52 protein-coding genes and 3 pseudogenes (1 of these 55 cut by a window edge) are annotated in these 54,664 nt (G+C 63.1%); 19 read left to right on the forward strand and 36 right to left on the reverse strand.

Annotated elements, in window-relative coordinates; genetic code table 11:
* Positions 1 to 100: pseudogene (locus ACQKPE_RS02795) on the reverse strand (KUP/HAK/KT family potassium transporter); the annotation flags it as partial.
* Between ACQKPE_RS02795 and ACQKPE_RS02800 the strand changes: the two are divergent.
* Positions 90 to 725: pseudogene (locus ACQKPE_RS02800) on the forward strand (phosphoenolpyruvate carboxykinase (ATP)); the annotation flags it as partial. The pseudogenes ACQKPE_RS02795 and ACQKPE_RS02800 overlap by 11 nt on opposite strands.
* A gap of 58 nt (positions 726 to 783) precedes the next feature.
* On the opposite strand, the gene ACQKPE_RS02805 reads toward ACQKPE_RS02800, so the two are convergent.
* The gene (locus ACQKPE_RS02805; RefSeq protein ID WP_427663246.1) at positions 784 to 1,056 is read right to left on the reverse strand and encodes a type II toxin-antitoxin system RelE/ParE family toxin; all 273 of its coding nucleotides are present in this window, start codon (positions 1,054 to 1,056) and stop codon (positions 784 to 786) included.
* Positions 1,056 to 1,499, reverse strand: a complete 444-nt coding sequence (locus ACQKPE_RS02810) for a hypothetical protein (protein ID WP_427663247.1) — start codon at positions 1,497 to 1,499, stop codon at positions 1,056 to 1,058. Before ACQKPE_RS02810 ends, ACQKPE_RS02805 begins: the two co-directional genes overlap by 1 nt.
* A gap of 128 nt (positions 1,500 to 1,627) precedes the next feature.
* On the opposite strand from ACQKPE_RS02810, the gene ACQKPE_RS02815 reads away from it, so the two are divergent.
* Positions 1,628 to 2,062 carry an acyl-CoA thioesterase gene (locus ACQKPE_RS02815; protein WP_427663248.1) on the forward strand — a complete coding sequence of 145 codons (435 nt, stop codon included), beginning with the start codon at positions 1,628 to 1,630 and terminating at the stop codon, positions 2,060 to 2,062.
* Here ACQKPE_RS02815 and ACQKPE_RS02820 read toward each other — a convergent pair.
* The 3 genes from ACQKPE_RS02820 to ACQKPE_RS02830 form a co-directional block, all read right to left on the reverse strand.
* Positions 2,052 to 2,708, reverse strand: a complete 657-nt coding sequence (locus ACQKPE_RS02820) for a response regulator (protein ID WP_427663249.1) — start codon at positions 2,706 to 2,708, stop codon at positions 2,052 to 2,054. The genes ACQKPE_RS02815 and ACQKPE_RS02820 overlap by 11 nt on opposite strands.
* 106 nt (positions 2,709 to 2,814) lie before the next feature.
* The gene (locus ACQKPE_RS02825; protein ID WP_427663250.1) at positions 2,815 to 3,630 is read right to left on the reverse strand and encodes a CheR family methyltransferase; all 816 of its coding nucleotides are present in this window, start codon (positions 3,628 to 3,630) and stop codon (positions 2,815 to 2,817) included.
* A gap of 218 nt (positions 3,631 to 3,848) precedes the next feature.
* Positions 3,849 to 4,331 (reverse strand): glycine zipper domain-containing protein, encoded by a 483-nt coding sequence (locus tag ACQKPE_RS02830; RefSeq protein WP_427663251.1) that lies wholly within the window; start codon positions 4,329 to 4,331, stop codon positions 3,849 to 3,851.
* 541 nt (positions 4,332 to 4,872) lie between these two features.
* Here ACQKPE_RS02830 and ACQKPE_RS02835 point away from each other — a divergent pair.
* The 3 genes and pseudogenes from ACQKPE_RS02835 (at position 4,873) to ACQKPE_RS02845 (ending at position 6,649) form a co-directional block, all read left to right on the forward strand.
* Positions 4,873 to 5,052, forward strand: coding sequence for a hypothetical protein (locus ACQKPE_RS02835; protein WP_427663252.1), 180 nt, complete (start codon positions 4,873 to 4,875; stop codon positions 5,050 to 5,052).
* Between the two features lie 60 nt (positions 5,053 to 5,112).
* Positions 5,113 to 5,184 (forward strand): annotated as a pseudogene (locus ACQKPE_RS02840) (malonate transporter subunit MadL); the annotation flags it as partial.
* Positions 5,185 to 5,302: 118 nt separating this feature from the next.
* Positions 5,303 to 6,649 carry an SLC13 family permease gene (locus ACQKPE_RS02845; protein WP_427663253.1) on the forward strand — a complete coding sequence of 449 codons (1,347 nt, stop codon included), beginning with the start codon at positions 5,303 to 5,305 and terminating at the stop codon, positions 6,647 to 6,649.
* An 87-nt stretch (positions 6,650 to 6,736) separates the two neighbouring features.
* Here the strand turns inward: ACQKPE_RS02845 and ACQKPE_RS02850 are convergent, their stop codons facing one another.
* Together ACQKPE_RS02850 and fdhD are read right to left on the reverse strand one after the other, a co-directional pair.
* A complete protein-coding gene (locus ACQKPE_RS02850) occupies positions 6,737 to 9,082 on the reverse strand; it encodes an FdhF/YdeP family oxidoreductase (RefSeq protein WP_427663254.1) in 2,346 nt (781 codons plus the stop codon).
* Between the two features lie 8 nt (positions 9,083 to 9,090).
* A complete protein-coding gene (gene fdhD / locus ACQKPE_RS02855) occupies positions 9,091 to 9,918 on the reverse strand; it encodes a formate dehydrogenase accessory sulfurtransferase FdhD (RefSeq protein ID WP_427663255.1) in 828 nt (275 codons plus the stop codon).
* A 176-nt stretch (positions 9,919 to 10,094) separates the two neighbouring features.
* Here fdhD and lysM point away from each other — a divergent pair, with 176 nt between their 5' ends.
* The gene (gene lysM / locus ACQKPE_RS02860; RefSeq protein WP_427663256.1) at positions 10,095 to 10,535 is read left to right on the forward strand and encodes a peptidoglycan-binding protein LysM; all 441 of its coding nucleotides are present in this window, start codon (positions 10,095 to 10,097) and stop codon (positions 10,533 to 10,535) included.
* 18 nt (positions 10,536 to 10,553) lie between these two features.
* Here the strand turns inward: lysM and yrfG are convergent, their stop codons facing one another.
* Positions 10,554 to 11,216 carry a GMP/IMP nucleotidase gene (gene yrfG, locus ACQKPE_RS02865; protein ID WP_427663257.1) on the reverse strand — a complete coding sequence of 221 codons (663 nt, stop codon included), beginning with the start codon at positions 11,214 to 11,216 and terminating at the stop codon, positions 10,554 to 10,556.
* 64 nt (positions 11,217 to 11,280) lie between these two features.
* Between yrfG and nudE the strand changes: the two genes are divergently transcribed.
* Both nudE and cysQ read left to right on the forward strand, forming a co-directional pair.
* Positions 11,281 to 11,847: an ADP compounds hydrolase NudE gene (gene nudE, locus ACQKPE_RS02870; protein ID WP_427663258.1), complete on the forward strand. Its 567-nt coding sequence runs from the start codon at positions 11,281 to 11,283 to the stop codon at positions 11,845 to 11,847.
* Entirely contained in the window at positions 11,844 to 12,671 is an 828-nt protein-coding gene (cysQ, locus tag ACQKPE_RS02875) for a 3'(2'),5'-bisphosphate nucleotidase CysQ (protein WP_427663259.1), read from the forward strand. The genes nudE and cysQ overlap by 4 nt, the downstream gene beginning before the upstream one ends.
* A gap of 31 nt (positions 12,672 to 12,702) precedes the next feature.
* Here cysQ and ACQKPE_RS02880 read toward each other — a convergent pair whose 3' ends face one another.
* The 15 genes from ACQKPE_RS02880 to ACQKPE_RS02950 form a co-directional block, all read right to left on the reverse strand.
* Positions 12,703 to 13,158 (reverse strand): YiiD C-terminal domain-containing protein, encoded by a 456-nt coding sequence (locus ACQKPE_RS02880; protein WP_427663260.1) that lies wholly within the window; start codon positions 13,156 to 13,158, stop codon positions 12,703 to 12,705.
* Complete coding sequence (locus ACQKPE_RS02885) at positions 13,155 to 14,564, reverse strand: sigma-54-dependent transcriptional regulator (RefSeq protein ID WP_427663261.1); 1,410 nt, start codon at positions 14,562 to 14,564, stop codon at positions 13,155 to 13,157. The genes ACQKPE_RS02880 and ACQKPE_RS02885 overlap by 4 nt, the downstream gene beginning before the upstream one ends.
* Positions 14,561 to 16,375 carry a sensor histidine kinase gene (locus ACQKPE_RS02890; RefSeq protein WP_427663262.1) on the reverse strand — a complete coding sequence of 605 codons (1,815 nt, stop codon included), beginning with the start codon at positions 16,373 to 16,375 and terminating at the stop codon, positions 14,561 to 14,563. Before ACQKPE_RS02890 ends, ACQKPE_RS02885 begins: the two co-directional genes overlap by 4 nt.
* Before the next feature lie 37 nt (positions 16,376 to 16,412).
* On the reverse strand, positions 16,413 to 17,273 hold the full coding sequence (gene rfbD, locus ACQKPE_RS02895) for a dTDP-4-dehydrorhamnose reductase (RefSeq protein ID WP_427663263.1): 861 nt from the start codon (positions 17,271 to 17,273) through the stop codon (positions 16,413 to 16,415).
* Positions 17,270 to 17,815 (reverse strand): dTDP-4-dehydrorhamnose 3,5-epimerase, encoded by a 546-nt coding sequence (gene rfbC / locus ACQKPE_RS02900; protein WP_427663264.1) that lies wholly within the window; start codon positions 17,813 to 17,815, stop codon positions 17,270 to 17,272. Before rfbC ends, rfbD begins: the two co-directional genes overlap by 4 nt.
* Positions 17,812 to 18,687 carry a glucose-1-phosphate thymidylyltransferase RfbA gene (gene rfbA / locus ACQKPE_RS02905; protein ID WP_427663265.1) on the reverse strand — a complete coding sequence of 292 codons (876 nt, stop codon included), beginning with the start codon at positions 18,685 to 18,687 and terminating at the stop codon, positions 17,812 to 17,814. Before rfbA ends, rfbC begins: the two co-directional genes overlap by 4 nt.
* Positions 18,684 to 19,766, reverse strand: coding sequence for a dTDP-glucose 4,6-dehydratase (gene rfbB, locus ACQKPE_RS02910; protein WP_427663266.1), 1,083 nt, complete (start codon positions 19,764 to 19,766; stop codon positions 18,684 to 18,686). The genes rfbA and rfbB overlap by 4 nt, the downstream gene beginning before the upstream one ends.
* 108 nt (positions 19,767 to 19,874) lie before the next feature.
* Positions 19,875 to 21,020, reverse strand: coding sequence for a dTDP-4-amino-4,6-dideoxygalactose transaminase (gene rffA / locus ACQKPE_RS02915; protein ID WP_427663267.1), 1,146 nt, complete (start codon positions 21,018 to 21,020; stop codon positions 19,875 to 19,877).
* A gap of 66 nt (positions 21,021 to 21,086) precedes the next feature.
* Positions 21,087 to 21,851, reverse strand: a complete 765-nt coding sequence (locus ACQKPE_RS02920; protein WP_427663268.1) for a class I SAM-dependent methyltransferase — start codon at positions 21,849 to 21,851, stop codon at positions 21,087 to 21,089.
* Positions 21,852 to 21,959: 108 nt separating this feature from the next.
* Positions 21,960 to 22,364, reverse strand: coding sequence for a GtrA family protein (locus ACQKPE_RS02925; RefSeq protein WP_427663269.1), 405 nt, complete (start codon positions 22,362 to 22,364; stop codon positions 21,960 to 21,962).
* Entirely contained in the window at positions 22,357 to 23,280 is a 924-nt protein-coding gene (locus ACQKPE_RS02930) for a hypothetical protein (RefSeq protein ID WP_427663270.1), read from the reverse strand. Before ACQKPE_RS02930 ends, ACQKPE_RS02925 begins: the two co-directional genes overlap by 8 nt.
* A complete protein-coding gene (locus ACQKPE_RS02935; protein ID WP_427663271.1) occupies positions 23,277 to 23,942 on the reverse strand; it encodes an acetyltransferase in 666 nt (221 codons plus the stop codon). The genes ACQKPE_RS02930 and ACQKPE_RS02935 overlap by 4 nt, the downstream gene beginning before the upstream one ends.
* Entirely contained in the window at positions 23,939 to 24,574 is a 636-nt protein-coding gene (locus ACQKPE_RS02940) for a class I SAM-dependent methyltransferase (protein WP_427663272.1), read from the reverse strand. The genes ACQKPE_RS02935 and ACQKPE_RS02940 overlap by 4 nt, the downstream gene beginning before the upstream one ends.
* Positions 24,555 to 25,484, reverse strand: coding sequence for a glycosyltransferase family 2 protein (locus ACQKPE_RS02945; RefSeq protein ID WP_427663273.1), 930 nt, complete (start codon positions 25,482 to 25,484; stop codon positions 24,555 to 24,557). The genes ACQKPE_RS02940 and ACQKPE_RS02945 overlap by 20 nt, the downstream gene beginning before the upstream one ends.
* Positions 25,481 to 26,179, reverse strand: a complete 699-nt coding sequence (locus ACQKPE_RS02950; RefSeq protein ID WP_427663274.1) for a WbqC family protein — start codon at positions 26,177 to 26,179, stop codon at positions 25,481 to 25,483. Before ACQKPE_RS02950 ends, ACQKPE_RS02945 begins: the two co-directional genes overlap by 4 nt.
* A 907-nt stretch (positions 26,180 to 27,086) precedes the next feature.
* Here ACQKPE_RS02950 and ACQKPE_RS02955 point away from each other — a divergent pair.
* Together ACQKPE_RS02955 and aguA are read left to right on the forward strand one after the other, a co-directional pair.
* The gene (locus ACQKPE_RS02955) at positions 27,087 to 29,987 is read left to right on the forward strand and encodes an aminotransferase (protein ID WP_427663275.1); all 2,901 of its coding nucleotides are present in this window, start codon (positions 27,087 to 27,089) and stop codon (positions 29,985 to 29,987) included.
* A gap of 173 nt (positions 29,988 to 30,160) precedes the next feature.
* A complete protein-coding gene (gene aguA / locus ACQKPE_RS02960; protein ID WP_427663276.1) occupies positions 30,161 to 31,267 on the forward strand; it encodes an agmatine deiminase in 1,107 nt (368 codons plus the stop codon).
* Positions 31,268 to 31,714: 447 nt separating this feature from the next.
* Here the strand turns inward: aguA and ACQKPE_RS02965 are convergent, their stop codons facing one another.
* Positions 31,715 to 33,817 carry a TonB-dependent receptor gene (locus ACQKPE_RS02965; protein ID WP_427663277.1) on the reverse strand — a complete coding sequence of 701 codons (2,103 nt, stop codon included), beginning with the start codon at positions 33,815 to 33,817 and terminating at the stop codon, positions 31,715 to 31,717.
* A gap of 483 nt (positions 33,818 to 34,300) precedes the next feature.
* Between ACQKPE_RS02965 and ACQKPE_RS02970 the strand changes: the two genes are divergently transcribed.
* Positions 34,301 to 35,620 (forward strand): OprD family porin, encoded by a 1,320-nt coding sequence (locus ACQKPE_RS02970; RefSeq protein ID WP_427663278.1) that lies wholly within the window; start codon positions 34,301 to 34,303, stop codon positions 35,618 to 35,620.
* Positions 35,621 to 35,691: 71 nt separating this feature from the next.
* Here ACQKPE_RS02970 and ACQKPE_RS02975 read toward each other — a convergent pair whose 3' ends face one another.
* From ACQKPE_RS02975 to ACQKPE_RS02985, 3 genes are all read right to left on the reverse strand, one after another.
* Complete coding sequence (locus ACQKPE_RS02975) at positions 35,692 to 36,003, reverse strand: hypothetical protein (protein ID WP_427663279.1); 312 nt, start codon at positions 36,001 to 36,003, stop codon at positions 35,692 to 35,694.
* A gap of 183 nt (positions 36,004 to 36,186) precedes the next feature.
* A complete protein-coding gene (locus ACQKPE_RS02980) occupies positions 36,187 to 36,429 on the reverse strand; it encodes a DUF2790 domain-containing protein (RefSeq protein WP_427663280.1) in 243 nt (80 codons plus the stop codon).
* Positions 36,430 to 36,629: 200 nt separating this feature from the next.
* Positions 36,630 to 37,295: a TetR/AcrR family transcriptional regulator gene (locus ACQKPE_RS02985; RefSeq protein WP_427663281.1), complete on the reverse strand. Its 666-nt coding sequence runs from the start codon at positions 37,293 to 37,295 to the stop codon at positions 36,630 to 36,632.
* 139 nt (positions 37,296 to 37,434) lie between these two features.
* Here ACQKPE_RS02985 and ACQKPE_RS02990 point away from each other — a divergent pair, with 139 nt between their 5' ends.
* The 3 genes from ACQKPE_RS02990 (at position 37,435) to ACQKPE_RS03000 (ending at position 39,680) form a co-directional block, all read left to right on the forward strand.
* The gene (locus ACQKPE_RS02990) at positions 37,435 to 38,175 is read left to right on the forward strand and encodes an SDR family NAD(P)-dependent oxidoreductase (RefSeq protein ID WP_427663282.1); all 741 of its coding nucleotides are present in this window, start codon (positions 37,435 to 37,437) and stop codon (positions 38,173 to 38,175) included.
* 112 nt (positions 38,176 to 38,287) lie between these two features.
* Positions 38,288 to 38,725, forward strand: a complete 438-nt coding sequence (locus tag ACQKPE_RS02995; RefSeq protein WP_427663283.1) for a nuclear transport factor 2 family protein — start codon at positions 38,288 to 38,290, stop codon at positions 38,723 to 38,725.
* 13 nt (positions 38,726 to 38,738) lie between these two features.
* The gene (locus tag ACQKPE_RS03000; protein WP_427663284.1) at positions 38,739 to 39,680 is read left to right on the forward strand and encodes an LLM class oxidoreductase; all 942 of its coding nucleotides are present in this window, start codon (positions 38,739 to 38,741) and stop codon (positions 39,678 to 39,680) included.
* A gap of 140 nt (positions 39,681 to 39,820) precedes the next feature.
* On the opposite strand, the gene ACQKPE_RS03005 is transcribed toward ACQKPE_RS03000, so the two are convergent.
* Positions 39,821 to 40,411, reverse strand: coding sequence for a TetR/AcrR family transcriptional regulator (locus ACQKPE_RS03005; RefSeq protein ID WP_427663285.1), 591 nt, complete (start codon positions 40,409 to 40,411; stop codon positions 39,821 to 39,823).
* 150 nt (positions 40,412 to 40,561) lie between these two features.
* On the opposite strand from ACQKPE_RS03005, the gene ACQKPE_RS03010 reads away from it, so the two are divergent.
* The 4 genes from ACQKPE_RS03010 (at position 40,562) to ACQKPE_RS03025 (ending at position 46,617) form a co-directional block, all read left to right on the forward strand.
* Complete coding sequence (locus ACQKPE_RS03010) at positions 40,562 to 41,770, forward strand: ATP-NAD kinase family protein (RefSeq protein WP_427663286.1); 1,209 nt, start codon at positions 40,562 to 40,564, stop codon at positions 41,768 to 41,770.
* Between the two features lie 28 nt (positions 41,771 to 41,798).
* A complete protein-coding gene (gene gcvPA / locus ACQKPE_RS03015; protein WP_427663287.1) occupies positions 41,799 to 43,202 on the forward strand; it encodes an aminomethyl-transferring glycine dehydrogenase subunit GcvPA in 1,404 nt (467 codons plus the stop codon).
* Positions 43,199 to 44,740, forward strand: coding sequence for an aminomethyl-transferring glycine dehydrogenase subunit GcvPB (gene gcvPB / locus ACQKPE_RS03020; protein ID WP_427663288.1), 1,542 nt, complete (start codon positions 43,199 to 43,201; stop codon positions 44,738 to 44,740). The genes gcvPA and gcvPB overlap by 4 nt, the downstream gene beginning before the upstream one ends.
* A 254-nt stretch (positions 44,741 to 44,994) precedes the next feature.
* Positions 44,995 to 46,617: an acyl-CoA synthetase gene (locus ACQKPE_RS03025; RefSeq protein WP_427663289.1), complete on the forward strand. Its 1,623-nt coding sequence runs from the start codon at positions 44,995 to 44,997 to the stop codon at positions 46,615 to 46,617.
* Positions 46,618 to 46,773: 156 nt separating this feature from the next.
* Here ACQKPE_RS03025 and ACQKPE_RS03030 read toward each other — a convergent pair whose 3' ends face one another.
* The 6 genes from ACQKPE_RS03030 to ACQKPE_RS03055 all read right to left on the reverse strand — a co-directional run bounded on the left by ACQKPE_RS03030 (position 46,774) and on the right by ACQKPE_RS03055 (position 53,276).
* The gene (locus tag ACQKPE_RS03030; RefSeq protein WP_427663290.1) at positions 46,774 to 47,718 is read right to left on the reverse strand and encodes an alpha/beta fold hydrolase; all 945 of its coding nucleotides are present in this window, start codon (positions 47,716 to 47,718) and stop codon (positions 46,774 to 46,776) included.
* Positions 47,719 to 47,794: 76 nt separating this feature from the next.
* Entirely contained in the window at positions 47,795 to 49,006 is a 1,212-nt protein-coding gene (locus ACQKPE_RS03035; RefSeq protein WP_427663291.1) for a CynX/NimT family MFS transporter, read from the reverse strand.
* A 64-nt stretch (positions 49,007 to 49,070) separates the two neighbouring features.
* Positions 49,071 to 50,195 carry an alkene reductase gene (locus ACQKPE_RS03040; protein ID WP_427663292.1) on the reverse strand — a complete coding sequence of 375 codons (1,125 nt, stop codon included), beginning with the start codon at positions 50,193 to 50,195 and terminating at the stop codon, positions 49,071 to 49,073.
* Between the two features lie 122 nt (positions 50,196 to 50,317).
* On the reverse strand, positions 50,318 to 51,772 hold the full coding sequence (locus tag ACQKPE_RS03045; RefSeq protein WP_427663293.1) for an aldehyde dehydrogenase family protein: 1,455 nt from the start codon (positions 51,770 to 51,772) through the stop codon (positions 50,318 to 50,320).
* A 183-nt stretch (positions 51,773 to 51,955) separates the two neighbouring features.
* On the reverse strand, positions 51,956 to 52,633 hold the full coding sequence (locus ACQKPE_RS03050; RefSeq protein ID WP_427663294.1) for a type 1 glutamine amidotransferase domain-containing protein: 678 nt from the start codon (positions 52,631 to 52,633) through the stop codon (positions 51,956 to 51,958).
* A gap of 49 nt (positions 52,634 to 52,682) precedes the next feature.
* A complete protein-coding gene (locus ACQKPE_RS03055; RefSeq protein WP_427663295.1) occupies positions 52,683 to 53,276 on the reverse strand; it encodes a TetR/AcrR family transcriptional regulator in 594 nt (197 codons plus the stop codon).
* Between the two features lie 172 nt (positions 53,277 to 53,448).
* Here ACQKPE_RS03055 and ACQKPE_RS03060 point away from each other — a divergent pair, with 172 nt between their 5' ends.
* Complete coding sequence (locus ACQKPE_RS03060; RefSeq protein WP_427663296.1) at positions 53,449 to 54,402, forward strand: GlxA family transcriptional regulator; 954 nt, start codon at positions 53,449 to 53,451, stop codon at positions 54,400 to 54,402.
* On the opposite strand, the gene ACQKPE_RS03065 is transcribed toward ACQKPE_RS03060, so the two are convergent.
* On the reverse strand, positions 54,372 to 54,664 hold the final stretch of the coding sequence (locus ACQKPE_RS03065; RefSeq protein ID WP_427663297.1) for an XdhC family protein. It continues 886 nt past the right edge of the window; 293 of the gene's 1,179 nt are visible here — the last part of the coding sequence; the start codon falls outside the window, past its right edge; it ends in the stop codon at positions 54,372 to 54,374. The genes ACQKPE_RS03060 and ACQKPE_RS03065 overlap by 31 nt on opposite strands.

Genomic DNA, 54,664 nt, shown 5'->3' on the forward strand with positions numbered 1-54,664 from the left:
CCCAATGGTCGATACCGTCGAATGCCAGGCCCATGCCCTCCACCGCCGACAGCACCGACACCGCCGGGGTGATCATGCTGTCGCCATAGAACAGCCGCGCCGCCTACCCGCTGGAGCACGTCGCCAAGCGCGCCGAGGCCAACCTGTGTGGCGAGCCGAACGCCGTCATCTTCCTGACCTGCGACCTGACCGGTGTTCTGCCTCCGGTGTCGATCCTGAACAACGAGCAGGCGGCCTACCACTTCCTGTCCGGCTACACCGCGCTGGTCGGTTCCACTGAAATGGGTTCGGGCGGCGGCATCAAGTCGACCTTCTCCACCTGCTTCGGCGCACCGTTCTTCCCGCGTCCGGCTGGCGAGTACGCAGAGCTGCTGATCAAGCGCATCAACGCTTTCGGCTCGAAGGTTTACCTGGTCAACACCGGCTGGACCGGCGGTGGCTACGGCGTTGGCAAGCGCTTCAGCATCCCGACCACCCGTGGCGTGATCGCGGCCATCCAGAGCGGCGCTCTGATCGGTGCTGAGACCGAGCACATGGACATCATCAACCTGGACGTGCCGAAGGCCGTGCCGGGCGTCGATACCGAGCTGCTCAACCCACGCAACACCTGGGCTGACAAGGCTGCCTACGACGAAGCTGCCAAAGGCCTGGCCAAGCTGTTCACCGAGAACTTCAAGAAGTTCGAGGTTTCCGACGCCATCAAGGCCGCTGGCCCGCAGCAGTAAGCGCGCGCCAGCTGGAACGAAAAAGCCGCCCTTCGGGGCGGCTTTTTCGTTTGCGGGATCATGGCCATTGCTGCCTGGCGTGCAGGATGCGCAGGATCTCGACTTCGTCCTCTCGCACTTGGTAGATCATCACGTAGTTGGGCGCTACCACTATCTCGTGTGTTCCAGCACACCTGCCGGGCTTGTAGAGGCGAGGGAAGCGCGCGGCATGTCGGGCTTTGTCCCGAAAGGCTTCATCGAGTGCCTCGGCGGCAGAAGGGTTGTCCTCCTCGATAAGCGTCATGATGCGTAGACGGTCTTTTCGAGCCATTGCCGACCAGACAAGGCGCATCAGCGTTTCTTGGCTTTCAACTGGGCGCGGCGTGCGGCGAAGAATTTCTCGACTTCTTCGTCATCCATGGCGGGTGACGGGTCGCGGCGGCTGGCTTGCACTTGTTCGATGAACCAGGCCTGGTAGGCCGAAGCCTCATGGGCCTGCTTAAGTGCTTGGGCACGGTCTGGCCGCTGGTAGGTAGCGGTTTGCTGCGGGTCCCAGATCGAGCTATCGACCTCGAAACGCTCGATACCGAGGTCATGCAGGTAACTGACCAGCGTTTCGAGCTTTTTGAACAGCCTGACATTGCCGCTACGCTGTGCGGTGAGCACGTGTTCCTGATTGTCGATATCGACTTGAATAGCCCAGCCTCCCGGCTGCCCAACGATATGGGTGGCATTGATTCGACCGGTCTCGGCCAAGCGGCTGAGGTTGGCATGGTCCAGATGTTGAGTTGGCACGGGCGTGTATCTCGGTTTCATGGAGGGCGTACCATCATATGCAATCTATTGTTGATTGCGACTATAGGCGTTCCGAAGCTCTTGTGGGAAGCTTCTCTTACACGCTTAGGAACCATCAGGAAGGCCCCATGACCGAATCCCCCCAACGCTCTGCCTTCTCCCATTTCCACCCCATCCTCACCCGCCCCCACGATAACGACCTCAATGGCCACGTGGCCGGCTCCACCGTGCATGGCTATTTCGAGACGGCGATCCAGGCGTTTCTCATCGAACAGGCCGAGCTGGACCTGCGCGACGGCGAGCTGGCCGGTTTCGTGGTCAGCTCCGCAGCGGACTTCTTCGCCTTGCCCGGCTTCCCCGATGTGCTCGAGGTAGGCCTGGGTGTGACGCGCCTGGCGGGCAGCACCGTGGAGTACCGCTTGGCGCTGTTCCGTCCTGGCGAGCCAGAGGCGTGCGCGGCGGGCGCGGTGGTACAGGTGTTCGTCGAGCGCGCCAGTGGTCGGCCCAGTGCGCTGCCGGAAACCTTGCAGCTGATCCTGGCGGGGTTGTCGCTCAATCGTTGAGGCGAATGATGCCTTCGCGCACCGCGAACAGCACCAGGCCTGGTACGTCGTGGATGTGCAGGCGGTGCATGATCTGCGAGCGGTGGGCCTCGACGGTCTTGACGCTCAGGCCCAGGCCGTCGGCGATCGAGCGAGTGCTCTCGCCACGGGCGATCAGCCGCAGGATTTCCAACTGACGGGTGGTCAGCGGTGAGCGAACGTCGCCGAGCTGGCGTTTGCGGCTGTGCTTGAGGGCCTGGGCGATGACCATCGGCAGCACCGTCGAAGACAGGTACTGGCCGCCGCAGCGCAGGGCTTGCAGGGCCTGTTCCAGCTCGGTCACGGTGGCGTCCTTGAGCAGGAAGCCCTGGGCGCCGAGTTGCAGGCAGCTCATCACATGTTCGAGTTCCGAGCGTGCGGAGAACATCAATACCCGTGTGGCCGGGGCACGGATGAACAGCTCCTGCAGCACCTGCTGGCAGTCCAGGGCGTCGCTTTTCATGTCCAGCACGATGATGTCTGGCTTGAGTGTCTCGGCCATGGCCACGGCGCTCATGCCATCGCTGGCGTCACCGACAACGGCGTAGTCTTTCTTCTGCTCCAGCAGCGCGCGCAGGCCGGCGCGGAACAGGGGCGAGTCGTCGGCAAGCAGGATTCGGCAGGGCATGGCAAGGCCTGTTTCGCTAGGAAAATTGGGGCGGCAGGCGTTGCAAGCGCACTGCCGCGCGGGCGCGCGACCAGTCCCTGTCTGCCGGGCAATGCGCCAGTGCTTTTCACCATAGGCGTTCGAACACCGACGGCAGGAGTGGCCGTAGCGGTAGTTCCAGCCCGTGAATGCTTTCGCTGTGCCCGATTATCAGCAGGCCGCCCGGGCGCAGGTGCTCCAGCACCCGGCACAGCACGTCGACCTTGTAGCGTTCGCTGAAGTTGGAAAGTACATTGCGGAGCAAAATCACATCGAAGCTGCCGAGATGGCTGGGCAGCGGGTGGATCAGGTTGATCGTCTCGAAGACTACCGCCTCACCCAGCGCGGGGCTGATGCGCAGACGACCGGCGCTGTCATCGATACCGTATAGGCAGTGTCGCTCCAGCCAGCCGTCGGGGAAATAGCGCGCCTGGGCTATGTCGTAGCTGCCTGTGGCGGCCTGCTGCAGCCTGTCGCTGTCATAGTCGCTGCCCAGCACCTGCCAACCGTGTGGCAGGTGCAGTTCGGCAGCCACCATGGCCAGGCTCCAGGCCTCCTCCCCGGTGGCGCAGGCAGCACTCCACAGGCGTGGCGCGTGGCCCAGCCCTGTTAGCCAGCGGGCGAGGAATTCGAAGTGGCGGTGCTCGCGGAAGAAATAGGTGTCGTGCGCGGTCAGCAGGGCAAGCAGGTGCTGCTGCTCGTGTAGCAGTGGCCCGTGTTCGAGCAGGTCGAGGTAGGCCTCGAAGGTTGCCAGGCCGTGGAATTGCAGGCGCTTGTTCAGGCGGGTGGCGACGATCGATCGGCGCTCGTCCGCCAGGTGCACGCCTGTCGCCTGCAAGACCTGCTGGCGAATACGTTGAAAGGTGATCTCGCTGAGCGAAGGGACGTGGGTACCGAGGGTCATCCTGGCGCCTTGCACAGCGAGGGGCGGCGTTTGGGATCGACGATGGTCAAGCGCATTCCCTGCGTCCTGTAAGTGTTTTTTTGGAAATGCGATGATAACTAGTGGCTACATGCCTCCATATCGGGGTCTCCCTTAAGCCTCAGGTTTTTGCGCAAAAACAAAGGCCCCGCCGGGTGAGGGCGAGGCCTAAGGTGCTGCGTGGGTATTGTCGGCGTGGATCAATGACGCCAGTGACGCTTGTGCTTGTGCTTGCGGTGGCCGTAGTGGTTGCCACGGTCCCAATGGCGACGGTCGTCGTAGCCACGTTTGTAACGGCGGTCGCGGCGCTCGTCGTCGTCGGCCTTGTTGCCCATGTAGTTGCCCAGTGCGCCACCTGCGCCACCACCGGCGGCTGCGCCGATGTAGCTGCCCGTGGTACCGCCGACCTGGCGACCGATCACGTTGCCGCCTGCCGCGCCCAGGGCGCCACCAATGGCTGCCTCACCGCGCTGGCGTTTGTCGGCGCCTACGGCACTGCCCGCCGCGCCACCCAGGCCTGCGCCAATGGCAGAGCCTGTGCTGCCGCCAATGGACTGGCCGACCACCGAGCCGAGTACCCCACCCAATGCGCCGCCAATGCCGGCCTCGGTGGTGCCGCCCGCCATGGCAACGCCGCTGAGCAGACTGAAAGACAACAACAGAATCGAGGAGTACTTCTTCATCAAGAGAGCCTCAGAGGGAAGACGAGGCGAATTTGAGGCTCGGCGAGTGGGCTGGCAACGGAAATCCGACGATTGGCACGAGTTGTACACAATTCTCTAACTTATTGTTTTTGCTCTGAAACTTTTCTCATTTTTGTGAGTCTTAGGTTACTTCAGGCACAAAAAACCGGCCCTTTGAGCGCAACATCCCCCAATACCTCCTCGTACTTCCACCTGCCTTCTGCCCGCCGCCATGGCAATCAATTGCACGGCGATGCCCCGCACATCCAGCTCAATCTCCTAGCGCTCCAGGCGCCGCCCGGCAGCAGCCCTTGAATCACTCTAGCTCGCGAGATTTGGGCATGGCCTGAACCTAATAGTTAACCTGAGCGTAATGAAACGCCTGTTCGCTTGATTGATGCGCCACGGCTGGCACCTCTAATGTGCGTCTACAGCGGAACCCGTGGAGTCTTCAATGACAATAACAAGACCCTCTCCCCTGCCGCAGAGGTCGCATCGGCGCCGCCGTCTCGACCCTCTGCGCAACCTGCACGATGTGCACATGACCCTTCCCAGCATTAGCCGCGCCGGGCGCCTCGACCTGTTCGAGCAGCGCATCGCACGCAGGCTCCAGTGCTCCTTCGACCCTTCACCGTCACCCGTGGCCACCTCATCGGTTGCGGCGTTGCGCCTGCATACGCTGAACGCCCTGCCGCGCCAGGAGGTGAGCCACAGCCGATAGCAATGCCGGTTAGCGAAGTACAAGAACAATAACTTCGACGCGTAAACGAGGATAAAAACAATGATCATCTACGGTGTAGCACTACTTGCCATCTGTCCCCTGGCCGGTGTCATCACGCTGGAGGACCTCCTGAAAGGGGTGGAAACGACCTGAGAGCGCATTAGCAGGCGCGCAGGATCGAAAACCACGCAGTACCCCTAGATGGCGGGTCGCCATTGGATGAAGTGAACCGAGTGTTTCAGGAGGACGAATGAGTCCGGAAATTGCAACGATCATCGGTCTGGTGATCATGTTCATCGTGGCCACGGCCTTGCCCATCAACATGGGCGCCGTCGGCTTTGCATTGGCATTCATCGTTGGCGGTCTCTGGGTCGGCATGGGTGGCAAGGAGGTCCTGGCAGGGTTTCCCGGCGATCTGTTCCTGACCTTGGTCGGCATCACCTATCTGTTCGCCATCGCCCAGAAGAACGGCACCATCGACCTGCTGGTGCACTGGGCGGTGAAGGCAGTAAAAGGCCACATCGTGGCCATTCCGTGGGTGATGTTCATCGTCACCGCCTTGCTGACTGCCTTCGGCGCACTGGGTCCGGCGGCGGTCGCGATCATCGGGCCTGTGGCGCTGCGTTTTGCCAAGCAGTACGAGATCAACCCGTTGATGATGGGCCTGCTGGTGATCCACGGCGCCCAGGCGGGCGGGTTCTCGCCGATCAGCGTGTATGGCGGCATCACCAACCAGGTGGTGCAGAAGGCCGGGCTGGACGTCACGGAAATGGCCGTGTTCCTCACGAGCCTTGGCTTCAATGTGCTGATGGCGGTCATCTGCTTCTTCGCCTTCGGCGGCATCGCACTGCTGCGCCTTGGACGTGCCGTGGTCGAGGAGCCGCTGATCGCTGGCGTGCAGGCATCGTCGCGCGAGTTTGCCATCGAGGGCCATGGCGCGCTGGTCAGTGCCGGGGGCGGCACCCTGTCCAATGATCCGCAGGCGTTGGATGACGTGCGCATCAACCGCGATCACCTGATCACGCTGATCGGCCTGCTGGGGCTGGGCATTGCCGCGTTGGTGTATGACCTCAACGTCGGCCTGGTGGCGATCACCGTCGCTGTCGCCATCGCGGTGGTCTCGCCCTCTGCGCAGAAGGGCGCGGTGGACGGCATCAGTTGGTCCACGGTACTGCTGATCAGCGGTGTGGTGACCTATGTGGCTGTGTTGCAGAAGGCCGGTGCGGTTGACTTCGTCGGCCACGGTGTCAGCTCCATCGGCATTCCGCTGCTGGGTGCACTGCTGGTCTGCTATGTCGGTGGTATCGTTTCCGCCTTCGCTTCTTCGGCAGCAGTACTGGGCGCCACGATTCCGCTGGCAGTACCGTTCCTGATGCAGGGCCACCTTGGCGCGGCGGGGGTGATCTGCGCGCTGGCGGTGTCTTCCACGGTGGTGGACGTCAGCCCGTTCTCCACCAATGGTGCACTGGTGGTGGCGTCGGCTGCGAAGGAAGAACGCGAAGCGTTGTTCCGTCGTTTCCTGGTCTACAGCGGGCTGGTCGTGGCCTTCGGCCCACTGCTGGCCTGGATGTTGTTCGTGGTTCCGGGCTGGATGTAAACCCATCGGAGGTGGCGACCGCAGGTCGTCACCTCCCGGTGCATCGGCTAGACCGATGCACCCTGTGGATCACCGTCCAGGGCCGGGTCAGAGAATCCGACCATCCCCACGCGCCGCTTCCAGCTTGATGGCGATGAACTTCGAGGTCGGGGTGTGGCTGCCCTGGCCGATGCTTTCCAGCGGCACCAGCGGGTTCACCTCTGGGTAATAGGCCGCTGCCTGACCGGCAGGAATGTCGAACGCCAGCAGGGTGAAGCCGCTCACCCGGCGTACGTGTTCATCACCCCACAGCGAGACGATGTCCACCTTCTGCCCTGGCTGGAAGCCCAGGCGGATGATGTCGGCTTCGTTGGCGAACAGCACTTCGCGCTGGCCACGCACGCCGCGGTAGCGGTCGTCCAGGCCATAGATGGTGGTGTTGTACTGATCGTGCGAACGCATCGACTGCATGATCAGGTCTGGCACCTGGCCACTGGCGCGTACGCGCTCGTCGAGCAGGGTGTCAGGCAGCAGGTTGGCCTTGAAGTTGGCGCGGCCGCTGGCGGTTTTCCACTGGCGGCTGCCGGCGCTGTTGCCCAGGTAGAAGCCACCCGGCAGTTCCAGACGCTGGTTGAAGTCGGTGAAGCCTGGAATGGTGTCGGCGATCAGCTCGCGGATGCGGCTGTAGTCGGCCACCACCCAGTTCCAGTCCACCGGGTGCGCGCCCAGGGTCGCGGCGGCAATGCCGGCGACCACCGCAGGCTCGGAGCGCATCTGCTTGGACAGCGGCTGCAACTGGCCGTTGGAGGCGTGCACCATGCTGAACGAGTCCTCCACCGTGACCGCCTGCGGACCGTCGGCTTGCAGGTCGATGTCGGTGCGGCCCAGGCACGGCAGGATCAACGCCTGCTGGCCATGGATCAGGTGGCTGCGGTTGAGCTTGGTGCTGATGTGCACGGTCAGCGCGCAGTTGCGCAAGGCCTGGGCAGTGCGCTCGGTATCCGGGGTTGCCTGGGCGAAGTTGCCACCCAGGCCGATGAACACCTTGGCTCGGCCTTCGAGCATGGCGTGGATCGCCTCGACAGTGTTGTGGCCGTTGTGTCGCGGCATCTGGAAGCCGAAGCGTTTTTCGATGGCATCGAGCAGGAACACCGGTGGGCGCTCGTTGATGCCCATGGTGCGATCGCCCTGCACGTTGCTGTGGCCGCGCACCGGGCACAGGCCCGCGCCTGGCAGGCCGATGTTGCCGCGCAGCAGCATCAGGTTGACCATTTCCTGGATGGTCGGCACTGAGTGGCGGTGCTGGGTGATGCCCATGGCCCAGCACATGATCACGCGCTTGCCACGTACGTACATGCGTGCAGCCAGTTCGATGTCGGCCAGCGTCAGGCCGGACTGCTCGACAAGGCTTTCCCACGGCGTGGCGTCGACCACTGCCAGGTACTCGTCCACGCCATGGCCGTGTTCGGCGATGAACACATGGTCGAAGATCGCCGGTTCGCCCTTGGCCTGGGCTTCGCGTTCCCACTGCAGCAGGAACTTGGCCATGCCGCGCATCAGCGCCATGTCGCCGCCCAGGGCTGGGCGGAAGAACGCGGTGTTGGTCGGGCGGTCGCTGTTGGTGAGCATTTCCAGCGGGTTCTGCGGGTGCTGGAAACGCTCCAGGCCACGCTCCTTGAGCGGGTTCACGCATACCACCTGGGCGCCGCGCTTCACCGCATCGCGCAGTGGGTCAAGCATACGCGGGTGGTTGGTACCGGGGTTCTGGCCCCAGACGAAGATGGTGTCGGAGTGCTCGAAATCATCGTAGGTGACCGTGCCCTTGCCGACGCCGACGCTCTGCCCCAGGGCCACGCCGCTGGCTTCGTGGCACATGTTCGAGCAGTCGGGGAAGTTGTTGGTGCCGAAGGCGCGCACGAACAGCTGGTAGAGGTATGCCGCTTCGTTGCTGGCCCGGCCCGAGGTGTAGAACTCGGCCTGGTCGGGCGACTCCAGCGCCTTGAGGTGGCTGGCGATCAGGGCGAAGGCGCTGTCCCAGTCGATCGGCTTGTAGCGGTCGCTTTGCGGGTCGTAGACCATCGGCTCGGTCAGGCGGCCCTGGTATTCGAGCCAGTAGTCGCTCTGCTCGAGCAGCGCGCTGACGCTGTAGCGGGCGAAGAACGCCGCGTCTACCCGGCGCTTGGTGGCTTCCCAGTTGACTGCCTTGGCGCCGTTCTCGCAGAACTTGACCATGCCGCTTTCAGGCGAGTCGCCCCAGGCGCAACCGGGGCAGTCGAAGCCGCCGTTCTGGTTGGTCTTGAGCATGGCGCGGATGTTCTTCAGCGCGTTGTCGCTGCCTACCCAGGCCTTGGCCACGCTGCGCAGCGCGCCCCAGCCGCCGGCCGGGCCGGGGTAGGGCTTGTAGCGGGGGGTGGATGCAGGGGCATTGTTTGGAAGTTTATTATAAGAGGTCACGGCTGCTGCTACTCCGACGCGGGGCTGAACACCCGTGGCGCACTGTGTTTGGGCAGATGGATGAGGTTGAGGTTGTGCTTGCGTGCCCATTGCAGGGCAAGGCCGGTGGGCGCGGACAGGCTCACCAGGGTCTGGATGCCAGCGCGCAACACCTTCTGGATCAGCTCCAGGCTGCAACGGCTGGTGACGATGGCCAGGCCACCTTGGGTGTCGATGTCGCGGCGCAGCAGGGCGCCGATCAGCTTGTCCAGGGCGTTGTGCCGGCCTATGTCTTCGCGGCCCAGCAGCAGCTCGCCGTTGCGGTCCATGAACAGCGCGGCATGCACTGCGCCGCAGTGCTGGCCCAGGGGCTGGAAGGCGTCGATGCGCTGGCGCAGGTCGTGCAGCCAGGCGGCGGGCGGCAGAGGGGCGCCGGGCAGTACCTCGAGCTCGGGCAGTGCCTGCTCCAGTGCTTCCACGCCGCACAGGCCGCAGCCGCTGGTACCGGCCAGCTGGCGGCGTTGGTTCTTCAGGTTCCAGAAGGCGCGGCTGGAGATTTCCAGGTCGGCATACAACGCCGCGCCGCTGCCGGAGAGCTTCACGTCGTAGATTTCTTCGGTGCCGGTGACGATACCGCTGCCCACGCTGAAGCCGACCGCGAAGTCTTCGAGGTCGGTGGGGCTGACCAGCATCACCGCCTGGTTCAGGCCGTTGTAGACGATGGCCAGGGCCACTTCTTCGGCCAGGGGCGTGCGGTCGCTCGCCTGGTCGGTGAGCTGGACGTAGTCGTAGGTATTGCTGGCGTCAGGCAGGGAGATTGGATTAGACGCCGCGCAGACCGGTGGCTTGCTGTTCATCGGGGCGGATTACCGGCGGTTTTTTCACTTGCACAAGCCTAGGCCTGTGGGGGGCTGGCGTCTAATCGCTAGGTTCTATGCGCTGATAGACCGCGTCGATTGGTCGCACCGGGGCGGGGGTGTTCAACCTGGCCTAGACTCGAATGTCCCGAACACCGCTAAACGAGGAGCACGTCATGAGCCTGTTCAGTTTCGTGAAGGAAGCCGGTGAAAAGTTGATCGACCTGCTGACGCCCGGCAACGCCAATGCCGAGGAGCAGTTGAAGAAGCACGTTGAAAGCGTCGGCCTGGGCAACCCGGCCATCACTGCCACCGTGGAGGGTGACACGATCATCCTCAAGGGCGAGGTGGCCAGCCAGGAAGAGAAGGAAAAGGTCATCCTGGCGGCTGGCAACATTGCGGGCGTGGCCTCGGTCGACGACCAGATCACCGTCACCGGCCCGGTGGCCCAGGCAGCGCGCTTCGTCACGGTGAAGAAGGGCGACACCCTCAGTGCCATCGCCAAGGCCGAGTATGGCGATGCCAACAAGTACAACAAGATCTTCGAGGCCAACAAGCCGATGCTCAAGCACCCGGACAAGATCTACCCCGGGCAGGTGCTGCGCATTCCTGACTGACGGTTTGCTGGCAGGCCTCTACAGACCTGCCAGCAACGCCCGGTAGTCCTCGACGGCCGCGAACTCCTGGGTGTCACGCTCCGGTGCCTGGCTGTCGGGCTGGCGCACCGCCAACAGGTGCCCCACCCCGAAGCGCTGGGCGCTGCGCAGAATCGCCAGGGTGTCGTCGATGAACAGGCTGCGTTGCGGCACGAAGCCGATGTCGGCGTGCAGTGCATCCCAGAACTGCTGGCTCTCCTTCGGGAAACCGTAGTCGTGGGAGCTGATCAGCCGTTCGAAGTACGGCGCCAGCTCCACCCGTTCGAGCTTGAGCGACAGCGAGTCGCGGTGGGCGTTGGTGATCATTACCACGCGCTTGCCGGCTTGGCGCAGCGCGGCCAGGAAAGTATCGGCATCGGGCTTGAGTGCGATCAACTCGGCGATCTCGCGCTTGAGTTCGCGAATCGGCAGTTTCAGCTCGCGGCTCCAGAAGTCCAGGCAGTACCAGTTCAGCGTGCCGGCATGGCGCTCGAACAGCGGCCGCAGCTCGAGCTCGGCCATGGCCCGGCTCACGCCATGCAGCTCGGCATAGCGCTGGGGCAGGTGGTCCAGCCAGAAGCGGTTGTCGTAGTGCAGGTCGAGCAGGGTGCCGTCCATGTCGAGCAGGACGGTATCGATGGTGGACCAGGGTAGAACGGGCATTGGAAATTCTCGATAGGCCGTGCGCCACGGTATAGTACTCCGTTCACGCCAAGGAGCCGCCCCCATGCGCCAGAAACCCACCGTACTCAGCCGCGAGATCGTCGCCAGTAGCCGCCTGTTCCGCGTCGAGTCCGTGCAGTTGCGCTTCTCCAACGGCAACGAGCGCACCTACGAGCGCCTGGTGGGGCGTGGCAATGGCTATGGTGCGGTGATGATCGTGGCAATGCTTGACGCCGAGCATGCGGTGCTGGTGGAGGAATACTGCGGCGGCACCGACGAGTACGAGCTGTCCTTGCCCAAGGGCCTGATCGAGCCCGGCGAGGACGTGCTGGCTGCCGCCGACCGCGAGCTCAAGGAAGAGGCCGGTTTCGGCGCGCGGCAACTGGAGCACCTGACCGAGCTGTCGCTGTCGCCGGGCTACATGAGCCAGAAGATCCAGGTGGTGCTGGCCACCGACCTGTATGAAGAGCGCCTCGAGGGCGACGAGCCCGAGCCGATGCGCGTGGACAAGGTCAACCTGCGCGAGCTGTCGGCCCTGGCCATGCACCCGCAGTTCAGCGAAGGCCGGGCGCTGGCGGCGCTGTACCTGGCGCGTGACCTGCTGATCCAGCGTGGAGTACTCAGCGTATGAACGACCTGCAACTGATGCATGAAGTGGTGAAGCTGGCGCGCCTGGCAGGCGAGGCGATCCTGCCGTTCTGGCGTGCCGACGTGGCGGTGACCAACAAGGCTGACGATTCGCCGGTGACCGCCGCCGACCTGGCCGCCCACCGGGTCATCGACGATGGCCTGCGTGCTCTGGCGCCGCATATTCCGGTGCTGTCCGAGGAGGACTGCGACATCCCTCTGGCCGAGCGCCAAGCCTGGACGCGCTGGTGGCTGGTCGACCCGCTGGATGGCACCAAGGAGTTCATCGCCGGCAGCGAGGAGTTCACCGTCAACATTGCCTTGGTCGAGCACGGTGAGGTGGTGTTCGGCGTGGTGGCGATGCCGACCAACGGCCGCTGCTACTTCGGTGGCCGCACGCTGGGCGCCTGGCGCACCGAAGTGGATGGGCAGGGCGAAGGCATCAAGGTGCGCAACACGCCACCTGCCGATGGTCGCTTCACCGTGGTCGCCAGCCGACGTCACTCCAGCCCGCAGCAGGAAGCATTGCTGGCCGGGCTGGCGGCCTCGGTGGGCGAGCTGGAGCTGGCGAATATCGGCAGCTCGCTGAAGTTCTGCCTGCTGGCCGAAGGCTCGGCCGATTGCTACCCGCGCCTGGCGCCGACTTCGCAGTGGGACACCGCTGCCGCCCAGGGTGTGCTTGAGGGCGCGGGCGGCGAGGTGATCGAGGTGGACGGCCAGCCGTTCCGCTACCCGCCGAGGGAGTCGTTGCTCAACCCGTTCTTCCTTGCCTTGCCGACTGCGGCGGTGTGGCGACAGGCATTCCTGGAGCAGCACGTCAAGCCTTGAAGCCTGCTCGGCCATTCTGCGCACTGCTCGATCAGCGGTGCAGCACGTACTGCCCGCTGAACCTCACCGCCGCTTCATCACTCCCGGCATTGCTCACGCTGGTCTCCAGCGTCAACCGCGCTCGCCCACGCCGCTGGTACATCGCCAGGAACCGCTCCCAGGCTTTTTCATCCGGCGCTGCGCAGCGGGCCACGGCGGCACCGGTCACCGGTAGCGGATAGCTGATCTGCCCCTCCTGGATGACGATATGCCCATCGTCGATACCCAGCTCGCGCAAGCGCAGGTGCAACCAGCCCCAGCCCACCAGTACCGCCGCGCAATACAGGCTGCCGCCGAACATGGTGCTCTTGTGGTTGACGTTGGCCGCCAGCGGCAGTTGCAGGCGCAGGCATTGGCCTTGCCAGTCGAGGACTTCCAGGCCCATTTCGCGGGTCAACGGGATATCGCCATGCAACACCGCTTGCAGGTAGTGGCTGTCGCTGGTCATGGGCGGCTGTCCTCGTGGTCATCGTGCCCGCCTGCGCCATCGGCAAAGCTCAAGCCGTGCTTGCGCAACTTGTCGTGCAGGGTCTTGCGCGGAATGCCCAGGGCTTCGGCGAGGCTACGCATGGAACTGTGTGGCTGGGCCAGCTCGGCGGCGATCAGTGAGCGCTCGAAGTGCTCTACCTGTTCGCTCAGGTTGCCTGTGCGCAGCGGCTCGTCAGGCGCATCGCTGGCGGCTTCCTGGCCGTCGAGCGCCAGTTCCAGGCCCAGGGCAAAGCGTTCGGCGGCGTTCTGCAATTCGCGCACGTTGCCCGGCCAGGCGTGGCGCAGCAGCATGGCCCGCTGCGCCGGTTGCAGGCTGTGGGGGGGGAGGCCATGGCGTTGGGCGGCGTCGTCGGCGAAGTGCTGGAACAGCACCAGAATATCGTCGCCGCGCTCGCGCAACGCCGGGATGCGCAGCGGTGCGACATTGAGGCGGTAGTACAGGTCGGCACGGAAGCGGCCCTGGTCGGCGGACTGGCGCAGGTCTTCCTTGGTGGCGGCAATCACGCGGATATCCAGCGGGATCAGCTGGTTACCCCCAAGACGCTCGACCACCCGCTCTTGCAGCAGGCGCAGCAGTTTCACCTGCACGTCCAGGCTCATGCTTTCGATTTCATCGAGGAACAATGTGCCGCCGTTGGCGAACTCGAACTTGCCGATGCGGCGTTTCTGCGCGCCAGTGAACGCCCCCGGCTCATGGCCGAACAGCTCGCTCTCGACCACCGACTCGGCCAAAGCGCCGGCGTTGATGGCAACGAACGGGCCATCGCGTCGGCTGGACAGGTCGTGCAGCGCACGCGCCACCACCTCCTTGCCCGCGCCGGTCTCGCCGAGGATCAGCACATCGGCGCGGGTGCCGGCCAGGGCGCCGATCTGCTCGCGTAGGCGCTGCATGGCCGGCGAATGGCCCACCAGCCGGGTAGACAGCTGTTGGCGGTCGCTCAGGGCCAGGCGCAGGCTGCGGTTGTCCAGCACCAGGCGGCGCAGGGCCAGGGCGCGGCGCACGCTGTCGAGCAGCGCATCGCTGGCGAAGGGTTTTTCCAGGAAGTCGTAGGCGCCAGCGCGCATGGCCTGTACGGCCAGCGGTACATCGCCGTGGCCGGTGATCAGCAATACCGGCAGTTCACTGTCGCGTCCATGCAGTTGTTCGAGCAGTTGCAGGCCATCGATACCGGGCATGCGGATATCGCTGACCACCACGCCCGGCCAGTCGGGCTCGATGCGCTCGGCCAGGCCTTGGGCATCGGCCAGGGTCGCGACCTTGAGGCCGGCCAGGTCCAGGGTCTGGCTCAGGGCCTGGCGCAGGTGCGGGTCGTCGTCGACCAGGATGACCTGGGTGTGGCTGTCGAACTGTGTCCCGGTCGTCATGCCGAGGGGTCCTCCGAAGGTTGCAGGTTGGCACCGGGCTTGGCCACGCGCAGCTGCAGTGTCACCAGGGCACCCCCTTCGGGGTGGTTGCCCAGCAGCAGCTCGCCACCGAGGGCGCGCATCAGGCTTTCGCAGATGGCCAGGCCCAGGCCCAGGCCCTGGGTCCGGGTCTTGGTGGTGAAGAACGGCTCCTTGGCCTGTTCCAGTGCCTGGCGCGTGAAGCCGGGGCCGTTGTCACGAATGTACAGGTAGACGTAGTCGTCGCGTTTCTCGGCACTCAACCAAAGCCTGCGTGGGTTGGCCTTTTCGGTCAGGGCATCGAGGGCGTTGGCCAGCAGGTTGCCGAGCACCTGGCGCAGGCGTGTTTCGCCGGCCTGTACCCACAGGGTGGCATCGGGCAGGTCACGCACCAGCTCCACCGCCATCGCCCGACGGCGCTTGGCCAGCAGTGCCAGGGCGTCGTCCAGCGCCGGTTGCAGGGCCACGCTTTCCGGGGCGTGGCGGTCGCGCCGGGCGAAGGCACGCAGGTGTGCGATGATCGAGGCCATGCGTCCGGTGAGCTCGCCGATCAGCTTGAGGTTGCCGCGGGCATCCTCGGTGCGCTGGTGGTCGAGCAGGATCTCGGCGTTCTCGGCATAGCTGCGGATCGCCGCCAGCGGTTGGTTGAGTTCATGGCTGATGCTCGCCGACATGGTGCCCAGCACCGACAGCTTGCCGGCCTGCACCAGCTCGTCCTGGGCGCGTACCAGCTCCTGCTGGGCCTGTTCGCGCTCGAGCACTTCGTTCTTCAGGCGGTTGTTCAGCCACTCAAGGTCCGAGGTGCGCTCGCCCACGCGTTTTTCCAGCTCCTGGCGGCCATGGGCCTCGAAGTCGATGCGGTCCATGTAGTGGCGGCGGCGCTGCATCACCAGGCCTGCCAGCAACAGGCTCACCAGCAGCGCGCCGGCGCCGATGGCCATGACGGTCTGCACCGAGCGGTCGACCAACATGCGCGGCGCCAGGATATTCACCTGCCAGCCGGTTTCCGGGATGTCGCGGGTTTGCGTCAGCCAGGCGGCGGGGTCCAGGTTCAGTGGTTGCGGTGCTTGGGTCGGGTAGGGCTGGATGGCGATCATCGCCTTGCGCTCGGCCTCGCTCAGCGTGCGGGTGGCCCGGAAGCGCCATTCGGCGCGCGAGGTCAGCACCACCACGCCGTTCTGGTCGGTCAGCAGCAATTGCTCGGGGGTGCGGCCCCAGAGGGTTTCGGTGTGGTCCAGGTCGACCTTGACCACCAGCACGCCCACCACCCGCTCGCGGTCGCGCACGGCGGCGGCGAAGAAGTAGCCACGCTTGGCCGAGGTGGTGCCCTGGCCGAAGAAGCGCCCCAGGCGACCTTCCATGGCTTCCATGAAATACGGGCGGAAGGCGAAGTTGCGGCCCACGAAGCTGTCGCGCTTGTCCCAGTTCGAGGCGGCGAGCGTGTTGCCGCTGACGTCCATCAGGTACATCACTTCGGCGCCGGTCTGCTGGGCGATGTCCCTGAGCAAGCGGTTGGCGTTGGTCACCGACTCCAGGCGAAACGGGTCGGCCAGTACGCCACGTAGGGCCGGCAGGTCGCCGAGGATCTGCGGCAGGGTCTCATAGCGGTGCAGGGTGCCGAGCAGGTTGGCGACGTACAGGTCGAGGGTCTGGCGGTTCTGCGAGGCCAGTTCGTCTTGGTAGTAGCGTTCGGCCAGGTGATGCAAGGGCCACAGCAGTGGGGCCAGGCACAGGGCCAGCAGGGCCAGGCTGCGCCAGCGGGGGCGTCTTGAAACGATTGGGGTCGAGGTCATCACTGGCGGCATCAGAAAAGTCTGATGCAATTATGCGCTACTTCAAGCAGTCGATCAGCGCCCGCTGCCAATCTGGCAGGTCTAGCTGCCATTGCTGGGCCAGGCGCGAGCAGTCCAGGCGCGAATTGAGTGGCCTGCGTGCCGGGGTGGGGTAGTCGCTGGATGGGATCGGCAACAGCTCGGCGCAGGGCAAACCTTGGGCTTTGAGGTGCTCGCCGATGGCCTGGGCGAAGCCGAACCACGAGGTATGGCCAAGGGCTGTGAGGTGGTAGGTACCCCACGCGCCCGCTTGGCCGGCCTGCCAGCGTTCGATCAGGGTGCGGGTGCTGCTGGCCAGGGTGGCGGCGCAGGTGGGAGCGCCAATCTGGTCGTTCACCACACGTAGCTGTTCGCGCTCCTGCAACAGGCGTTGCATGGTCAGCAGGAAGTTGCGGCCATGCAGCGAGTAGACCCAGCTGGTACGCAGGATCAAGTGCTCGCCGCCGACTGCCGCGATGGCCTGTTCGCCAGCCAGCTTGCTGCTGCCGTAGACGCCCAGCGGGTTGGGGGCGTCGTCTTCGGTGTAGGGCGTTGGCTTGGCACCGTCGAACACATAGTCGGTGGAATAGTGGATCAGCGGTACGCCCAGGCGCGCGGCCTCCTCGGCCAGTACCCGCGGGCTCTCGGCGTTGATCGCGAAGGCCGGTTGTGGCTCGCTTTCGGCCTGGTCCACGGCGGTGTAGGCCGCCGCGTTGACGATCAGGTCGGGGGCCAGCTGGCGCACGGGTTCGCGCAGCTGTTCGGGGTGGGCCAGGTCGAGTTGGCTGCGGCCCAGTGCCTGTACTTCGCCCAGGTTCGCCAACGCTGCCAGCAGGGCTTGCGCTACTTGGCCATTGTGGCCGCACACGAGAATCTTCATGGGAACAGCTCGGCGTCGCGTAGTAGCACGCCGGCTTGGTCCTTGGCGGACAGCTGCGGCGGTTCATGGAGGCCCCAGTCGATGGCCAGGTCCGGGTCGTCCCAGCGGATGCAGCGTTCGGCGGCGGGGTTGTAGTAGTCGGTGGTCTTGTAGAGGAAGTCGGCGGACTCGCTCAGCACCAGGAAGCCGTGGGCGAAGCCGGGGGGGATCCAGAACTGGTGGTGGTCAGTGGCGCTCAGGCGGGTGGCCACCCACTTGCCGAAGGTTGGCGAGCTGCGGCGGATGTCCACGGCAACATCGAGCACTTCACCATGAACCACGCGCACCAGCTTGCCCTGTGGGTTTTCCACCTGGTAGTGCAGGCCCCTCAATACGCCTTGGGTCGAGCGTGAGTGGTTGTCCTGCACGAAGCCTGCCTCGAAGCCTGCCTTGGTTGCGAATTCACGGGCGTTGAAGCTTTCGAAGAAAAAGCCACGGCTGTCACCGAACACCTTTGGTTCGATGATCAGTACCTCCGGGATCTCGGTATGGATGATATTCATGGCATTTCTTCGGCCAGCTTGTGGAGGTATTGACCATAGCCGGTCTTCTTCAGTTCGGCGGCTTTGTTCAGCAACTGCTCGCGGGTAATCCAGCCTTTCTGGTAGGCGATTTCCTCAAGACAAGCCACTTTCAACCCCTGGCGGTGCTCGATGGTCTGTACGTACTGCGAGGCCTCTAGCAGGCTGTCGTGAGTTCCGGTATCGAGCCAGGCGAAGCCACGACCGAAACGCTCCACCTGTAGGTCGCCGCGTTCGAGGTAGGCATTGGTCACGTCAGTGATCTCAAGCTCCCCGCGTGGCGAGGGACGGATACCCTTGGCGATTTCGATCACGTCATTGTCGTAGAAGTACAGGCCGGTGACCGCGTAGTTGGACTTCGGTTGCGTGGGCTTTTCCTCGATCGACAGCGCATGGCCCTGGGCGTCGAACTCCACCACGCCAAAGCGCTCCGGGTCTTTGACCCTGTAGCCGAACACCGTCGCGCCCGAGGCGCGAGCCACGGCCCGGTGCAGGCGCTCGGTGAGGCCCTGGCCATGGAAAATGTTGTCGCCCAGGATCAGGCACACCGAATCGTTGCCAATGAACTGCTCGCCGATCAGGAAAGCCTGGGCCAGGCCATCTGGCGAGGGCTGCTCGGCATAGCTCAGGTTGATGCCGAATGCACTGCCGTCGCCGAACAGCTGGCGGTACTGCGGCAGGTCCTGGGGGGTGGAGATCAGCAGGATGTCGCGAATACCGGCGAGCATCAGTACCGAGATCGGGTAATAGATCATCGGCTTGTCGTAGATCGGCAGCAGTTGCTTGGATACACCCAGGGTAATGGGGTGCAGGCGGGTACCGGAGCCCCCGGCGAGAACGATGCCCTTGGTCATGCGATCAGGTCCTTGAAATCGGAATTGCCCAGGCGTTCACCCTGGTAGCTACCATCCTGGACGTGGCGGCACCATTCGAGGTTTTCCAGGTACCACTGCACAGTCTTGCGCAGGCCGGACTCGAAGGTTTCCGCCGGTACCCAACCCAGTTCGCGCTCGATCTTGCCGGCGTCTATGGCGTAGCGCAGGTCATGGCCGGGGCGGTCTTTCACGAAGGTGATGAGGTCGGTGTAGCGCGCTACGCCTGCTGGGCGCTGGGGAGCCAACTCTTCGAGCAGGGCGCAGAGGGTATGCACTACTTCGATGTTCTTCTGCTCGTTGTGCCCGCCGATATTGTAGGTCTCGCCAACCTTGCCGTCGGTCACTACCTTGAGCAGGGCGCGGGCGTGGTCCTCGACATACAGCCAGTCGCGTACCTGGCAGCCGTCGCCATACACCGGCAGCGCCTTGCCCGCCAGGGCGTTGAGGATCATCAGCGGAATCAGCTTTTCCGGGAAGTGGTAGGGGCCGTAATTGTTCGAGCAGTTGCTCAGCAGTACTGGCAGGCCATAGGTACGATGCCAGGCGCGAACCATGTGGTCGGACGCAGCCTTGCTGGCCGAGTAGGGCGAACTTGGGGCGTAGGGAGTGGTTTCGGTGAACAGATCGTCGACACCGTGCAGGTCGCCATACACCTCGTCGGTTGAGATGTGGTGGAAGCGGAATGTGACGCGCGCTTCGGTGGGCAGTTGCAGCCAGTAGGCACGGGTCGCTTCGAGCAGTGTGTAGGTACCGACTACGTTGGTTTCAATGAACGCCGCCGGTCCATCGATGGAGCGGTCCACGTGAGACTCGGCCGCCAGGTGCATGATCGCGTGCGGGGCGAAGCGCTGGAGTATGGCATCGAGCGCAGCGCGGTCGCAGATATCGGCCTGGACGAATTCGTAGCGGGAGTCGCTGGCGATGTCCTGAAGCGATTCCAGGTTACCGGCGTAGGTCAGCTTGTCGAGGTTCAGTACCTCGTGCTCGGTAGTGCCGATCAGGTGGCGGATCAGCGCCGATCCGATGAACCCGGCGCCGCCGGTGACAAGAATGCGCATGTTCTGTGGCCTATGGTGCCGCGAAAGAAGTTGGTTAGGCCGCCGACGACTGAATCCCGTCGCCGGTAGGCCGTTGAGTCACTACAAGCACATTTGATACCAGGCTGTTCAGGCTGGTACGCAGGCGCGCTCAAGGGTGGTGAGGACTTGGTCCTGTTGCTCCCGGGTCAGCCCGCACCAGAGCGGAAGACGGATCAGCCGTTCCGACTGGGTGTCGGTGACTGTCATCGGGCCATGGGTGCGCCCGTAGCGTTGGCCGCCTGGCGAGGAGTGCAGCGGTACGTAGTGGAATACCGAGGAGATCTCGTTGCGCTTGAGCTCCGCCAGTACGGCTTGGCGGTCGATATGCGGTGCGAGCAGCACGTAGTACATGTGCGCGTTGTGTTCGCAGGTGTCGGGGATGAACGGACGACGCAATATGCCGCGGGCTTCCAGGGGGGCAAGCGCGGCGTGGTAGTGGTTCCAGGCCGCCAGGCGATCATCGGTGATGAGATGTGCCTCTTCCAGCTGTGCCCAGAGGAACGCCGCGATCAGTTCCCCAGGCAGGAACGATGAGCCGACTTCCTGCCAGGTGTATTTGTCGACTTCGCCGCGGAAGAAGCGGCTACGGTCAGTGCCCTTTTCACGAATGACCTCGGCGCGCAGAGCGAGTTGCGAGTCGTTGACGAGCAGGGCGCCACCCTCGCCGGAGATCACGTTCTTGGTCTCGTGGAAACTGAACGCGCCAAGGTCGCCGATGCTTCCCAGAGCTCGGCCTTTATAGCGGGACATCACGCCTTGTGCTGCATCCTCGACGACTTTGAGGCCATGCTTGGCTGCGATCGCCATGATGGTGTCCATCTCGCAGGCGACGCCGGCATAGTGCACGGGCACGATCGCCTTGGTTCGAGGTGTGATGGCCGCTTCGATCAGGCGCTCGTCGAGGTTGAGGGTGTCTTCGCGGATATCGACGAACACAGGTATGCCGCCGCGCAGGACGAAGGCGTTGGCTGTGGACACGAAGGTGTACGAGGGCATGATGACTTCATCGCCCGGTTGGATATCGAGCAGTAGCGCCGACATCTCCAGGGCTGCGGTGCACGAATGGGTGAGCAGCGCCTTCGCGGCCCCGGTGTTTTCCTCCAGCCAACGGTGGCAGCGCTTGGTGAAGGAGCCGTCACCTGCCAGCATGCTGCCGAAATTGGCCTCGGCAATGTAGTACAGCTCCTTGCCGGTCATGTGCGGGCGGTTGAACTGTATGCGTTTGTCGGTCATCGGTACGTTCCTTCGAGTCGACGTAGGGCGTTGGCGGCCATTAATAGTTTTTGGGAAATCAAGACGTCACCCCTTTCGGGCAATGGCGAGCAGTGAGCCTCCGAATGGCAGGCGCAGGCCTAGCCTGATCAGACCGAACTCGAGCTTCATGACGCCATTGAGGCAAGCGTTTAGCCAGCGTGGGATGAGAAATTCGCTTTCCGGGTTGTAGGGCCCTTTCCCTTTGTTGCGGTTGGAGAGTACGCGGGAGAGCCACATCAATGGCACCAGCAGGCACACGAACGACGTGACATATTCAACGCGCAGGCCGGCGTCGGCTAGCTTGCCGAGCAACTCGTCACGCGTGTAACGACGCTTGTGGCAGGCGAACTCGTCGACCTCCGACCAGAGCCAGCGATGTTGCGGTACGGTCACGATAAGAGAGCCATCTTTCTCGAGTGCCCGGGCAAGATTGTTCAGTACGAGTTGGTCTTCTTCGATGTGCTCGATCACGTCGAAGGCGCCGATCAAATCATGCTCGTCGTGGGCGTTCATCTGGGTGGCGTCCAGTTGCGTGAACTCTGCCGACGGAATGCGTTTGCGGGCATGTACCAAGCCTTCGTTGAAGTATTCCGAGCCCTTTAGGGCAACCGAAGGGAAGGCTTTGTGTATACCTTCGAGCACATAGCCTGTACCACACCCGATCTCAAGGTAGGAGGAAAAGGTTCGAATATGCGTTCTGATTGCCCAGATCAGGATTCTGTTCCTGGATTGGAACCACCAGTTACTGGCCTCAAGCGAAGCCAGTTTTTCGAATGACGCCACCGGAAAGGGCGCGTTTTCTGAGTTCATCCTGGTGGTCTCCAGCAGGGTAGATTATTAAAAATTTTGGAGTTTTGATTGATCGGCAGCATGTTTTGAAAGCAAGTGCTCTTCAGTAGCTGCACGTGTGCAAAAGCTTCAGGTGATGGGCCTGCGGAAAACAAAAAATTTCAGCATCACGAACATACAGACCGCAACCACTAACAGAGCGATACCTTGAGCCAGTTGATGTGGGTAACCCAGTACATCCACCACGCCGATTTGAATCGTCAGGGCGATCAGGTAGCCAACGCCATAGCTGATGAGGTAGCGCCAACCGCTCGAAAGCAGGTTTCCCGAGTGTGCGAACGTGTAGGTGCGATTGGCGCTGAAACCTATGACTACACCAACCACATACAATACTGTCATCGCCAGTTTGGGGGCGAGGCCAAGTTCAGTGATCGCGAGGTAGATCAGATAGCCTGCAAGATTACTTGCTATGCCCACCAACGCGAAGCGCAGGAACTGGAACCATGGGCGACGGCTTAGTAAACCTTCAGACATCGACCCATGCCGCCATGCCGAAACCTGTCTTGCCGTAACCATTGCCGTTGTAAAGCATATAGCGCTCACCCTTGTGATCTAGCACGAAGGGATATTCGATCATATCGCTATCCCAGCCTTCGCAAGACACTTCTATACCTGACGATTGCAGCGCCAGGCGCCAGCTTTTTCCGTCATCGCTCAGGGCCGAGCCTATTCGGTACTTCTCACCCGCTCCGCTGCGGTAGGAGAACCACATCTGGTAGCCGCCACGTTCGTCTTTCACCACCGTTGGCCGGGAAAACGCCTGGGCGACACTCAGTTCGTATGGAACTGCCAGGCCCGTATGTTTCCAATTGTCGCCATCGACCGAGCAGGCATGCTTGATGACGTGTGCCATCTCGCCGTTACCAGCGTCCCAGGTCAGGGTGGAGCCGTACCACATGTCGTAGCTGCCCGGTGTGTTCTCGATTACCCAAGGGTACGAGAGGCTGATGGGGTCTTCGTCAGACGCGGCGATGAATGGCTGCGGCGATGTCAGCCTGAGGCGAAGGTCGGGCAGTACCTCGAGGCGGCCTATGTCTCCACGCCAATGGCTATCGGCAGGGGCCTGCCAGCCCATGAACAGCATGTATGTCTTGCCAGCGATTTTGTAGCAGTTGCCAATGCTGACGCCATCCCGATAGAAACTGTCGGCCTCGCCATGGACGAAAAAGGGCTCGAGATGGTCTTTCACTACTTCTCGGCGCACGATATCAATATCTACCGCGCCTACTGAGGAGCGGTTTTGGCGATCTCGGCCGCTGTAGAAAACGCGATAAACATCCCCGCGCAGGTGGACAGGTAGCGGGTTCGCAGCATGGGTCAGAAGCTTTTCGTGGCGACCGTGCTCCGAGGGACAATAGAGCTGCCCCAGTTTTTTCCAGTATGGCTTCACAGGTTGCGCAACCTTGAACTGGGCACGCGTGATCGCTCTGTCGCCATACCGATATAGACCCCATCGGGTTCGGCGTCGGCCAACAGCAAGGCCCCGGCGCCGATTACACAACGCTCACCGATCGTTATATGGTCGCGCAGTGTGGCATTTACGCCGATGAAACACTGTTCGCCAACGGTGACACCGCCGGAAATGACAATGTGGGAGGCGATGAAACAATGGTCGTGGAGAGTGGAGTGGTGGCCGACATGGTTGCCGCTCCACAACGTGACGTTGTTGCCGATCTTCACGAAAGGCTGCACGGTGTTGTCTTCGAGGATAAAGCAGTTCTCGCCGATTTCCCCTTGGTTGAGGAGCGTCGCGCGGGAACTGACGTAGCTGACCAGTTCGTAGCCCAGTGCCTTGGCGTCGAGGAATTTCTGCTTCCTCAAACTGTTGAGTTTCGAATAGCTCAAGGCAATGAATAGCTGGTACTCGCTGGGCGGATAGAGATCCGACAGCGTCTCGAATGGCACCACAGGCAGGTCGCAGAATGTCGAGGCCTTAATATATTGCGTGTCGACGGTGAAGGCCGCCACTTCATGCTGACTGTCGGTGCTGAAATAGAAGTGCGCCAGCTGCGCGATGTCGCCAGTACCGAATATGATCAATTTCTTGTTCATGAGCATTTCCTGACCAGGATCGTGAATTCGTAGAGCCCATAGTCATGCAGCAGGGCGACCTGCTTGGCATAGCGACGCTTGCAGATGTCGAATAGCTGGCAAGGGTCGGCGTAATAGAGGTAGTCGCGGCGTTTGTCCGCATCGGAGTAAGAAGTCAGGCAGTTGAAGGCGAAGCCCTTGTGGCTGTGGCGGTCGAGCACGTCAAGTGTGGCCTGGATGAAATCGAACCATTGGTCGTCCGAGCGCTCGAGACGAACATTGAAGATCCCGCTGGCGACACTGAAATCGGCCACCCGATCCGGCGCGGCGGCTTGCAGGAAGCGGGCGTTCGGCTGTCGGGCGTAGCGCTTGATCGCAGCATCCACCATCGCCTGTGATACGTCGATGCCTTGGTAGTCGACGTTGCCTGGCCGCTGCCGCAAGTGGTCCAGAAGCGACCCGTAGCCGCACCCCAAGTCATTCAGCGAGTAATCGCAAGTATCGTCAAGGATTCGGCACAGTTGCTCGAACCTCAGGGTCTGGCTTTCTGGGCCATTCCAATCCACGCCACGTGCGGTTTCGCCATGTTCGGCAAGTTTGCTCGAGTAGTACTGGGCGACCTCGCCGAGCAGTTCACTTTGTCCGCTTTGCATATACCTGCCTCACGATCGTATAAGGGCGCTGCTTGGTTTCGGCAAAAATTTTCGAGAGGTAAATGCCGACTACGCCGATGAAGGAAATGATCAGGCCACCCAGCAACCAGATCGAGGCCATTACCGATGTCCAACCGCTCAGGGGTGTAGTTGCTACTGCCCAGTGAAACATCAAATAGGCGATGTAGAGTACGGAGAGCATGGAGATACCAACGCCGATGTAGAAAATGCTGATCAATGGCGTATTGCTGAACGAGGTTACCGAATTGACCAATAATGATAGCTTGTGGCGGAGGGTATAGGTGGTCTGGCTGGTATTGAGCTTAGTGAGTGTCTGGCCACGCTGGTCGAAACCGGTGATATGCCAGAGTCCGGCCATGAATACCTCCCGCTCTTGGTGACGTAGCAAGGCGTCGACGTAGCGGCGCGTCATCAGGCGAGCGGTGACCACATTGCGGGGGAGGGCAAAACCAGTCAACAATTTGAACAGGGTATAGAACCATTGGCCGGTCACTCGCTCAAACCAGCCGCCCTTGCGCTGTTCCTGAAGTCCATAGACGACGTCACAATGCTCGCGCGCCAGTTGGTCAGCAAAGCTCGCTAAGCATTCTGGAGGCTCTTCCAGATCGCTGTCGATCAGGAATATATGCTCGCCTGACGCGTGGGCCAGCCCTGTCATCATTGCCTTGTGATGCCCGAAGTTGCGTGAAAGATCTACAATTACTAAATGGGCGTCCTGCTCGCTCAGTGCGATGGCAAGCTCCAGGCTATGGTCCGGGGAGCCATCGTTGACCAATATGATTTCATAGTCGTCACCCACCATGGCATGGGCAGTGCGAGTGGCACGTGTATAGAACTCTTCGAGATGCGAGGCAGACTGATAAAGTGTGGCGACGACGGAAAGTTTCATGGGTGTACGTGTCTCATGAAATTGGACGCTTTGGGGCCGCAGTTGAACAGCACATCGAGTATGCTCACGTAGTGAGTAAACGCCCCCCAAAGCTGCGGATATTCTGTATAGCCTTCGTAGTCGAACCAAGCCACTTCGATATTGCGTTCAGTAAAGACGTGCTCATCTATATACGATTTTGCGGCGGGACCTGAAATATAACGTTGGCCGCCGGCCTGGGCGCAAAGATCTGCGAGCCGCTCGCTTTTCCCCTCGCAAAGTGTATAGTCCCAGGAGTTTCTGATGCGTGTGGTAATGCCCAGGTACCTGCACACCGCCTCTATAAAGCAACGATTCATTAATGAAAGGTTCGAATGTACTTGTTGCGTATAAAGCGGTTGCAACCAGGCGCTAACGTCTTCGAAAAATGGCGCACGTCGATAGTTGGCTTCCAGCGTGCGCCAGTGCACGGTAGCCCAGTCCGTACCATCTATTTCGGTATCGCGAATCGTTTGATGATACTTCCCCCGTACCAAGACAGGCACGGTGAGCCATTGGACGCCCTGAGGCGTTTTTATTTGATTACGGTTTCGCCAGTCGCGCCGAGTATATTGCATGTCATCATAGAGGATAAACTCATCCACTGCGGCGATCATGTCGAAATAGCCTTTCCAGGGAATATAGTTGGACTGCAATATGGCTATTGACTTGCTCATGTATCTTTTTCCTTGCGCAGTTTTCAACAGTCATCCTGTATCACCGTACTGACCGAAATGGGCGGTGATAAATAGGTGGGGTTGAAGGCGTGCAACAGCAATAAGAGTATTATCGGAAGCGTCAGTGGTTCATAGAGCACCCGCAGAGTAACAATAGGGCTGTCCAGCAATCCATGGAAAGAAGGGTACATCAAGCCAGTCTGAGTGGGCGGTCTGCTATGAATGAGCGTGCCCGACACCCGGTCTAGGTAATATCCTTTACTTACAAGGCTCAGTGCGTGCTGCTTATAAAATAGCACTGTGCCAGATGCGACAATTGTGCAGATTGTCCGCAGGATCTGCACCGTGCGATCAGTGGCGCGCATCCGTATATTGTCGCATGCTGCTGTCTCCGTGGGCATGCACATTGTTCCGGCGAAAAGGTCGGGCATTGTAGTTGGTGTTTTCCGGGAGTGTCCAGATTCTCTAGAAGAGTACCGCTTGAGGCGGCATGGAGCACTGGTCTGCGTTGATACCTTCGCCATTCTCAACAAGCTCCGTCCGAGAGTCAGATGAGCCTTAGGAGTTCTAGTGTGGCAGTAAGCTCGCCGTAAGCGTTTTCGGGCCACGAAGGAGCAGGGGCAATAGGGCGTAGTTGGCGCTGATTGAACCACCTTACCCCAAGGTGGGTGGTGACCGTGGCCCTTAGGCGTTGAATGGACATGTGATTGTTGAGCCCGTGGTGGTACTTGCCGGTATGCCGGTAAAGTCTCAGCTTGATAATGATCTGAAAGTTGCCACGTTCTGAGCTTGGCGGCGCGCCTGAAAAGGCGGGTGACGATCGCGGAAATACTTGCTTGTGTACGGGTAGCCCTTGCTTATCGCCAGTGTTGGTGGCGAGATACGCAAAAAAAGCGAGGTCCGCTTCATGCCACTCAGTGCTCTGATCCATCGTTCCAGCCTTCCACGCCCCGAGGTTTCCGAACAGCGTGCCAGCCAAGCAGTGCAAGCCTACTATGGCCTGCACGGCGCGCTGGTACCCCTCGGCAGCCAACAGGACGTGAACTACCGGCTGGACAGCGACCAGGGCCGCTTCGTACTCAAGGTCTGCCACGCCAGCTACGCCCAGGCAGAGCTCGAAGCCCAGCACGCCGCCCTGGCCTTCCTGAGCGAACAGGGCCTGCCGGTGCCGGCAGTGCGCCCCTCGCTTAACGGTGAGCACCTGCTGGCGCTGGAAATCGACGGCCAGCCATTGCGCGCCCGCGTATTGGAATACATCGAAGGCCAGCCCCTGACCCGCCTCAAGCACATGCCCGCCCGGTTGATGGCCGAGCTCGGTGCGCTGTGCGCGCGGCTCGACAAGGCCCTGGAAGGCTTCGACCACCCTGGCCTCGAACGCACCTTGCAGTGGGATCCGCGCCACGCCGAAGCGCTGATCGAACACCTGCTGCCGGTCCTCACCGACGCCGCCCGGCGCAAGCGCGTCGAGCAGGTGGTACGCCAGGCCCGTGAGCGCCTGCAACCGTTGGCCGAACATCTGCCCAGCCAGGCCGTGCACCTGGACATCACCGACGACAACGTGGTGTGGGCGCGCGATGAGCAGCGTGAATGGCAGTTGCAGGGCGTCATCGACTTCGGCGACCTGTCGCGCACCTGGCGCATCGCCGACCTGTCGGTGACCTGCGCTGCGCTGCTGCACCATGCCGAGGGCGACCCGCTGCGCATCCTGGCGGCGGTCAGCGCCTACCAGGCGATCAACCCGCTGGAAGAGGCCGAGTTGCGTGCACTGTGGCCGCTGGTGCTCAACCGTGCCGCGGTACTGGTGCTGAGCAGCGAACAGCAGCTGGCCGTCGACCCGCACAACCAATACACCCGCGACAACATCGCCCATGAGTGGGAGATCTTCGACACTGCCTGCGCCGTACCTGCGGCGCTGATGGAGGCGGCGATTCTCCAGGCGGCGGGTATGGCGCCGCAGGCTGTGGACTTCTCCGGCTGCGCCGCGTTGCTGCCGGAGCTGGCAGGGCAGACGGTGATGCGCGTCGACCTGGGCGTGCTCAGCCCCCATTGCGAAGCCGGCAACTGGGAACAGCCTAGCTTCGACCAGCGCCTGCTGGCCTCCCAGCCTGCACCGGCGAGCAGTCTGCACGGCCAGTACCGCCTGTCGCAGACGCACATCGACCGCGCCGAAGAACCCGCCACCTGCGCCTTGGGTGTGGAGCTGAACCTGGCCCCCGGCTCGGCCTTGCAGGCCCCGCAAGCAGGTGTATGGGAGCGCACCGGCGATGGCCGTGGCTGCCTGCGCACGGCGCACTGGAGCTTGTGGCTCAGGGGCCTGGAGGTGACGCCCGAGGACGGCCAGGTGCTCGCCAAGGGCCAGGCGCTTGGCAGTACCTGTGGTTTTCTCGGTGTGCAGCTTTGCCTGGAGCGAGGCAACCAGCCACCGTTCTTCGTCACGCCATCCCGTGCCCAGGCTTGGCTGGCATTGTGCCCGTCACCTGCGGCGCTGCTGGGCTTCGATTGCGATGCCGAGCCGCTGGCCGATGCCCAGGCGCTGCTGGCCAGGCGTGACGCCAGCTTCGCCCGTTCGCAGAAGCATTACTACGCGCAACCGCCGCATATCGAGCGCGGCTGGCGCAATTATTTGATCGACATGCAGGGCCGTTCCTACCTGGACATGCTCAACAATGTCGCGACCCTCGGCCATGGCCACCCGCGCATGGTCGCCGAGTCGGCGCGCCAGTGGTCGCTGCTCAATACCAATTCGCGCTTCCACTACGCGGCCATCGCCGAGTTCTCCGAGCGCCTGTTGGAACTGGCGCCCGAGGGCTTCGATCGGGTGTTCCTGGTGAACAGTGGCACCGAGGCCAACGACCTGGCCATTCGCCTGGCCTGGGCCTACAGCGGCGGGCGCGACCTGCTCAGCGTGCTGGAGGCCTACCACGGCTGGTCGGTGGCTACCGATGCCATTTCCACCTCCATCGCCGACAACCCGCAAGCGCTGGAAACCCGCCCCGACTGGGTGCACCCGGTGGAGGCGCCGAACACCTTCCGCGGGCGCCACCGCGGTGCCGACAGCGCGGGCGACTACCTGCGCGACGTCGATGCCAAGCTCGCCGACCTCGACGCCCGTGGCCGCCAGCTGGCGGGGATGATCTGCGAGCCGGTGTACGGCAACGCCGGAGGCATCTCGTTGCCCACAGGCTACCTGCGCGATGCCTACGCCAAGGTGCGGGCGCGTGGCGGGGTGTGCATCGCCGACGAGGTACAGGTGGGCTATGGCCGCCTGGGCGAGTACTTCTGGGGCTTCGAGGAGCAGGGCGTGGTGCCGGACATCATCACCATGGCCAAAGGCATGGGCAACGGCCAGCCGCTGGGCGCCGTGATTACCCGGCGCGAGATTGCCGAAGCGCTGGAGGCCGAGGGCTATTTCTTCTCCTCGGCGGGGGGCAGCCCGGTGAGCTGCCGCATCGGCATGGCGGTGCTCGATGTGATGCGCGACGAAGGCCTGTGGGACAACACCCGCGACGTGGGTCGTTACTTCAAGGCGCGTTTGCAGGCATTGGTCGATAAACATCCGTTGGCGGGTGCGGCCCATGGCTCGGGCTTCTACCTGGGCCTGGAACTGGTGCGCGACCGCCAGAGCCTGGAGCCGGCCACCGAGGAGACCATGACCCTGTGCAACCGCCTGCGCGACCTGGGCATCTTCATGCAGCCGACCGGCGACTACCTTAATATCCTCAAGATCAAGCCGCCAATGTGCACCACCCGGGCGAGCGTGGACTACTTTGTGGACAGCGTGGAGCGAATCCTCTGCGAGGATCTCTGACTCGATTCATATCGATTTAACATCAGGCAGTCTATCTTTAGCAGTGGATCCCCTGCTTTTAAAGTCGATATATATCGGTTAAATTGGTCGCATTCGCTGGCCCCCGGTTCGGGCCAGCACTGCCACTCCAACTCAAACCCCTGGCACTGCTGCCGGGCCTTCAGAGGTTACCCATGAAAACCCTCAACTCGACTCCCCGCGCCGATGGCTTCCATATGCCCGCCGAGTGGGCGCCGCAGACCCAGGTGTGGATGGTCTGGCCCGAACGCCCGGACAACTGGCGCCTGGGCGGCAAGCCAGCACAGGCTGCCCACGTCACCCTGGCCAAGGCCATCGCGCGCTTCGAGCCGGTGACCGTGGCAGTTTCCGCCGGCCAATACGAAAACGCCCGTCGCCAGCTCGACGTGCCGAACATCCGCGTAGTGGAAATCAGCAGCGACGACGCCTGGGTGCGTGACACCGGCCCGACCTTCGTCATCAACGACCAAGGCGAAGTACGTGGCGTGGACTGGGGCTTCAATGCCTGGGGCGGTTTCGACGGCGGCCTTTACGCGCCGTGGAACCGCGACGAGGAAGTGGCGACCAAGATCCTCGAGATGGAACGTAGCCAGCGCTACTGCACCGAGGGCTTCGTGCTCGAAGGTGGCTCGATTCACGTCGATGGCGAAGGCACGTTGATCACCACAGAAGAGTGCCTGCTCAACCGCAACCGCAACCCGCACCTGAGCCGCGAGCAGATCGAAGCGGTGCTGCGCGATCACCTGGCGGTGGACACCATCGTCTGGCTGCCCGATGGCCTGTACAACGACGAAACCGACGGCCATGTCGACAACTTCTGCTGTTACGTGCGCCCGGGCGAAGTGTTACTGGCCTGGACCGATGATTCCAACGACCCCAACTACGCTCGCTGCCACGCCGCCTACGAGGTGCTGAAGAACAGCCGCGATGCCAAGGGACGCGAGTTCGTGGTGCACAAGATGCCCATTCCTGGGCCGCTTTTCGCCACCGAGGAAGAGTGTGCCGGTGTCGACCACGTGGTCGGTAGCCAGGAGCGCGACCCCTCCGTGCGCCTGGCGGGTTCCTACGTGAACTTCCTGATCGTCAACGGCGGCATCATCGCACCGAGCTTCGATGATCCGGCAGATGCCCAGGCCAGAGCGATCCTGGCCAAGGTCTTCCCCGACCACGAGGTGGTGATGATTCCGGGGCGTGAGCTGTTGCTGGGCGGTGGCAACATCCATTGCCTGACCCAGCAGCAACCGGCACCTGTTCGCCGCTGAGTAGCAGGTTCGAAGAAGCCCGTCATTTGACGGGCTTTTTTGTTTCAGATGACGACTGGTGAGCTGCGCTGGCATATCTCTTGTATTTATTTCCCCGTCTGTTCAAGCGGATACCTAAAAGCCGTTCTGTAACAAAACCCAAGTAAGTTAGCCGCTCACGGCCGGGGAGTACGTGGAAATGAGAGCAGCAAGTGAGTCGGCTTTGCCAACATCGGGGATGAACCACGAGTCGCTGAAGGTGGTGGCGCAGTGGTTGAAGCACCATGGAAGCTGTCGGGTCAGGACGACCGATACACGTCGATTGCTTGATGGACGATATCCGCAAGGGTTGATAAGCGAGGCGGAGCTGGAAGCACTGATGGCTGTCTGGCACTGAACGGGACGGAACCCGGCACAAAAAAACGCCACCGCTGATGCGGTGGCGTTTTTGTTTGTGCGGCGTTTGAATCAGAAGCTGTAGGTGCCCGTCACCACCAGGCTACGCGGGTCGCCGAACTGGATCTGCGCGGCGCTGGTGGCCGAGGTGTAGTAGGTCTTGTCGGCGATGTTGTTGAGCGCCGCGCGCAGGTCCCAGTCGTGGGTGCGGAAGCCGGCCAGCGCATCCCAGCGGCCATAGCCCGGCAGCACCGTGGTGTTCTGCGTGTCGGCGTAGCGGTCGCCGACCAGGGTCAGGCCGGTCTCGGCGTACCAGCCCAGTTCCGGTTTCCAGGTCACGAACAGGCTGGCGTTGCGCCGCGCCACGTTGTTCACCCGGTTGCCTTCCTGGCCGTTGCTGTCCTTCACGATGGTGGCGTCCTGAATGCCGATGCCGCCGCGTACGTACCAGTTGCCCACTACATTGCCGACGGCGGTCAGCTCCACGCCACGCGAGCGTTGCAGGCCGGTGAGCAGGGTGATGGTGGGGTTGTTCGGGTCGGTGGTGCGGCGGTTGTACAGCTCGAGCTCGTACACTGCCAGGGTGGTGCTCAGGCGCTCGTCGAACCAATCGCTTTTCACCCCCACTTCCTTCTGCCGGGTCTGCTCGGGGCTGGTGTCGTTGGTGTTGCCGGTGGCGCCTGGGGTAATGCCGATCAGGCCGCCGCCCACAGGCGAGAAGGTGCGGCTCCAGGAGGCGTAGAACGAGTGCTCTTGCCAAGGCGAGTAGACCACACCCAGCCGCGGGCTGGTGCCGTTGTTGTCCTGCTTCTCGGAAATGCCGCGCAGCTTGTTGGTGGTGTCCACCTCGAACTGGTCGAAGCGCACGCCGGCCAGCACTTGCCACTGCTCGTTCAGGCGGATCTGGTCCTGCAGGTAGATACCGCGGCTGTCGACCACGGTGTGGTTGTTGCTCGAGACCGCCATGCGCCCGTTGTGTTGCAGGTTGCGGTTGGGGTTGTTGAGGTCCAGCTGGGGGACGGGCTGGAAGCCTGCGCCGCTGGTGGCGGCGGTGTAGAGGGTCGGGTCGCGGCGCTGGTTGCCGAACTCCAGGCCCACCAGCAACGTGTGCTCCAGGCCCCAGGTGCTGACGTTGCCCTCGGCCTCGAGGTTGTTGAACAGGTTGCGAGTGTTCAGGTCCTGCTGCCAGCGCTGGCGGGTGACGCGGTTGGTGGCGGCGTTGTAGCCAGTGAGGTAGGTGTTGTCGAACTCGCTGTCGAGCTTGAACAGGCCCAGGGTGTGGCGCAGTTGCCAGTTGTCGCTGAGCTGGTAGTTCAGGCGTGAGCGCAGCGACTGCGCGCGGTCGTCGATGAAGTCGCGCTGGGTATCGCCATAGGTGGTGTCGCGGCCAACGTCGGCAGGGCGGCCATTGACCCCGGGAATGCCGCGGTCCGGGGTGCGGTTGAAGCGGCTGTATTCGTATTGCACCAACCAGTTCAGGTCGGGCGTCAACTGCCAGCTCATGGACGGCGCGAACAGCTGGCGGTTGCCATCCACGCCATCGCGGAAGCTGTTGTTGTCCTGGTTGCCGATGTTCAGGCGCAGGCTGATGGTGTCGCTGGGGTCGGCGCTGAGGTCGGCATACAGGCTGCGCAGGTCTTCACTGCCGCCCTGGGCTTCGATCGTCGAGCGGCGGCCATGCTCAGGCGCCTTGCTCACCCGGTTGACGATCCCGCCCTGGCTGCCACGTCCGTACAGCACCGCCGCCGGGCCTTTGAGCACTTCAATCCGTTCGATGTTGTGGATGTCACGCACGTACTGGCTGTCGTCGCGGATGCCGTCGAGGTAGAAGTCGTTGCTGGCGTCGAAGCCGCGAATACGCACGCTGTCGAAGCGGGTGTCGGCACCGCTGCTGACGTTGGGGATGCCTTCCAGTGCCTTGCCCAGGCTGTTGCTGCCGTAGTCCAGTACGTTGCTGGTCTTTACGGTGTCGATGGCCTGGGGCACATAGCGCGCGGGGGTCGAGGTGCGGGTTGCGGTACTCACCTCCTTGACCCTCGGGTTGTCGCGTTCGCGGTCGACATCGGCGGTTACCGAGGTTTCCGGCAGGGTAGTGGTGGCAGCGCTGGCCAGGCCTGCGCTGAATAGCAGCGAAAGGCCCAGGGTCAGGGGAGACAGGCGGCAGGGAGCATGCATGACAAGCATCCGAAGGTAGGGTGGCAGGAAAGGATGCGAATGATAATGCGTGCTATTTGCTATTGCTTGGCTGTTTGTAAAGGTTCCCTGAAATGTTTGTTGCAAAATGTAACTAATTATTACATGTCGATCTTTTAGTGGTTTTTGTCAAGCACCAAAATGGTGCGCTACTTGTACGAATGTCCCGAAAAGAGAAGGAATGCCCTGTCTCAGGGCTGTAGGCATGAAATTGCACCAGCCAGAGGCGTGAATTTGGTTATATCAACCTTCATTTCACGTTTTTTTGACATTGGAAAGCAGGCGCGGATAGGATTCGCTCCAACGCCTGCTGGCCACGATCTGGCCATGCTGCTGCACAGGCCCGCTGTTACCCACGGCGGGTCTTTTCAGTTTGGATCCGCATAGCGTCGAACCTACGAAGGGGCGTTGGTTTCCTGGCGTTTTAAATCGCAGAGCGTTCCGATAAGAAATAAGGAAAATAAAATGCTGAACACCCGGATCAGCCTGGTCGCACTGGCACTCATCGCCGCGACCCAGGCACAGGCCAATGACCAGGCCGCAAGCAAGGGCTTCATCGAAGACAGCCACGCCAACCTGAACCTGCGCAACGTCTACATGAAGCGCGACAAGAAGCACGGCACCAACGACCAGAGCCAGTGGGGCCAAGGCTTCATCGCCGACTTCTCCTCGGGCTTCACCCAAGGCACCGTCGGTGTGGGCGTCGACGCCTTCGGCCTGTACGCCATTCGTCTGGATGGCGGCAAGGGTCGTAACGGCGGTGGCGGTATCGACTTCTTCAAGCGTGAAAACACCGTCGACGCCGACGGCCGCAGCTCTGCTGCCAACGACCTCGCCCGTGCCGGCGCTGCCGTCAAGTTCCGCGTCTCCAACACTGTGCTCAAGTACGGTGACATGATGCCGGCCTTGCCAGTGCTGCAGTACGACGCCAGCCGTCTTCTGCCAGAGAGCTTCACCGGTGCCATGGTGACCTCCAAGGAAATCGAAGGCCTGGAGCTGAACGCCGGTCGCTTCACCCAGCAGGCACGCAAGAGCGCCCAGGGCCACGATAGCGGCGGCCTGAAATCGATCGCCGTGCTCGGCGGTAGCTACAAGTTCACCGACAACTTCACCGCTTCGCTGTACACCGCAGACAACGAAGACGTGATGAAGAAGCACTACCTGGGCTTGAACTACGTCTTCCCGCTGTCCAGCGATCAGTCCCTGACCCTGGACTTCAACGGCTACAAGTCGGACATCGACAAGAAGTACGAGCGTGAAGCTGGCCTGACCGGTGACTCCAACACCATCTGGAGCCTGGCAGCTACCTACGCCTTCGGCCCGCACTCGGTCACCCTGGCGCACCAGCGCAGCACCGGTTCTACCGGCTACAACTACGGCTGGTACAAGAACAACGGCGGTACCAGCGACGGTGGTTCGACCATCTACCTGGCCAACTCCTACTGGTCTGACTTCAACGCCGAAGACGAGCGTTCCTGGCAGCTGGGCTACGGCCTGGACTTCGGTGCCTTCGGCATCCCAGGCCTGAGCTACCGGATCGCGTACGTAGTGGGTGACAACATCAACACCCGCACCCTGGCCACCCCGGAAGGTTTCGGCGAGGGTAAAGAGCGTGAGATCTACAACCAGCTGAAATACGTTGTTCAGGAAGGTTCGGCCAAGGACCTGTCGGTTCGCCTGCGTACTTCGTGGCTGCGTACCAACAACGCTGTACAGCAGAACGGCTACAACGACGACGGCAACGACGTTCGTATCTTCGTCGAGTACCCAATCAGCATCTTCTGATACTGATCTGGCGTAAAGAAACAGCCCCGGCATTTGCCGGGGCTGTTTCGTTTCGGGCCTGATATCGGTGATCAAGCGCGCTGCTGGATTTCCCGCAGACGGTCTGCACCACCTTCAGCGACGCGTTGGCCGGCTGGGGTGCGCTCGTAACCACCTTCAGCGACGCGTTGGCCAGCAGGGGTACGCTCGAAACCACCTTCAGCGACGCGTTGGCCGGCAGGGGTACGCTCGAAACCACCTTCAGCGACACGCTGGCCAGCTGGAGTGCGCTCGTAGCCACCTTCGGCGACCACTGGCTGCTGTGGCTTGCTGCTGACGGCGAAAGCGCTGGCGCTGGTAGCGATCAGGGTGGCGCTAAGGATCAGAGTAGTGATCGATTTCATGGTGGCGGCTCCAAAGTGTTCAAGTGCGATTCGGTTGAGTGGGGTGCCCTTGCTGCATGGGTTTAGATTAAGTTTCCCAATCGATTGGCGTTATCTGATTAGTGCCGCCGTTTTGCCTGATCCTGTCGCTGTTCAATCGGTGTTGCCGGGGCTGCGTGGCAGCCCCATTCCGAGGCTCAACGATCAGTTCTGGTTGGCGTTGATGGCTGGGCGGATGTAGCTGACCTTCTGCACCTGGCCGTCGCTGTCGCGGTAGGTCAGGGTGGCAGTGCTGGCGTGACCGGTGGTGGCCTTGGCGTCGACCGAGATCACGTGGTCGATGTCCAGGTCCATGCCGTACTGGTACGGGGTGGCGGTCTGGGCGAAGGCGCTGACGCTGGTGCCGAGGGTGAAGGTGGCGATGGCGATGGCTTTGCTGAAGGTCATGATCGTTCTCCGGTATCGTTGGGTAGTGGTGTCAGCGACTGTCGCTGCTTGAGATGTATATTGCGCGATAATATTTAGTGTGCAAAATATAATTCCACTATGGGAACGATTGACGCGTTGGATCAGAGGGTTTGAGTGTGCATGGCACCGGCTGCGCCGGTGTTCGCGGCGCCCTGGCCATCTATCGCCAAGAGGTCTTGCTAGACGGCGCTGGTCTTCCCGGCTGCTGCCACCCGCGCATCCCACCCCTGCATGGCCGCGTGCGCCACGGCCTCCAGTTCATCGCGCGCCACGCCATCGCGCGCCAGGATCGACATGCCGCTCTGCACCGTCTGCACGAAACGGGCAAGGGCATGGGCATCGAGGCCCGGGGGTAGCTCGCCAGTGGCAACGCCCTGCTCGATCCGCGCCTTTATCCGCATGAACGGCGAATTGCGGAAGTTGCGCACCAACTCGCCCAACGCCGAGTAGCCCTCGCTGCCCACCGCCGAGAGGGTGACCATGCAGCCGGTGGGGGTGTCCGACAGCGACCCGGTGAGGAACGCCGCCGAGGTCATCAGCCAGGTTTGGATCGCCGCGCGTGCCGTGGTGGCCTGGGAGAAGTCACCCCAGCCCAGCGCCTTGTAGCTTTCGCAGTAATGCTGCAAGGCCTCGGCGTACAGCGCTTCCTTGGAGCCGAACGCGGCGTACAGGCTCGGCGAGCCGATGCCCATCGCTTCGGTAAGGTCGCTCATCGAGGTGGCTTCATAGCCTTTGAGCCAGAAGACAAGGGCCGCCTTGCCCAGCGCCGTGTCGCGGTCGAAGGCACGTGGGCGCCCGCGTGGGCGTGGTCGGGTGCTGCTGGGAAGATCATCTGAAGTGTGCATGCCGCGATTGTAGGGCCATTGCCTGGCTTGAACAACGCACGGGGTTATATTTGTGTGCCGAGCGACACAAAATATATTGACAAGGCGGCACGCTCTCTTCGAGTATTTGTGTATCGTTCAACACACAAACAGGTGAGTCATGAGTGATCTGATCGGCAAGCGCGCCCTGGTAACGGGTGCTTCGCGGGGTATCGGGGCCGCGATCGCAGTGGCCCTGGCGGAGAAGGGCGCGGACGTGGCCATTACCTACGAGCGCTCGGCCGAGAAGGCTGCCGAGGTGGTTGCGCTGGTCGAGGCCCAGGGCCGCAAGGCGGTCGCGATCCAGCTCGACGGCGGCAACCCGGCCTCGGTCAAGCGTGCGGTCGACAGCGCTGCCGAGGCGCTCGGCGGGCTGGATATTCTGGTCAACAACGCCGGCGTCGCGTTGTTCGAAGCCATCGCCAACATCAGCGTCGACGACATCGATACGCTGCTCGACATCAACGTGCGTTCACCTTTGCTTACCGCGCAGGCGGCGATTCCATACCTGACGGCCGGTAGCCGGGTGATCAACATCGGTTCGGCGGGCGCTGAGCGTATCGTCGGCGACACCGGCACGGTGTACTACATGACCAAGTCGGCGCTGCACTCCTTCACCCGCGGCCTGGCACGCGAGCTGGGTGCGCGGGACATCACGGTGAACCTGGTGCAGCCGGGCTCGACCAACACCGACATGAACCCCAGCGATGGCGAAACCGCCGAGTTCCAGCGCGGCCTGATGCCGTTGGGTCGCTACAACGAGCCGAAGGATGTCGCGGCGGTGGTGGCGTTCCTGGCAAGCCCCGCAGCACGCCAGGTGACCGGGGCGATCATCAACGTCGATGGTGGCTTGAATACCTGAGGCCTCTAGCTTAGGGTACGCAACATACGAAGCGTATGTAGGGTTTGACATACGCTTCGTATGTCAATATGTTGCTCCTGTCCCTATCCCTGGCAGTGCTACAGGAGCACCCATGATCGACTCACTCGCAGGCTATCAATCTCCCTCGATGATCGCTGACCCGGCCACCCGGGAATCGCTCAACACTTTCATCGCCGACGCGCTCCAGGCGCTGTCCACCCCTGGTTCGAACATCACCGACTACTTCGCCGATGCCGACGTGGCCATCGCCGGCTCCGGCCTGGACGAATACTTCATGGGCCGCGATGCCGTACACGAGGGCCTGACCTGGGTCGCCACCCTGGGCATTCGCTGGCAGCCGCGCCTGGTGGTGTCGTGGATGCGCGGCGACATCGCCTGGGCGCAGATCCGCATCGACGGTCACAAGCTCGAAGACGACACCCCGATCGTGGTGCCGTACGTCACCACTGGCGTGTTCCAGCGCACCGGCGACAGCTGGTCGTGGCTGTACTGGGGTGGTGGCGAGCCGCAGCAGACCCCGCGTCTGTAAGCCAAGGTGAATCATGACTGACTTCAGCAAACACCCCGGCTACTCGACCATGTTCCAGGAAGGGCGGCTGACGCTAGGGTTGTTCTTCGCTATCGAGTCGTACAGCGGCGCGGTGCCGCAGATGGACATTGCCCAGCAGTTGAAAACCGCGCGCCTGGCCGAAGAGCAGGGCTTTGCTGCGCTGTATTTCCGCGATGTGTTTCTCAACGTGCCGTCGTTCGGCGATGTTGGTCATATACACGACCCCTGGGTTTTCATGGGTTTCGTTGCGGCGCAAACCTCGCGTATCGCCCTGGCCACCGGCAGCATCGTCACCACGATGCGTCACCCGCTGCATGTGGCCAAGGCAGCGGCGTCGGTGGATCGTCTTTCCGGGCAGCGGCTAGTGCTGGGGCTGGCGACCGGTGACCGGCCCAGCGAGTTCGCGGCGTTCAACACCCAGATCGAACAGCGCCCGGAGCTGTTCCGGGAAGCCTTGGAGGTGATGCGCCAGGCCTGGGGTGAGGACTACCCAAGTATTTCCACGGCAAGGGTGAAACTGTCGGGCGCCGATACTCTGCCCAAGCCCTTGCTGGGGTCGATCCCGGTGATGGTCACGGGCCACTCGCGCCAGTCGGTGGAATGGATTGCAGAGCAGGCCGATGGCTGGCTGTACTACCCGCAAGGCGCGGCGCAGCAAGCCGATACCATTGCCCAGTGGCGCGAGTTGACACCTTCGTTCAAGCCGTTCGCGCAATCGTTGTACGTGGATTTGGCCGAGGACCCGAACGCGCCGCCGACGCCGATTCAACTGGGCTTCCGTGCTGGGCACAAGTTCCTGCGCGAGTACCTGGAAATGCTTGAAAGCATTGGCGTGAACCATGTGGGGCTGAACCTGAAGTACGCCCGGCGCCCGGCGCATGAGGTGGTTCAGGAGATTGGCGAGTTCGTGGTGCCGCGGTTCGCTGCTCATTGAGGAAATAGCGCTGGCCTATTCGCGGCGGTTCGGCGCCCCGACAAGCCCGCTCCTACAGGTTCCTCGCTGTACCTGTAGGAGCGGGCTCGCCCGCGAACACCGGCGCAGCCGGTGCCACCAACACACAATGTGTGCCAGCCTCACTTACCCAACAACAACCCCGAAGCCAGCACCTTGAACCCCTCGGTAGCCTTCACCGAGGCATCCTGCGGGTCGTCCGCATGGGCGATCCACAGCGAGGCATTGAGCAGCGCGCCCATCACCATCCGCGCCATGGCCTCGGCATCCACCGCCCGTACCGTGCCTTCATCCATCAGCTTCTGAATGCTGCGTTCGGTGCTGCGCATGCACGCGTTCTGGCTGGCCCAGCGCGAGGAATCGCCTAACACGGCCGGGCCGTCGAGCAGCACGATGCGCTGTATCTCCGGCTCCAACGCCATGCGGATATAGGCGATGGACTCCTCGATAAAGCCCTCCCAGGTGCTCGACGCCTGCTCGATCACCACCGCCAGGCGCTGCACCATCTCGCTGTCGATCTGCGCGATCACCGCTTCCAGCAGGCCTTTCTTGCCACCGAAATGGTGATACAGCGCGCCACGGGTCAACCCCGCCTCGGCGGTCAGCTCATCCATCGAACTGTCGGCGTAGCCCTGGGTGGCGAAGGCTTCCCGTGCTGCTTTGATCAGCTTGGCGCGGGTTTCCACAATCATCTCTGCACGTTTCTGTGCCATTACCCTTGTTCCCGAATATGACATACGGAGCGTATGTGAGAATTGACATACGTAGCGTATGTTGTATTTTGAATGGCATACGCGGCGTATGCAAGTTTCCTGGTTGTTCCTGTTTCATGCAGCGCCGTCCGTCCCCGCAGGAGTGTGCGCATGTGTGACCAGACCGGCCTGGACCCCTCGGGTGCCGACGATAATGCCATTGATGCGCTTGTTCAGGCCAAGTCCTTGGTCAATAGCGGCATCAAGACGCTGGGTTTGATCGTCAACCCCATCGCTGGCATGGGCGGGCGGGTGGGCTTGAAGGGCACCGATGGCTTCGAGGTGCTGGCTGAAGCCAAGCGCCGAGGCGCTCGCCCGCTTTCCAGCGAGCGCGCCCTGCAAACCCTCCAGCACCTGGCCCACACCTGCGCGCCCTTGCACCTGGTAACCGCTGCCGGCGAGTTTGGCGAAGACGTGGCCCGCGCCGCTGGCCTCGATCCGCTGGTGGTGTACCGCCCCAGCGTCGGCGTCAGCGGCCCGGATGCTACGCGCAACGCCGCGCTGGCCATGGCCCGCGCCGGTGTCGACCTGCTGCTGTTCGCCGGTGGCGACGGCACGGCGCGCGACGTGCTGGCCGCTGTTGGCGACCGCGTGCCGCTGCTGGGCATTCCCACCGGAGTGAAGATGTATTCCGCCGTGTTCGCCACTACCCCGCGCAACGCCGGGCAACTGCTGGGTGACTTCCTGGCAAGTGCCCCTTCGGTCAGCCTGCGTGAGGCCGAGGTGATGGACATCGACGAAGCCGCCATGCGCGAAGACCGCGTCTCAACCCAGCTGTATGGCTACGCCCGCAGCCTCTACCAACGCCACCGGGTGCAGAACGCCAAGTCCGGCTCTGTATTGGGCGCCGACGCCGCTCTCGACGCAGCCAGCGCACAAGTCGCCCAGCAGATGCAGCCCGGCTGCCTCTACCTGCTAGGCCCTGGCAGCACCACCCGGCGGGTGATGAACGCCCTCGGCCTGCCTTCGACGCTGCTGGGCGTGGACGCTGTGCTGGATGGCCAGCGCATCGCCGCCGACCTCGACGAACAGGCCCTGCTGCGCCTGATGGACGGGCGACCCACGCGCCTCGTGGTCGGGGTGCTTGGCGGCCATGGCAGCCTGTTCGGGCGCGGCAACCAGCAGTTCAGCGCCGAAGTCATCCGCCGTGTCGGGCGCGACGGCATCGTCGTGATCGCCTCCATGGACAAGCTTATTTCCCTCGACGGCGGCTGCCTGCGCGTCGACACCGGCGATGCCGAGGTCGACGCGCTGCTCAGCGGCTACCTGCGAGTGCATACCGGGCCGGACCGCACCACCTTCTTCAAGGTTCGCGCCTGATCCCTTCCACCCTACCCAGGACCCTCCCATGAGAAGTCACGTCGCCCACCCCTACATGGCGAACTCCGTGCCCGCGCTCAAGCAGGAAATGCTCGAGTCGATCGGTGCCAACAGCATCGAGGAGCTGTTCCAGCAGATTCCCCAGGGCCACCGGCTCAAGCGCCCGATCGAGCTGCCGCCAGCCCTCACCGAAAGCCAGCTGCGCCGACACCTGGTCGACACCCTGGCGAAGAACGTCACCTGCGAGCAGAACCTCAACTTCCTCGGTGCCGGCTGCTGGCAGCACCATGTGCCCGCCGCCTGCGACGAAGTGGTGCGGCGCAACGAGTGGCTCACCTCGGTGTTCGGCGAGCCCAGCTCCGACCATGGCCGCAACCAGGCCTGGTTCGAGTTCTGCAGCCAGCTTGGCGAGCTGTTGAACATGGACCTGGTCGGCATGCCCGTGCGCAGCTGGGGCAGTGCCGCTGGTCACGCCATTCGCATGGCTGCGCGCCTCACCGAACGCCGCGAGGTGTTGGTGGTGCGCGCCATCGACCCCGAGCGTCTGTCGGTGATCCGCAACTATTGCGAGCCCGCCGACATGGCCAGTCACATCAATGTGCGCCTGGTCGACTATGACCCCAGCACCGGCCTGCTCGACCTCGAGCACCTCAAGGCGATTCTGGGCGAGCAGACCGCCGCGGTGTACTTCGAGACGCCCTCGTACTTCGGCGTGATCGAGCAGCAGGGCGCCGAGATTGCCCGCCTGGCCCATGCTGTGGGCGCCGAGGTGATCGTCGGGGTCGACCCCATTTCCCTCGGCGTGCTCGCCGCGCCTGTCGACTACGGCGCCGATATCGTGGTGGGCACCACCCAGCCACTGGGCGTGCACATGAACAGCGGCGGTGGCGTCAGCGGCTTCATCGCCTCGCACGACGATGCGCGTTACGCCCACCAGTACCCGACCCTGTTCATCAGCATCAGCGAAACCACCCAGCCTGGCGAATACGGCTTTGGCCTGAGCCTGTTCGAGCAGTCGTCCTATGGCCTGCGCGACAAGGGCAACGATTTCACCGGCCACTCGGTGTACATGTGGGCCATCGCCAACGCCGTGTACATGGCCATGATGGGGCCCAAGGGCTTCGAGGAAGTGGGCGAGGTGATCCTCCAGCGTGCGCATTTCGCGGCCAAGCGGTTGGGTGAAATTCCAGGCGTGCGGGTGACCTTCCCGAGCGGCTTCTTCAAGGAATTCGTGGTGAATTTCGAGGGCACCGGGCACAGCGTCGCCACCCTGAACAAGCGCCTGTTGGCCAAGGGCATCTTCGGTGGCAAGGACCTTTCCAGGGACTTCCCCGAGCTTGGCCAAAGCGCCCTGTATTGCGTCACCGAAATCCATACCCAGGCCGATATCGAACGCCTGGCTGCTGCACTGAACGAGGTAATCGCACAATGAGCACGCCACTGCGCAAATACCACGCGCCGGTCTGGAACGAGCCGGTGATTCTGCAAATGGGCTACCCCGGGCGCCGCGGCGTCGTCTTCCCCGAAGTGGAGGACGCGGTACGTGCGGCCAGCGGCGCGCTCGACGACCTGGTGCCGGCGAGCATGCGCCGCACCCAGAAACCTGCGCTGCCGGAGCTTTCGGAGCCGGAGGTGCTGTACCACTACCTGCGCCTGTCGCAGCAGACCCTGGGCATGATGAACATCAGCCTGTTCGGCACCTGCACCATGAAGTACAACGCGCAGATCAACGAGGCCATGGCCTGGCGCCCGGAAATGACCCACGTGCACCCCTACCAGGATGAAGACACCCTGCAAGGCACGCTGGAAGTGGTGCACGGCATGGACAGCATCCTGCGCGAGCTGTCGGGCATGGACCAGTTCATCTTCCAGCCGGGTGGTGGGGCGGATGCGGCGTACACCAACTGCGTGGTCACCCGTGGCTATCACGCATCGAAGGGCGAGCTGGCGCAGCGTGATGAAATCATCACCACCATCCAGACCCATCCCAGCAGCGCAGCCACGGCAGCGGCGGCGGGGTTCAAGGTCATCACCCTGATGATCGAGGAGAACGGCTATCCGTCGCTGGAGTCGCTCAAGGCGGCGGTGTCCGAGCGCACGGCAGCCTTGATGTTGAACAACCCGGACGACATGGGCGTGTACAACCCCGAGATTCGCGAGTGGGTGCGTATCGTCCATGAGGCCGGCGGCCTGTGCTTCTACGACCACGCCAACTTCAACGGCGCGATGACCAAGATCCGCGCCCGCGAGCTGGGGTTCGACGCCTGCATGTTCATGCTGCACAAGACCTTCGGCGCGCCCAAGAGCGGTGTGGGTGGCCCGGCGGTGGGTGCCTACGGCTGCTCGGCGGAGCTGGCGCCTTTCCTGCCCGCGCCGGTGGTGGCCTTCGACGGCCAGCGCTACAGCCTCGATTACGACCGCCCGCACAGCAGCGGCAAGATCCGTGAGTTCTGGGGCAACGTGCCGGTGATTCTCAAGGCCTACGCCTGGGCCCGGGCGATGGGTGCCGAGGGCATGGCCGAGGCGTCGGACATTTCGGTGCTGGCCAACAACTACATGGAGAAGGGCCTGCTGGCGATTCGCGGGGTCACCCGCTCGCACCCCGACGCCACCAGCCCGCGCCTGGAAATGACCCGCTACAGCCTGCAACAGCTCAAGGACGACACCGGGGTCGATGCCCACGACGTGCAGAACCGCATGACCGACTTCGGCATCGACGCGATGTGGAGCAGCCACCACCCCTGGCTGATCCCCGAGCCGTTCACCCCTGAGGCCGGCGAGATGTATGGCAAGGAAGCGCTGGATACCTGGATTGCTGTGCTGGCGCACATTAGCGAGGAGGCCTACAGCAACCCCGAGATCGTCAAGACCGCGCCGCACAACCAGGCCATTCATAGGCTCAAGGGCCGCGACCTGGAAGACCCAGCGCAATGGGCGATGACCTGGCGGGCGTACCAGCGCAAGAAATAACGCGCCCAGTGCTGCCATCTGCGAGAGACCTAGTGTGGGAGCGGCCTTGTGTCGCGAAAGGGCTGCGCAGCAGCCCCAGAAATTGAAGCCGCGCCATTGAACCCCTGGGGCTGCTGCGCAACCCATTCGCGACACAAGGCCGCTCCCACATCAGGCCGCCCCTCCAGATGTCGGCGTGTAGCAACACCCTGACCAGAGCTAACAATCAGCCACTCGCGGGTTCGCACGCTGCAACCCGCGTACAGGAACCTTCCATGTCTATCTTCGAACAGGGCCTGGTGCCCTTGCCTGTCAACCACGTTGCGCTCTCGCCGTTGAGCTTCATCGAGCGTACTGCCAGCGTGTACGGGCACTACCCGGCCGTGATCCACGGCAACATCCGCCGTGACTGGCAAGACACTTACAAACGTTGCCGCCGCCTGGCCAGCGCCCTTGATGCCCGAGGCATTGGCAAGGGCGACACGGTGGCGGTGATGCTGCCCAACATCCCGGCAATGCTCGAGGTGCACTTCGGCGTGCCGATGATTGGCGCGGTGCTCAACACCCTCAACGTACGCCTGGATGCCCAGGCCATCGCCTTCATGCTCGAGCACGGCGAGGCCAAGGTGCTGATCACCGACCGCGAGTTCCACGCTGTGATCCGCGAGGCCTTGGGCCTGCTGGCCAATCCGCCGCTGGTCATCGATGTCGACGACCCGGAATACGGCGAAGGCCAGCCACTCAGCGAACTGGACTACGAAGCACTACTGGATGAAGGCGACCCGCAGTTCGCCTGGCAGTGGCCGGAAGATGAATGGCAGGCCATCTCGCTCAACTACACCTCCGGCACCACCGGCAACCCGAAAGGTGTGGTCTATCACCACCGCGGCGCCTACCTCAACGCCCTCGGCAACCAGATGACCTGGGCCATGGGCAACCACCCGGTGTACCTGTGGACCCTGCCGATGTTCCACTGCAACGGCTGGTGCTACCCCTGGACCGTCACCGCCCTGGCCGGCACTCATGTGTTCCTGCGCCGGGTCGAGCCGCAGAAGATTCTTGGGTTGATCAACCAACACCGGGTCAGCCACCTATGTGGCGCCCCCATCGTGCTCAACGGCCTGGTCAACGTGCCCGAGGCCGCCAAGATGGCCATCGACCACCCGGTGGCAGCGATGGTCGCGGGGGCTGCGCCGCCGGCCAAGGTGATTGGTGCGGTGGAGGCGATGGGGATCAAGGTCACCCATGTGTATGGGCTGACCGAAGTCTATGGCCCGGTGACGGTGTGCGCGTGGCACGCCGAGTGGGATGCCCGGTCGCTGGATGAGCGCGCGCGGATCAAGGCGCGCCAAGGTGTGCGCTACCCGACGCTGGAGGGCTTGATGGTGGCTGACCCGCAAACCTTGCAGCCGGTGCCGAGCGATGGGGAGACCATCGGCGAGATTTTCATGCGTGGCAATACGGTGATGAAGGGCTACCTGAAGAACCCCGACGCGACCCGCGAGGCGTTCGCCGGTGGCTGGTTCCACACCGGCGACCTGGCGGTGCAGCATCCAGATGGCTACGTGGAAATTCGCGACCGGCTCAAGGACATCATCATTTCCGGTGGCGAGAACATCTCCACCATCGAGGTCGAAGGCGTGCTCTACCGACACCCGGCGGTGCTGGAGGCCGCAGTGGTGGCGCGGCCCGATGAGAAATGGGGCGAGACGCCCTGTGCGTTCGTGACCTTGAAGGAGGGTTTTGCTGACACTGGCGAGGCCGACATCGTGCGCTTCTGCCGGGAGCACCTGGCGGGGTTCAAGTTGCCCAAGACCGTGGTGTTCGGCGAGTTGCCCAAGACTTCGACGGGGAAGATCCAGAAGTACCTGCTGCGTGAGCGGGCGCGGGTGCTCTAAGGCCTGGAGTATTGGTGAATGGCACCGGCTGCGCCGGTGTTCGCGGGCAAGCCCGCTCCTACAGGGTTTTGCGCAATCCCTGTAGGAGCGGGCTTGTCGGGGCGCCGAACCGCCGCGAACACCAGCACCGCTGGTGCCATACACCGCGCAGGCCAGTTACTTCACATTCTTGTCGAGAAACTCACGAATCACCGGAATGATTTCCTTGGCGTGGGTTTCCAGGGCGAAGTGCCCGGTGTCATAGAAGTGAATGTCCGCCTTTGGAATGTCGCGTTTCCAGGCCTCGGCACCAGCGGGCAGGAAGAACGGGTCGTTCTTGCCCCACACCGCCAGCAGTGGCGGCTGGTACTTGCGGAAGAACGCCTGGAACTCAGGGTACTTCGCCACGTTGTCGGCATAGTCCAGGATCAGGTCGAGCTGGATGTCGGCATTGCCCGGCTGGGTAATGTGCAGCCCTTCCAGGGTGTAGCCATCGGGCGAGACCTTGCTCTTGTCCGCCACCCCTTCGAGGTACTGCCACTTGATCGAAGCCGGGGTCGGGAAGTCGCTCAGCGCTTCGCGGTTTTTCTGGGTGGGTTCGCGCCAGTAGGTCTGGATCGGCGCCCATCCGGCACCCAGGCCTTCTTCATAAGCGTTGCCGTTCTGCGACACGATCGCCGTCACACGGGTTGGGTGCGCGACCGCCAGGCGCCAGCCCACCGGGGCGCCGTAGTCGTGGACCATCAGCGCGTACTTGTCGAGCTTGAGCTGCTCGGTGAACTGGCCAATGGTCTTGGCCAGCTGGCTGAAGGTGTAGGGGTACTTGCCGCGGGCCGGCGACTCGGTGAAGCCGAAGGCCGGCAGGTCCGGGGCGATCACGTGGTAGCGGTCGGCAAGGGCCGGAATCACGTCGCGGTACATGAACGACGAGGCGGCGAAGCCGTGCAGCAGCAGGACGGTCGGCGCTTTCGGATCGCCTGCCTCGCGGTAGAAGACCTTCACGTCGCCGACCTGCTCATAGCGATAACGCACGTCCTGGTGGGACGGTTCGGCAGCTTGGGCGGTGCCCGCCAGTAGCGTGGTGGCCAACCCGGCGGCTGCCATCAGTTTCGAGAAAGACATGACAGAACCTCTTCTGTAACTGGTAAATTGTGTAAAAGAGGTTACTCCTGTGTTTTGTAACTCGTCAATAGTATTTTTAAGGGTTACATTGCCGGCGTGCACGCTGGTGATAAGGCTGCAAGAACGGCGTCACCAGCAGCATCACCGCGCCGACACCCACCAGCAGCCACAGCGCCGACTGGAAATTCCCCGTGCTGTCACGCAGATAGCCCATCACCAGCGGCCCAGCAGCGCCCACCAAGTAGCTGATGAGCATCACGAAGGCATTCCAGGTGCCGGCTTCTTCTGGCGTCGAGGCGTTGTCCAGCGGCAAGGTCATGGCCAGGGTGAAGGCGCCACCGGTGCCGAACGCAGCTATTGGCACGATCACCAGTGGCATGCTGCTGGGCGACACGGCCATCGCCAGGCTGCCGAGCAAGGCGATGGACGAGCTTGCGGCCAGCAGCAGGCGGCGGTCGTCGCTGCGGCTGAGAAAGCCGAATACCGGGTTGGCCACCATGAAGCCCAAGGTGTAGCTGGCCAGGATCAAGCCCGCCGAGGCCGTGCTTTCACCCAACTCGCTATAGAGCGGGGCAAGCCAGGCGATCAGCGCGTAGAACACCAGGTTGTTGCAGGCGAAGAACAGCGCGATCAACCAGGCGGTGGCATTACCCCAGGGCATTTTGGGCTTGGCCGTGGCGGTCGCGGTTGGTCGGCTGCCCAGGCTACGCCGTTCGACAATCACCCAGGCCAGCGCCGCCAGCAGCACCGGCAGCACCCAGGCGCCACTGGCCCAACGCCAGCCTTGCAGCAGCTGTTCGAGCAGCCCAGTGCTGGCAGCCGCGAAGGTGCTGCCCATGCCGATGGCCGTGGCGTACAGCCCCATGAACAACGCCAGGCGCCCTGGTGCGCGGGCTTTCACGTAGCTGGAGAACAGCGTCCCGGCGATGGCGATGCCCGCACCCACGCCAGCGGTGGCGGCGAACAGCTGGCCGGCGGACCCGGCGAAGGTGCGCAAGGTAATCGCCAACCCCATCACCAGCAGCGCCGCCAGGATCACCCGGTCGCGCCCGTAGCGGTGTGCCAACCAGGGCGCGGGCAGCGCCAGCACGCCCATCAGCAGCGTGGGAATCACCGTCAGCAGGGCCGCTTCGGTGTGACTCAGGCCCAGTTCGAGAATGATCGCAGGCAGCAGCGGCCCCACGGACACGATGCCGGGGCGCAGGGTGATGGCGACGAGCACGATGCAGGCCACCAGCACCAGCATCGAGGGGGCACGCGGCGTCGCGGGTAGGGGTTCGGCTGGCATGGCGAGGGCTTCCGGTACGCTTGAAGGTGGGCGGCGCGGCAGTATGCTCGGCGCCGCGTGGGGTTCAGGCCGAGTACGTGGGGTAGTCGGTCAGGCCTTGCTCTGCACCGCCGTACACCGTGGCGGGGTCGAGCGGGTTGAGCGGCCAGCCATTGGCGATACGCGCAGGCAGGTCGGGGTTGGCGATGAACGGGCGACCGAATGCCACCAGGTCCGCCAGGCCCGACTCGATCAGACGCGCACCCCGCTCGGCGGTGTAGCGGCCGGCGTAGAGAATGCGCCCGCTGAACGCGGCGCGTACGTCGCGGCGGAAGGCTTCGGGCAGGTCGGGCGCGTTGTCCCAGTCGGCTTCGGCGATCGACACGTAGGCAACGCCTGCGGCCTCCAGCACCTTGATCGCCTCGACGTAGGTGGTGTGCGGGTCTTCCTCGACCAGGCCGATGTACACGCGGTCCTGGTCGGTGCTGGTGAACAGCGGGGTGAAGCGCACGCCCAGGCGTTCGCCGCCCACCACCGCGCTTACTGCCTCGACGATTTCACGCAGGAAGCGCAGGCGGTTTTCCAGCGAGCCGCCGTATTCGTCGGTGCGCTGGTTGGCGTGGGCCGAGATGAACTGGTTGACCAGGTAACCGTTGGCCGAGTGGATTTCCACGCCGTCGAAGCCAGCATCGATGGCATTGCGCGCGGCTTGTGCGTACTGCTGCACCAGCTCGCCGATCTCGGCCACTTCCAGCGCTCGTGGCACGGGTGGCTGCACCAGCTCGCCGGTGCCTGGGCCGGTCTGGATGAAGGCCTTGACCTTCTGCGCCTGGATCGCCGAGGGCGCGACCGGGGCAGCGCCACCGGGTTGCAGGTCGTTGTGCGAAACCCGGCCCACGTGCCACAGCTGGGCGAAGATCACCCCGCCTTCGGCGTGCACCGCGTCGGTGACCTTGCGCCAGCCCTCGATCTGCTCGGGGGTGTAGATGCCTGGGGTCCAGGCATAGCCTTGGCCGCGCGGCTCGATCTGGGTGCCTTCGGTGACCATGAAGCCGGCACCGGCGCGCTGGCGGTAGTAGGTGGCCATCAGGTCGGTGGCGATATCGCCGGGCTGGGCGGCGCGCTGGCGGGTCAATGGCGGCAGCACGATGCGGTTCTTCAGGGTGATGTGGCCCATCTCGATGGGGGTGAACAATGCGCTGTGGTTCATGGCTCTAATCCTGTCGTTCAGGTGCACGGAGGCGTGCGTGAAGGCGCGAGCGCCCACGGGCTCCAGTGCGAAAATTCAGGGGGCTGAAAGGGCGGCCTCTCGCGAGGAGAGGCCGCACCGGCTTACTTCTTGATCAGCACGGTCTTGGGGTTGGTGAACAGCAGGCGGCCTTCGTGGCCGTGCTCGGTGCCCAGGCCCGACTGCTTGTGGCCACCGAACGGCACGTCGATGCCCTGGGTGTGGATCTCGTTGACCCAGACCATGCCAGTCTCCAGGCGGTTGGCCACGGCCACGGCTGCCTTGGTATCGCGCCCCCAGACCGAACCACCGAGGCCGAACGGGCTGTCGTTGGCGCGGGCGACCACATCATCCACATCGTCGTAGGCGATGATCGGCACGATCGGGCCGAACTGCTCCTGCTGCACGATCATCGACTGCTCTGGCGGGTTGTCCACCACGGTCACCGGGATGAAGTAGCCAGGACGGCTTTCGTCCACTTCGCCACCGAGCACCACCTTGTAGCCATTGGCCTTGATGTCGTCGAGGAAGGTACGCACCTTGTCGAACTGCATCTTGTTCTGCACCGGGCCCACGGTCACTTCAGGGTCCAGGCCGTTGCCCATCTTCTGTTGCTTGGCGTAGTCGACGAAGGCCTCGACGAACTCAGCGCGGTAGCTGCTGTGTACGTACAGGCGCTTGATGCCTACGCACCATTGGCCCGAGTTGCCCACCGCGCCCCAGTACAGCTGCGGGATGATGGCTTTGAAGTCGGCGTCGGGCAGCACGATGGCGGCGTCGTTACCGCCCATTTCCATGGTCAGGCGCTTCATGGTGCCGGCCGCCGAGCGGATCACGTGCTTGCCGGTCTCGGTCGAGCCGGTGAAGCTGATCTTGGCGATGTCGGCGTGGGCGGTCATCTGTGGGCCCAGCTCGTTGCCGCCGGACACCACCGACAGTACGCCTGGCGGCAGCACGGCCTGGGCGATCTGGCCGAAGCGCAGGGTGGTCAGCGGGGTGAACGGCGACGGCTTGATGACCATGGTGTTGCCGGTGATCAGCGCGGGTGCCACTTTCCACAGCGCCAACAGCACTGGGAAGTTCCACGGGGTGATCGCGCCGATCACGCCCAGCGGGGTGTGGTGCAGCTCGACCACATGGCTGTCGTTGTCTTCGACGATTTCCACCGGAATGCGGCGGGTGGCGATCTGGCGGATCCACGAAATGGCCTGGTCGACTTCAGGCTCGGCCATGGTCTTGAGCGGCTTGCCTTGTTCCAGGGTCAGCAGCTCCGACAGCTCGTCGCGGTGCGCTTGCAGGGCGTCGGCGTAGGCGTTGAGGTAGACCTGGCGCTGGTCGTAGCTCAGCGCGGACCAGGTCTTGAAGGCGCTTTTCGCGCTGGCGATGGCGGTTTCCAGCTGCTCGGGCGAGCCCGAGGGCGCCTGGGCCAGCACCTGGCCGGTGGCCGGGTTGAACACATCGAAGTGTTCGGAGGTGGACACCAGGTCACCGGCGATGGACAGGTAGTAAGGGCCGGCGAAGACGCTTGGCGAGTAGGTGTAGCTTTTGGTGGTGGTCATTTTGCTAACTCCTTGAGTTAATTTGGAAAAGCACGTTTTAAATGGATTGATGAAGCGTTTTTCGGGCAGCACGAACCCCGTCATCCCGAAAAGGGGCGACTGTGCGAACGTGCAGGTCGTTACTTAAGGCGTGGCGGGCCTGGGCCTATCGATTACCCGTGGCCCGCCGTTGACGCAGGTGGATCAGGCGGTCAGGGCCAGCAAGGCCTTGGCGGCGGCTGCGGAACTGGCCGGGTTCTGGCCGGTGACCAAGCGCCCATCGGTGAGGATGAACGAGCCCCAGTCCGGGCCTTTCTCAAAATGTGCACCGAGCGCTTGCAGCTCGTCCTCGACCAGGAAGGGCACGACCTTGGTCAGCTGGACGGCTTCTTCTTCGCTGTTGGTGAAGCCGGTCACGCGGCGGCCTTTGACCAATGGCTGGCCATCGGCGCCTTTGACGTGGCGCAGCACGCCAGGGGCATGGCAGACGAAGCCGATAGGCTTGCCGGCGCGCTCGAAGGCTTCGATCAAGGCGATGGAGGTGCTCGACTCGGCCAGGTCCCACAGCGGGCCGTGGCCGCCTGGGTAGAACACCGCGTCGAAGTCGCTGGCGCTCACCTCGCTCAGTTTCACGGTGTTGGCCAGGGCCTTCTGCGCCTCGGCGTCAGCGCTGAAGCGGCGGGTGTCGTCGGTCTGGAAGTCCGGCGAATCGCTTTTCGGGTCCAGCGGCGGTTGGCCGCCGGCGGGCGATGCCAGGGTCAGCGCGGCACCGGCGTCCTTGAACGCGTAGTAAGGGGCGGCGAGCTCTTCGAGCCAGAAACCGGTCTTCAGGCCGGTGTCGCCCAGTTGGTCATGGGAGGTCAGCACAATCAGGACTTTCATTTCGATTTCCTCGGGTTGGCATGGCTAGGGCGTGAACGGATGGGTGCGTTCACAGGTTGTTCAGCGTAAGTCGGGTTTGCAGCAAAGCTTCGTCGAAGGGCTGGGTGGTGCGGGTGATCTTCACCATCACACTGGCGCCCAGCCACTGAGCGTAGAGCCGCATGGCGATTTGCCGGGGGCTGGCGGCGATCTTCACCGAGCCTTCGTCCACGCCCCGGGCGATGGCGACTTCCAGGCGGTCGGTGATCTGCGAGGTGCCACGGTGCAAGGCCAGGCGCATCTGTTCGGAAAGGTCGGCCACTTCGGCGCCCAGTTTCACCGCCAGGCACTTGCCGCATTCGGTCTGGCTGGTCTGGTTGCGGATCCACAGTTGCCAATAGCTCATCAGCGCATCGAAGGCGGTGGTGCGCGGGTTTTGCAGGATCAGGTCCATCTCTGCGAAGTAGCCTTCGAAATAGTGCTCCAGCAGCGCCGTGCCGAACGCATCCTTGGAGGCGAAGTAGTGGTAGAAGGAGCCCTTGGGCACCTCTGCCGCTTGCAGCACTTCGTTGATGCCCACGGCCGAAAAACCTTTGCGGGCAATGATCGATTCTGCGACTTCGAAGATGCGTTGTTGGGTCGGGTTGCTGGCGACGGTAGCCATGGTTGGGTTCCTCAGTAGACCAGTCGTCTAGTGCGATGGGCCAATGGTAGGAAGTCACCAGGCAACGAACAATGTCATCCTCGCAAGGATTCCGGACATCGGCGCGTCGGGCTGTTGCGTGGGGCGTGGGGCATACTGAAAATCGGTACCACCCATACCCACGAGGTTGCTTATGCATACCGTAGCGCTGGTGGTCTACCCGCAGTTCCAGCCCATGAGCCTGTCGCTTGGCTCGGTGTTCGAGTGTGCCAACTTTCTGCATGGCGAGCAGGTCTACGACTTCACCCTGGTGTCCGAGGACGGCGGCGCGGTGATGTCGTCCCAGGGCTATTCGGTCAACACCGAGCCGCTCAAATGTTCTGGCTACGACACCCTGATCATCAGTGGCTATCTGGAACTGGGCATACCCAGTGCGCGGCTGCTGCGCCACCTGACGCTGGTCAGCGACAAGTCGCGGCGCATCGCTTCTCTGTGTACAGGCGTCTTCGCCTTGGCCGAAGCGGGCCTGCTGGCCAACCGGCGGGTGACCACCCATTGGCTGCATGCGCCGGAGTTCAAGCAGCGCTACCCACATTTGCGCATGGATGACGACCGCTTGTTCGTGGTCGATGGCCCGGTGTGGACCGGCGCCGGCATGAGTGCAGGAGTGGACCTGGCCATGGCCATGGTCGAGAAGGACCTGGGCTGCGACCTGGCGCGCCGGGTGGCGCGCAAGATGGTCATGCAGCAGCGTCGGGGGGCGGAGCAATCGCAGCTGTCGGCGCTGCTGGAACTCGACCCCAAGTCCGACCGCATCCAGCTGGCCATGGCCTACGCCCGCGAGAACCTGCGCAGCGACCTGTCGGTGACCTTGCTGGCCCAGGTCGCCCGGCTCAGCCCGCGGCAGTTCAGCCGGGTATTTCGCGAGGAGACCGGCACGTCCCCGGCGAAGGCCATCGAGCGCCTGCGGGTGGAGGCGGCGCGCACCCTGATGGAAACCAGCTGCCACCCGGTGGAGGTGATCGCCCGCGAGACCGGCTTCGGCGACCGCGAGCGCATGCGCCAGGCTTTTCTGCGCGCCTACGGCAAGCCGCCGCAGGCTATTCGCGTGAAGCTCTATGCCGATGCCTTCGAGGGTGCGCCCTGAGCGGCGCTGCCCATGGTGGCGTGAATCGACGTCTGCCGATGCTTGAGCATGCCGCCGTTGCGCTGGTGCAGCACGGCGGTCATTTCCGCGAGGATGGCGGTGGCGACGTGCGCCGGCGTGTCGCCGCCGATATCCAGGCCGATGGGGTAGTGCAGGCGCCCCAGCGCGGCGAGCCCCGCCCCCGATGCAGGGATCTCGTCGAGCAGCCGCTCGGTTCGATCGCGCGGCCCTAGCTGGCCGATATACAGCGGGTTGCTGCCCA

The organism is Pseudomonas sp. NPDC089554, from assembly GCF_050280645.1.
Taxonomy (GTDB): domain Bacteria; phylum Pseudomonadota; class Gammaproteobacteria; order Pseudomonadales; family Pseudomonadaceae; genus Aquipseudomonas.

What these genes read in the sequence shown, in the direction of transcription:
- ACQKPE_RS02830 (WP_427663251.1), bottom strand. Translation starts at nt 4,331, where the DNA reads ATGAAGAAGTACTCCTCGATTCTGTTGTTGTCTTTCAGTCTGCTCAGC.
- ACQKPE_RS02885 (WP_427663261.1), bottom strand. Translation starts at nt 14,564, where the DNA reads ATGACGACCGGGACACAGTTCGACAGCCACACCCAGGTCATCCTGGTC.
- ACQKPE_RS02970 (WP_427663278.1), top strand. Translation starts at nt 34,301, where the DNA reads ATGCTGAACACCCGGATCAGCCTGGTCGCACTGGCACTCATCGCCGCG.
- ACQKPE_RS03040 (WP_427663292.1), bottom strand. Translation starts at nt 50,195, where the DNA reads ATGAACCACAGCGCATTGTTCACCCCCATCGAGATGGGCCACATCACC.
- ACQKPE_RS02995 (WP_427663283.1), top strand. Translation starts at nt 38,288, where the DNA reads ATGATCGACTCACTCGCAGGCTATCAATCTCCCTCGATGATCGCTGAC.
- ACQKPE_RS02985 (WP_427663281.1), bottom strand. Translation starts at nt 37,295, where the DNA reads ATGCACACTTCAGATGATCTTCCCAGCAGCACCCGACCACGCCCACGC.
- rfbD (WP_427663263.1), bottom strand. Translation starts at nt 17,273, where the DNA reads ATGAAGATTCTCGTGTGCGGCCACAATGGCCAAGTAGCGCAAGCCCTG.
- lysM (WP_427663256.1), top strand. Translation starts at nt 10,095, where the DNA reads ATGAGCCTGTTCAGTTTCGTGAAGGAAGCCGGTGAAAAGTTGATCGAC.
- ACQKPE_RS03050 (WP_427663294.1), bottom strand. Translation starts at nt 52,633, where the DNA reads ATGAAAGTCCTGATTGTGCTGACCTCCCATGACCAACTGGGCGACACC.
- ACQKPE_RS02940 (WP_427663272.1), bottom strand. Translation starts at nt 24,574, where the DNA reads ATGCAAAGCGGACAAAGTGAACTGCTCGGCGAGGTCGCCCAGTACTAC.
- ACQKPE_RS02990 (WP_427663282.1), top strand. Translation starts at nt 37,435, where the DNA reads ATGAGTGATCTGATCGGCAAGCGCGCCCTGGTAACGGGTGCTTCGCGG.
- rfbA (WP_427663265.1), bottom strand. Translation starts at nt 18,687, where the DNA reads ATGACCAAGGGCATCGTTCTCGCCGGGGGCTCCGGTACCCGCCTGCAC.
- ACQKPE_RS03005 (WP_427663285.1), bottom strand. Translation starts at nt 40,411, where the DNA reads ATGGCACAGAAACGTGCAGAGATGATTGTGGAAACCCGCGCCAAGCTG.
- ACQKPE_RS03030 (WP_427663290.1), bottom strand. Translation starts at nt 47,718, where the DNA reads ATGTCTTTCTCGAAACTGATGGCAGCCGCCGGGTTGGCCACCACGCTA.
- ACQKPE_RS02975 (WP_427663279.1), bottom strand. Translation starts at nt 36,003, where the DNA reads ATGAAATCGATCACTACTCTGATCCTTAGCGCCACCCTGATCGCTACC.
- ACQKPE_RS03060 (WP_427663296.1), top strand. Translation starts at nt 53,449, where the DNA reads ATGCATACCGTAGCGCTGGTGGTCTACCCGCAGTTCCAGCCCATGAGC.
- ACQKPE_RS02890 (WP_427663262.1), bottom strand. Translation starts at nt 16,375, where the DNA reads ATGACCTCGACCCCAATCGTTTCAAGACGCCCCCGCTGGCGCAGCCTG.
- ACQKPE_RS02815 (WP_427663248.1), top strand. Translation starts at nt 1,628, where the DNA reads ATGACCGAATCCCCCCAACGCTCTGCCTTCTCCCATTTCCACCCCATC.
- ACQKPE_RS02825 (WP_427663250.1), bottom strand. Translation starts at nt 3,630, where the DNA reads ATGACCCTCGGTACCCACGTCCCTTCGCTCAGCGAGATCACCTTTCAA.
- ACQKPE_RS03010 (WP_427663286.1), top strand. Translation starts at nt 40,562, where the DNA reads ATGTGTGACCAGACCGGCCTGGACCCCTCGGGTGCCGACGATAATGCC.
- rfbB (WP_427663266.1), bottom strand. Translation starts at nt 19,766, where the DNA reads ATGCGCATTCTTGTCACCGGCGGCGCCGGGTTCATCGGATCGGCGCTG.
- ACQKPE_RS02845 (WP_427663253.1), top strand. Translation starts at nt 5,303, where the DNA reads ATGAGTCCGGAAATTGCAACGATCATCGGTCTGGTGATCATGTTCATC.
- ACQKPE_RS02835 (WP_427663252.1), top strand. Translation starts at nt 4,873, where the DNA reads ATGACCCTTCCCAGCATTAGCCGCGCCGGGCGCCTCGACCTGTTCGAG.
- ACQKPE_RS03035 (WP_427663291.1), bottom strand. Translation starts at nt 49,006, where the DNA reads ATGCCAGCCGAACCCCTACCCGCGACGCCGCGTGCCCCCTCGATGCTG.
- ACQKPE_RS03025 (WP_427663289.1), top strand. Translation starts at nt 44,995, where the DNA reads ATGTCTATCTTCGAACAGGGCCTGGTGCCCTTGCCTGTCAACCACGTT.
- ACQKPE_RS02935 (WP_427663271.1), bottom strand. Translation starts at nt 23,942, where the DNA reads ATGAACAAGAAATTGATCATATTCGGTACTGGCGACATCGCGCAGCTG.
- ACQKPE_RS02920 (WP_427663268.1), bottom strand. Translation starts at nt 21,851, where the DNA reads ATGAACTCAGAAAACGCGCCCTTTCCGGTGGCGTCATTCGAAAAACTG.
- ACQKPE_RS02925 (WP_427663269.1), bottom strand. Translation starts at nt 22,364, where the DNA reads ATGTCTGAAGGTTTACTAAGCCGTCGCCCATGGTTCCAGTTCCTGCGC.
- ACQKPE_RS02945 (WP_427663273.1), bottom strand. Translation starts at nt 25,484, where the DNA reads ATGAAACTTTCCGTCGTCGCCACACTTTATCAGTCTGCCTCGCATCTC.
- ACQKPE_RS02980 (WP_427663280.1), bottom strand. Translation starts at nt 36,429, where the DNA reads ATGACCTTCAGCAAAGCCATCGCCATCGCCACCTTCACCCTCGGCACC.
- gcvPA (WP_427663287.1), top strand. Translation starts at nt 41,799, where the DNA reads ATGAGAAGTCACGTCGCCCACCCCTACATGGCGAACTCCGTGCCCGCG.
- yrfG (WP_427663257.1), bottom strand. Translation starts at nt 11,216, where the DNA reads ATGCCCGTTCTACCCTGGTCCACCATCGATACCGTCCTGCTCGACATG.
- rfbC (WP_427663264.1), bottom strand. Translation starts at nt 17,815, where the DNA reads ATGAATATCATCCATACCGAGATCCCGGAGGTACTGATCATCGAACCA.
- ACQKPE_RS02950 (WP_427663274.1), bottom strand. Translation starts at nt 26,179, where the DNA reads ATGAGCAAGTCAATAGCCATATTGCAGTCCAACTATATTCCCTGGAAA.
- cysQ (WP_427663259.1), top strand. Translation starts at nt 11,844, where the DNA reads ATGAACGACCTGCAACTGATGCATGAAGTGGTGAAGCTGGCGCGCCTG.
- rffA (WP_427663267.1), bottom strand. Translation starts at nt 21,020, where the DNA reads ATGACCGACAAACGCATACAGTTCAACCGCCCGCACATGACCGGCAAG.
- ACQKPE_RS02805 (WP_427663246.1), bottom strand. Translation starts at nt 1,056, where the DNA reads ATGCGCCTTGTCTGGTCGGCAATGGCTCGAAAAGACCGTCTACGCATC.
- ACQKPE_RS02955 (WP_427663275.1), top strand. Translation starts at nt 27,087, where the DNA reads ATGCCACTCAGTGCTCTGATCCATCGTTCCAGCCTTCCACGCCCCGAG.
- ACQKPE_RS03000 (WP_427663284.1), top strand. Translation starts at nt 38,739, where the DNA reads ATGACTGACTTCAGCAAACACCCCGGCTACTCGACCATGTTCCAGGAA.
- ACQKPE_RS03055 (WP_427663295.1), bottom strand. Translation starts at nt 53,276, where the DNA reads ATGGCTACCGTCGCCAGCAACCCGACCCAACAACGCATCTTCGAAGTC.
- aguA (WP_427663276.1), top strand. Translation starts at nt 30,161, where the DNA reads ATGAAAACCCTCAACTCGACTCCCCGCGCCGATGGCTTCCATATGCCC.
- ACQKPE_RS02965 (WP_427663277.1), bottom strand. Translation starts at nt 33,817, where the DNA reads ATGCATGCTCCCTGCCGCCTGTCTCCCCTGACCCTGGGCCTTTCGCTG.
- ACQKPE_RS02820 (WP_427663249.1), bottom strand. Translation starts at nt 2,708, where the DNA reads ATGCCCTGCCGAATCCTGCTTGCCGACGACTCGCCCCTGTTCCGCGCC.
- gcvPB (WP_427663288.1), top strand. Translation starts at nt 43,199, where the DNA reads ATGAGCACGCCACTGCGCAAATACCACGCGCCGGTCTGGAACGAGCCG.
- fdhD (WP_427663255.1), bottom strand. Translation starts at nt 9,918, where the DNA reads ATGAACAGCAAGCCACCGGTCTGCGCGGCGTCTAATCCAATCTCCCTG.
- nudE (WP_427663258.1), top strand. Translation starts at nt 11,281, where the DNA reads ATGCGCCAGAAACCCACCGTACTCAGCCGCGAGATCGTCGCCAGTAGC.
- ACQKPE_RS02880 (WP_427663260.1), bottom strand. Translation starts at nt 13,158, where the DNA reads ATGACCAGCGACAGCCACTACCTGCAAGCGGTGTTGCATGGCGATATC.
- ACQKPE_RS03045 (WP_427663293.1), bottom strand. Translation starts at nt 51,772, where the DNA reads ATGACCACCACCAAAAGCTACACCTACTCGCCAAGCGTCTTCGCCGGC.